We start from the raw sequence: 56,105 nt of genomic DNA, 5'->3' as shown, positions 1-56,105 counted from the left end.
GTCACGGCCCTGACCCGCGCGGTGGAGCCCGCAGCCGTGCCCGGCACCGACGGCAAGCGGCTCGGTGAGGTGCCGCTGCCGGGCTCGGGTGGCACCGCCGAACGATTCCGCGTCCTGTACGAGCTGGGCCGCGAGGACCTGTGCGTGGCCAGGCTGGCGGAGGGGCACCTCGACGCCGTGGCCGTCCTCGACGAGATCGCCGGGCTGGGGATCGGGCCGGGTGAACGCTGGGGTGTGTGGGCGGCGCAGCCGCCCGGTGCCGTGTTGTCCGCGCGACGGACGGGGGAGCGTTGGCTGCTGGACGGGGTGAAGCCCTACTGTTCCGGCGCGCACAGCTGCACCCACGCGCTGGTGACGGCCGACACCGTCACCGGCCGGAGGATCTTCGCCGTCTCCCTGGACCAGGACGGTGTACGGGCGGTGCCGGGGACATGGCGGGCCGTCGGCATGGCCGGCAGCGACACCCCCGACGTGGCCTTCACCGGCGCCGGGGCCATGCCGGTCGGCGGAGTCGACGCGTACACGGACCGGCCGGGGTTCGAGCACGGCGGAATCGGGGTGGCGGCCTGCTGGCTCGGCGGCGCCCGGGGTGCCGCCGAGCCGCTGTACGTGGCCGCGCGCGAGCGGCCCGACGACACCCTGACCTCGGCTCACCTGGGCGCCGTGGACACCCTGCTCTCGACGGCGGAGACCGTACTCGTCCGGGCGGCGGAGGACATCGACGCCGACCCCTCGGACGCCCTGGGCGGAGCCAGGAAGCGAACCCTCCGGGTCCGCGCGCTGATCGAACTGGTCTGCACGGACGTGCTGCGCCACGTGGGGAGAGCCACCGGCGCCGGGCCGCTGTGCCACGACCCGCGGCAGGCCCGGGCGGTCGCCGACCTGACCGTGTACGTACGCCAGCACCACGCGGAGCGTGACCTCGCCGAGCTGGGAAGGCTGGCCGCCGCCGAGCCGGCGAGCGGGATCTCCGCGTCCGCGCGGGGCGACCGGGACGGCACGGCGGGGAGCGGCGCACGATGAGCGGGCCCGGGACGGCCGGCGGCGGCATCGGCGGCCACGCCCCGGCCACCGCTGCCGCAGGTCGGCGCGCCGCCGCCCGCGCGATCGACTCGACCGGCACGCCCGAGTCCCACTGGACCGAGTGGCGGGGGCTCCGCTCGCTGCCCGTGGCGACGCTGCCCGGCGGGCCTGTCCTGGTGGTGGCCGCGCACCCCGACGACGAGGTTCTCGGATTCGGGGGCACGATGGCGGAGCTGACCGCAGCGGGCGTCCCCTGCCACCTGCTGTCGGTGACGGACGGGGAGCGTTCGCATCCCCGCCCGACCCGTTCGGCCGCCCGCCGTCTGGGCGGGCGCCGCCGTGCCGAGCTGGCCGCCGCGCTGGGCGAGCTGGGTCTCGGCGCGCTCCGGCCGAGGCATCTCTCCGTACCGGACACCGCGGTCGAGCGGTACGAGGACCACGTACGGGACGCTGTCGCGGGGATGCTCCGGGAGACGGGAGCGGTGCTCTGTGTGGCGCCGTGGACGGGCGATCTCCACAGCGATCATGAGGCCGCTGGACGTGCGGCGGCCACGGCGTGCGCCGACACAGGGGTGCCGCTGTGGTGCTACCCCGTGTGGCTGTGGCACTGGTCCTTCCCCGCGGATCCGCGCGTCCCGTGGGACCGGGCCGCACGACTGCCGCTCACCGACGCCGCCGCCGCCCGCAAGCGGCTTGCCGCCGGGCGCTTCGTCAGCCAGATCGAGCCGCTCGGGGACGGTTCGGGGGCCGGTTCCGGGGGCGCCGCGATCCTGCCTCCCGGCGAACTCGCCCATCACACAAGGAACTTCGAGGTGGTATTCCGATGAGTACGCCCGTCGGCTACTTCGACAGCATGTACGCGTCCGCGGCCGACCCCTGGGATTTGGCGGGGCGTTGGTACGAGCGGCGGAAGTACGCCATGACGCTGGCGGCGCTGCCGCGCGAGAGGTACCGGAGCGCGTTCGAACCCGGCTGTTCGGTGGGTGTGCTGACCGAGTCGCTGGCGGGACGGTGCGACCGGCTCCTGTCCGTCGACCGGGTGCCGTCCGCCGTGGCGACGGCCGCCCGGCGGGTGCGCGACCTGGCGCATGTCGAGGTGGACCGGATGGCCGTGCCGGAGCAATGGCCGCACGGAGCCTTCGACTTGATCGTGCTGTCCGAGCTGCTGTACTACTTCGACGACGCGGGACGGGAGCGTCTGCTGGGCCGCGTGCTGGGGAGCCTGGAGCCCGGCGGCACACTGGTCACTGTGCACTGGGACCACCCTGTGCCGGAACACCACCGCACCGGCTCGCAGTTGGCGGGCCCGTTGGCCTCCCTCTCCGGCCTCGCACAGGTCACCGAGGTGCGGGACAGCGACTTCAGGCTCCAGGTGTTCACCCGCCTCGCGGCCGACGGCTCCGGCGCCGTGTCGCCCGCCGCCGAAGAGGGGCTGCTGTGACCGGACCCTCCGCGTGTGCGGTGATCGTGCCCGCGCACAACGAGGCGGCCACACTGCCGGCGACACTGGCTTCGGTACGGGCCGCGCTCCGCCGCCCCCGCCGCTCCGGCGTGGAGGTGCTGCTGGTGGTGGTCGCCGACGCCTGTACGGACGCCACGGCCGCAATCGCGGCGGCGGCCGGGGCTCTGGTCCTCCGGGAGTCCTTCGGCAGTGTGGGCCAGGCACGTGCCGCCGGCGCGGAGGCCGCGAGGGACCGGCTCGCCGCACACGGCGAGGCGCTGTGGCTGGCGACCACCGACGCCGACACGGTGGTGCCGCCCGGGTGGCTCGTCCACCAGCTCCGGCACGCCCGCGGCGGCTGGGACTGCGTGGTGGGCACCGTACGCCTCGCCGCCCACCCGGCGCTGAGCGCGGCGCGGGCCGCACGTCACGACGCGCACTACTTCGCGGGGCGACCGAAGGGGCCGGCCGCCTGGCACCACCCGCATGTCCACGGCGCCAACCTCGGCGTCGCGGCGGGTCCCTATCTGGCCGCGGGCGGCTTTCCGCCGCTCACGCACGATGAGGACAGGACCCTGGTCGCGCGCCTGGAGGAGCTGGGTCACCGCATCCTGCGCACCGACGACTGCCCGGTCCTGACCTCGGCCCGGGAGGACTACCGGGCCCCCCACGGCTTCGGTGCGTTCCTCACCGGGCTGGCCGCCGACTGATCCGGGAGGAGAGCCGGACTCGTCTCCAGGCCCGGCCCCCGCGCGGACGACCGTCCCGGCCGGCGGACGCCGGCAGCCGGCCGGATGAGGGATATTGAGGTCAGGGACCGACCGGATTCCTGGTCTGCGCCCAGACCGCTGCGGCGGTCCCGGTGTCGGGGTGCAGGGGGAAGATCTGGTCGAGTCCGACGATGCGCAGGACGCGCAGGATGTGCGGGGGAGTACCGGCCAGGGCGATGGCCGCCCCGGATTCGAGCGTCCGGTTGCGGGCGACGATGAACGCCGTGATGCCGCTCGAATCGCAGAAGGTGAGCCCGGACAGGTCCAGGACCATCTGTTCGTCCGCGTGCAGGGTGACGCGGTCGATGGCCTCGCGCAGCAGTGGCGCGCTGTGATGGTCGAGTTCCCCGCGCAGGGCGAGGGCCGGGCCGGCCGGGGTGGCGTGGGTGGTGATGTGCAGGTCGCTCACGAAGACTCTTCGATCGGTGTGACAGATGGAACGCCGAGGCAGAGGACAGCGGTGTCGTCGTCCAGTCCGTCACCGAAGCCCCGGAGGAGTTCGGTGACGGCGGTGATGGCGGCGCCGGGCGTGACGGGTGACAAGCGGGCGGCGAAATCGAGCAGCGCGTCGTCACCGTAACGCTCCCCACCGGAGCCGGTGCCGATGCGGGCTTCCGTGAGACCGTCGGTGTAGAGCAGCAGTGTGTCGCCCGGGGCCAGGGTGGTGGTGACGGCGGTGAAGGGGGCGTCGGGCAGGGCTCCGACGAGGCATCCGCCGGGAGTGGGCAGATAGCGGGCGGTGCCGTCGGCGCGCGTCACCAAAACCGGGGGGTGGCCGCCGCTGGCCAGACTGACGGCGAATCCGTCGTCCCGGGGCGTGAGCGTGCCGAATATGACGGTGCAGTAGCGGGCGTCACCGCTGGCGTACTTCTCGTGCAGGGCGGTGTTCAGGATGCCGAGCACGGTGACGGGATCGGCGTCGTGCAGGGCGGCGGCCCGCAGCGTGTAGCGGGTCAGCGAGGTGACCGCCGCCGCCTCGGGGCCCTTTCCGCAGACATCTCCCAGGAAGAACCCCCACCGTCCGTTCCCCAGGGTGAACAGGTCGTAGAAGTCTCCGCCCAGATGATCGGGCGAGGCGGTGTGATAGTGGGCGGCGGCCTCCAGACCCGGCACGACGGGCAGGGACGGCGGCAGCAGGCTCTGCTGAAGTGTCGCCAGGACGCTCTGGAGCCGTGCGCGATCGCGTTCGGCCTGCTCACGGGCGGCTTCGGCTTCCTGGCGGCCCCGCAGCAGCTCCTGCTCATAGGCGCGCCGGTCGCGGGCGTCGACGAGGGTGGTGCGGACCAGCTGTGGCTCTCCGTCGGCCCCGGCCTTGACGGTGGAGGTCACCAGCACCGGCAGGCGGGTGCCGTCGGCGGCCTTCAGCTCCAGGGCGATTCCCCTGACGCCGCCCTGCATACGCAGCAGCGGCCCGAAGTGCGTCTCGTGGTAGAGCTTGCCCCCCACGGTCAGCAGGTCGGTGAACCGCATGCGGCCCACCATCTCCTCCCGCCGGTAGCCCAGCCACGTCAGCAACGTGGTGTTGGCCTTGGCGATCTGTCCGTCCAGCAAGGTCGAGAGATATCCGCACGGAGCGTTCTCGTACAGATCGTCGATGTCGTCCTCCAGCAGCGCGCTGAACGATGCCTCCAGCGACACCCCGCTCCCCGGCCCCGAACCGGCGCTCTCCCGGCCATGTCCCGTGCCGCACGTCATCGGGGGTCACCGAGGAAGGACAGGATCGCCTGCGAGGTGGCCTCCGGCGCGCTCAGCTGCGGGCAGTGGCCGATCGCGTCGAGAGTCACCAGGCGGCTGCCGGGGACGGCCGCCTGCACGAAGGCCCCCACCCCCTGCGGGGCGATGACGTCCTGGGAGCACTCCAGGACCAGCGTCGGCACCCGGACCTTGACCAGGTCGGCCCGGCTGTCGGAGAGGAACGTGGTGCGGGCGAAGACCCGAGCGATGTCCGGGTCGGTGGCGCAGAAACTGTTCGTCAGCTCCTGTCCCAGCTCCGGTCGCTCCGGATTGCCCATGATGACCGGCGCCATCGCCGCCGACCACCCCAGATAGTTGGAGTCCAGGGACTCCAGCAACTCCTCGATGTCCGCCTCGCTGAATCCGCCCCGGTAGTCACCGTCATCGGTGTAACGCGGGGAAGGACCGATCATGACGAGCCGCGCGAACCGCTCCGGCTCCGCCACACTGGCGAGCGCCCCGATCATCGCACTGACCGAGTGCCCCACGAACGTCACCTCGCGCAGATCCAGCTCGTGGCAGACCTCCAGCACATCCTGCGCGTAGCCCTCCAGCGAGGCGTAGCGCTCCCGGCTCCACGCGGACAGATCGGAGCGTCCCGAGCCCACATAGTCGAACAGCACCACCCGGTGGTTCTCCGCCAGAGCGGGAACCACCAGCCGCCACATGTTCTGGTCACAGCCGAAGCCATGCGCCAGCACGACCACCGGCCCGTCCGGCCGGCCGGTCATGACGACGTTGTTCCTGCTCTGTACGTCCATTCGGCCATCCTCGCACCCCCGCCTCCCGGACCGGGCCTGTCGTATGCCGGGGGCGACGACAGTGGGTGATCTCATACGTTCCGCGCGCTTGGGTGAACCGTTCACGGCACATGCCCAAGCCCGTGATCGCCACACCTGGAACGGTCCGGCGTTGACGTACGGCTCCTCCAGAGCCGCCGTCTCCTCGTCCGTCAGCCGGAGCGCGAGGCGTCGGCGGCCTGCCGGAGGTGGTGGGGCTCGGTGGCTCCGACGATGGGGGCGGAGACCAGCGGATTGCGCAGTACCCAGGCGAGGGCGACCTGCGCCATGGGTACGCCTCGGGCTTCCGCCGCCCGCGGCCGCTTCGCTCGTTCGCGGGGCCGCGCGGGGGGCACCGCACACCGCCCCGGGACCGGTCCGGGGCGGTGTGCGACGGGGGGCGCGTTCCGTCCCGGACCGGGGTTCTGGGGTACGGGGCTCAGTGGGTGGTGAAGCCGCCGTCGACGGGGAGGGCGACGCCGATGACGAAGCTGGCGCCGGGGCTGCACAGCCACAGGACCGCCTCGGCGATCTCCTCGGCACGGCCCAGCCTGCCGATGGGCTGCTGCTTGAGGATCTCGGCCATGGCGTCGGCCTGGCTTTCGAGCATGTCGGAGACCATGGGGGTGTCGATCGTGCCCGGGCACACCGCGTTGATACGGATGCCCTTGGGGGCGTACTCGACGGCGGCGCTCTTGGTGAGACCGATCACGCCGTGCTTGGAGGCGTGGTAGGCGGCGCGCTCGGGCAGGCCGACCAGCCCGCCGAGGGAGGAGCAGTTGACGATGGCGCCGGAGCCCTGGGTGCGCATCTGGCGCAGTTCGTGCTTCTGGGCGGCCCAGACGCCACGGAGGTTGACGGCGTTGACGCGGTCGAACTCCTCGGCCGTCTCGTCGGCGGCGTCGGACGGCGGGGCTTGGATACCGGCGTTGTTGAAGGCCATGTCCAGACGGCCGAAGGCTTCCACCGCGCGGCCGACCGCGGCGGCGGCCTGGTCCTCGTCGGTCACGTCGCAGGCGACCCCGATGGCCTGGTGGCCGGCGTCCGTGAGTTCCTTCGCCGCCTTCTCCACGGCGTCCTGGTCGAGGTCGGCCAGGACGACCGCGGCGCCGGCCCGGGCGAAGGCGCGGGCGGCGGCCAGCCCCATGCCGGAGGCCGCGCCGGTGACCAGGGCGACCTGGCCTTCGAAGTCGTACTGCGGGGTGGCGTTCATGCGAGGTCCAATCTCTGTGCGGTCCTGCTCGGTGCGGGGGTCGTGCGGGCCACGTCGGTGCCGGGGCGGGTCAGGGAGCAGGGGGGCGTGACGGGCCGGTGCCCGCCCATGGCCCCGTGGCCTTCGGCGGCCTGCTCCCCGGGCGGTTCCCGTGCCTCTCCCGTGCGGTGGGGCCGGGCGGCTGCTTCCATTGCGCCCCGCGCTCACCAGGGGCGCCAGCCGAGCGGCGGGGGCGCTCGGCTGGCGCCCCGATACCGATGAAACGGCAGGCCGCGGGCGCGCGGAAGGACCCGTCGATACGTGTACCGGCAGTACACCCCTCACCTCTCGGGGACGCCGTAGCCTCGAATCCATGGACAACCGAAGCGAGGTCCGCGCGTTCCTCACCAGCCGCCGTGCCCGGATCACGCCCCAGCAGGCCGGGCTGCCCACCGCGGGCCACCGGCGGGTGAAAGGGCTGCGCCGCGAGGAGGTGGCGATGCTCGCCGGGGTCAGCGCCGAGTACTACGCCCGGATGGAACGCGGCAACCTCTCCGGCGCCTCCGAAGCCGTCCTGGACTCCCTCGCCCGCGCACTGCGGCTCGACGAGGCGGAGCGGGCCCACCTCCTGGACCTGGCCCGCACCGCCGCCACCACCCGGCGCCCCGCACGCCGCCGTACCGCGCAACCGATCCGGCCGGCCCTGCGGCAGCTGCTGGACGCGATGACCGAGGCGCCCGCGTTCATCCGCAACGGCCGCCTCGACGTCCTGGCCGCCAACCGGCTCGGCAAGGCCCTGTACTGGCCGCTGTTCCAGGACCCGGCCCGGCCGGTCAACCTCGCCCGCTACCAGTTCCTCAACCCCGGCGCCGCCGACTACCTGACCGGACTGGACCAGCAAAGGGCCTCGGCCGCGGCCCTGTTGCGCACCGAGGCCGGCCAGGACCCCTACAACCGCGACCTCAGCGACCTCATCGGAGAGCTGTCCACCCGCAGCGAAGCCTTCCGCGCCCTGTGGGCCGCCCACAACGTGCGCCTGCACCACACGGGCGTCAAACACTTCCACCACCCCGCCGTCGGCGCCCTCATCCTCACCTTCGAGGCGCTGCCCATCCCCGGCGACCCCGGTCTCACACTCACCGCCATGAGCGCCGAACCCGGCACCGCGTCGCACGACGGTCTCCGACTGCTGGCCGGCTGGGCCGCCACCCTGGACGCCGACGAGCGGAACGCGCCCGCTCCCGCCGGCGGCGAACACGGCGCATGACCGGCGGGCGGGGGAGAGAAGCCCTGCCGAGGGGGGTACTGGCAGGGACTCTCGCGGCAGGCGGGCCGCACCTACCCTGGGATACATGGACAACCGGGCGGAACGCCGTGCGTTCCTGAAGTCTCGCCGTGACAAGGTCACGCCTGAGCAGGCCGGTCTGCCCGTATACGGCAACCGCCGGGTTTCGGGGCTCCGCCGGAGCGAGGTCGCGATGCTCGCCGGAGTGAGCGTCGAGTACTACACCCGGATGGAGCGCGGCAGCCTCGGCGGGGTGTCGGACGCTGTCCTGGACTCGGTCGCCAGGGCGCTGCGGCTGGACGACACCGAGCGGGGCCACCTCCACGACCTGGCCCGTGCCGCGAGCGCGGGATCCGCCCGGGCGCGGCGGGCCGCTCCCGTACGCGCGGTCGTGCGGGCGGGGGTGGGGCGGATGCTGGAGGCGATGCCGACGCTGCCGGTGCTCGTGACGAACCACCGCTTCGACATCCTGCTCGCCAACCCGCTCGGCCGGGCCCTGTACGCACCGGTGTACGAGGACCCGACCTGCGGGCGGAACACGGCCCGGTTCTGCTTTCTCAGCCCGGCGGCCCGGCAGTTCTACGTCGACTGGGACCGGATCGCGCGGACTGCCGTGGGCGCGCTGCGGGTGGCGGCGGCCAAGGACCCCTACGACCGGGAGCTGTCGAACCTCATCGGCGAGCTGTCGACGCGCAGCGACGCCTTCCGGGTGATGTGGGGCGCCCACGACGTGCGGGTCTTCCGGGACGGGACGAAACGCTTCGGCCATCCGGCCGTGGGACAGCTCGATCTGGACCACGAGACGATGTTCCTGGCCGCCGACGACCGGACCGGCGTCGCCGTCTACAGCGCGGTGCCCGGCAGCGCCGCCGAGGACGGCCTCAAGCTCCTGGCGTCCTGGGCCGCCACTACGGAGAGTCCCGCGCCGGCCGAGGCCGACGTCGAACGCTGACCACGGCACCACCCCCGGCCGCCGGCACCGCCCACACACCCGACAGCCCCGGCCCCGACGTTCCCCGCTCCCTCGCCGCCCGGCGTTCCGGCCCGCCGGGCACCGCTGTGAGCCGGGCTCATGCCGGTGAGGGTCCCTGCCGGTGAGGGTCCCTGCCGGTACCCCTCACAACGCGGACTCCCACGTCGTAGCGGATCGCGGTTGCCTGGTGAGTGCCGCACTTCAGCGGCCGTCCCCGACGCCAGAGGTCCTTCTTCCGCATGTCTCCGAAAGACAAGCCCGCCGCGCTGCCGTTCGTCGTCCACTTGCTCGGCATCGGCGCGTTCCTGATGGGCACCACCGAATTCATCATCGCGGGCATCCTGCCCGAGCTGGCCGCCGACCTCGGGGTCGGCGTCGCCCGGGCGGGGCTGCTGATCACCGCGTTCGCCCTCGGCATGATCGTCGGCGCCCCGGTGATGGGGCTGGCCACGCTGCGCCTGCCCGGCCGCTCCACCCTGGTGCTGACCCTGGCCGTCTTCGCCGCCGGTCACGTGATCGCCGCGCTCAGCTCCTCCTTCACCGTGGTGTTCGCGGCCCGCGTGCTCAGCGCGCTGGCGACCGGCGCGTTCTGGGCCGTCGCCTCGGTCGTGGCCACCGCCGCCGCCGGGCCGGCCGCCGGTTCCCGGGCGCTGGGCGTCATGGTCAGCGGCTCCGCGCTGGCCACCGTGATCGGCGTACCGGTGGGCACCTGGGCCGGGCAGGCCGTCGGCTGGCGCGGCATCTTCTGGGCCCTGGCCGCGCTGGCCGGCGTCGCCGCGCTGCTGATCGGCCGGTTCGTGCCCGCCGACGAGCGGCGTGCCACGGCCTCGGTCCGCTCCGAGTTCACCGCGCTGCGCCATGGCGGACTGTGGCTGTCGATGAGCGCCACCGCCCTGATCACCGGCGGTGCGATGGCCGCCTTCAGCTACGTCACCCCGCTGCTCACCGAGCGGACCGGTCTCTCCGCCGGAACGGTGCCGCTGGTCCTGATCGGCTACGGCGTCGGCGCCGTGGTCGGCACGAACCTCGGCGGCCGGCTCGGCGACCGCAGGCCGCTGACGACCGTCACCGGTGCGGCGTTCGGTGCCGCGCTGATCCTGCTGCTGCTGATCCCGCTGTCGCACAACGCCGTGCCGACCGTCGTGCTGGTGGTGCTGCTGGGCATGGCGGGCATGTCCGTCCCCCCGGTCGTCACCTCCCTCGCGGTGCGCTTCGCCGGCAACGCGCCCACCCTGGCCGCCGCCTTGGCCGTCTCCTCCTTCAACGTCGGCATCGCCGCCGGTTCCTGGATCGCGGGCCGTGCCCTGGACTCCTCCCTGGGGCTGACCGGGCCCGCGCTCATCGGCACCGTGATGGCCGGCCTCGCCCTGGTGCCGCTGGCCGGTCTCGGCGCGATCCGTGCCACCCGCACCGAGGGCGCGCCCGCGGCCGGGCCCGGAGCGGACACCCCGTACGAGCGCGACGCTCACCACGCGGCGCTCTGAACCACCCCCGAGGGCTCCCGTGGCACCGGCCACGCGCCCTGCCTACGCTCTGCACAGCAACCGAAAGGGATGAAAAGCCATGCAGTACCGCACTCTCGGCAATTCGGGTCTCGCCGTGTCCAAGCTGGCGCTCGGCACGATGTACTTCGGCAGTCAGAACACCGAAGAAGAAGCGTTCGCGCTGCTCGACGCCTTCGTCGAGGCCGGCGGCAATCTGCTCGACACCTCGGACGTCTACTCCGGCAGCCTCTCCGAGCAGATCATCGGCCGCTGGCTGGCCGCCCGCCCCTGCGAGGTCACCGACCGCGTCGTACTCGCCTCCAAGGGCCGCTACACCACCGGCCCGGACGTCAACGATCTCGGCCTCTCCCGCCGCCACCTCACCCGCGCGCTGGACGCGTCCCTGCGGCGCCTGGGTGTGGAGGCGATCGACCTGTACCAGATGCACGGCTGGGACGCGCACACCCCCGTCGAGGAGACGCTGTCCTTCCTCGACGACGCGATCCGCGCCGGGAAGATCCACTACGCGGGGCTGTCGAACTTCACCGGATGGCAGCTCCAGCTCACGGTCTCCACCGCCAGGGCGATGGGCGTCCACGTGCCACTCACCCTCCAGCAGCAGTACAGCCTGCTGTCCCGCGAGAGCGAGTGGGAGATGGTGCCCGCCGCCCTGCACAACCACATCGGCCTGCTGCCCTGGTCCCCACTGGCCGGCGGCTTCCTCACCGGCAAGTACCGGCGTGGCACCACCCCCGCCCCCTCCACCCGCGCGGGCTCGGACGACGGGCTCTACCGGTGGGTGTCGGCCGAGTACGCCGCCTCCGACCGCAACTGGGCCACCGTCGACGAAGTGGTCCGCGTCGCGGGCGAGACCGGCGCCACCCCCGCCCAGGTCGCCCTCAGCTGGATCGCCGACCGCCCGGGCGTCACCGCCCCGATCTTCGGTGCCCGTACCCTCCACCAGCTCCACGACGGGATCGCCGCCGCCGGCCTCGTCCTCGACGACGACGCCACTGCCGCACTCGACAGGGTCAGCGCCCCCGCACCCGGCGGCTACCCCTATGGCGCGTTCGGCACCGCCCAGCGCGACCGACGCCTCCAGGGAGGTTCCCAACTGCTCGGCGAGCTGGTCGGAGACGGGTCGGACCACCCCCTCGGACGCCCCTGAACCCGACGCGAAGGGGAGTTGACCGAGAGTCGCCGCCAGGGGCGCGGCCCATAAGCGCCGTATGTCTGAAATCTCGTGATCTTATGTGCCGTGAGCTGCTCCGGCCGGCATCGGACAGGGCCGGGACCAGCGCCCACGTGGTGCCGGACTGATGCTGAGCTCCGGCGCCCACCCCCGCGCACAAGGAGACCTCTCGTGAACAGGCAACGTGTCACCACCTTCCTGGGCGTCAACGCCCTCGTCACCGCCGCCCTCCTCACCTTCGGCACCGCCGCCGGGGCCGCCGAGCGGGCCGACGGCGGCGCGGGCACCCTCACCTCCCCGGACGGCTCCTCCGGCACGGGCGGCGGGAACGGTGGTGTCGTCGGCCCGCTCACCGTGGGTTCCGCGGGTTCCGCCGGCGTCGCGGGAGGCGCGGGCACCCTCGTGCACCCGGCCGGTTTCTCCGGCACGGGCGGCGGGAACGGCGGGAACGGGACCCTCGGGGACGCGGGCGGCGCCGGGGGCGTCGGCGGGGCGGGCGGCGCCGGGCTTGGTAACGGCGGCGGCGGTGGGGCCGGCCTCGGAGGAAACGGGGGCAGCGGTTCCGGCTCCGGCATCGGCGGTGCGGGCGGCGCGGGCGGCGCGGGCGGTGCCGGAGGCGCCACCGGCAACGGCGCCGCCGGAGCGAACGGCGGTAACGGCGGCAGCGGCGGGATCGGCGGACCCGGCGGCGCGGGCGGCGGCGGGGGCGCCCGCGGCAGTGTCTCCCACACCAGCGGCGTCGGCGGCACCGGCGGTAATGGCGGCGCGGGCTCCCGAGGGGCCGGCGGGGTCGGAGGCGTAGGCGGCGCCGGTGGAGCGGGCGCCGCCGGCGGCCACGGCGGGCAGGGCGGCGCCGGCTGCTTCGGCCTCAACCCCGGTAGTCCCGGATCCCCCGGCTCGGCGAGCGGAACCGGTGGCGCGGGCGGCGCGGGCGGAGCCGGCTGCTGACCGTTCCACTCGACCCTCCGGCCGCCGCCGGACCGGGGCCGGGCAGCCCCGGCCGCCGTCCGAACCCAACGCGGCGGCCGGGGGGGCCGGTCCATGTCACGGGCCTCGCTCGTCCGGGGACGATGAGCCGGCTTTCATAAACGCGGCGGTGTGCGACGCGAGACGGCCCGGGAGGCCCCGGGCAACGCCGTCGCCCCGCTGAGGGACGGCTCCGCCGGCCGGCGCGGCGAGCGGGCTGTCCGAGGTGGTTACGGGGCGCTCTGCGCGGGTGTTGCCGTGGCCGCGATGCCGGCGCGCAGGAAGGTCATGGCCGCGGCGATGTCTTCGCGGCTGGGTGCGGGGCCGAGGGAGCCGACGAGGGCGGCGGCCGCCGCGGCGGCCAGGCGGGCGCCGCGGTCGTCGGGAGCCGTGCCCATCTCCCCGGCGAGGTAGCGTGCCCCGTTCTCCACGATCTCGGCCACGCGCGCCTGGTGCGGAGCCTGGAGCTGGGGATTGAGCGCGAGCATGCGATCGGTGAGCGCGCTCAGCTCGTCCTGGTGGCCCATCTCGTCGTTCAGCCAGTCCTCAAGGGCGTCGATGACGCTCCGGCCCGGCTCGCGTTCGCGCACGGCGGCGAAGAGGCGCTCTTCGACGGTGTCGAGGTGCGCCAGCGCGAGGCTGAGCTTGGTGGGGAAGTACAGGGTGACCGTCCGCCGGGCCACACCGGCTTCCTCGGCGATGTCGGTGATGGTCGCCGCGTCGTAGCCGCGCTCGGCGAAGAGTTCGTGGGCGGCGCCCAGGATGGCTTCCCGCTTCCTGGCCTTGCCGCGTTCTCTGAGCCCTTCCGCCTTCATGACCAGCAATTATACCACCATGCTAATTTTGCCATGAGTGCAATTTTGGTCCTGGGGTACGACGAGTTCGGTCGTCCGGTACGGAAGGAAGTCGGTTATGGCGTCACGCCTGTACGCATGGGCACGCTGGGTGATCCGTCGCAGGGGACGGGTCACCGCGGTCTGGCTGTTGCTGCTCGCGGTCGTCGGGGGGCTGGCCATATCACTGTCCGGCCAGACCAACGACGAGTTCACCGTCCCGGGCGTGGAGTCGCAGCAGGCCCAGGATCTGCTGAAGAAGGAGTTCCCGCAGGCGTCCGGGGCGGTGGCCCGCGTGGTCTTCGCCTCGCCCGACGACGACCGGAAGCTGACGGACGCCGCCTACGGCAAGGCCATCTCGGCCAGCCTGGCGAAGACGTCGCAGGTCTCCGGCGTCACGGCCGTCACCCATCCGGCGCAGACGCGCACCGTGTCCGCGAGCGGCACCATCGCCTACGCCGACGTCACGTTCGCCAAGGCGCCCTCCGAACTCTCCGAGGGCGCCAAGGACGACGTCCAGTCGGCGATGGACGCGGCCCGCGAGGCCGGGCTGAAGGTGGAGTTCGGCGGAACGGCGATGGCTCCGCCCACGGAGATCGGCGGTATCGCCGAGATCATCGGCGTGGTCGCCGCCGTGATCGTGCTCGCTGTCACCCTCGGCAGTCTCATCGCGGCCGGTCTGCCGCTGGTCACCGCCGCCATCGGCGTCGGCATCGGTGTCCTGAGCGTCCTGTTCCTCACCCGCTTCGTGGACCTGTCCGGCACGGCGACCGTCCTGGCGGTCATGCTCGGCCTGGCCGTCGGCATCGACTACGCCCTGTTCATCATCGCCCGTCACCGTGAACAACTCGCCGAGCACGACAGCGATTCCGCCGAGCCCGGCAGCGATCTGGACGACTCCATCGCCCGGGCCGTCGCCACGGCGGGCAGCGCCGTCGTCTTCGCGGGCGCCACGGTCGTCATCGCCCTCGCGGCCCTGGCCGCCACCGGCATCCCGTTCCTGACCGCGATGGGCCTGGCCGCCGCTGCCACCGTCCTGCTCGCCGTCCTCATCGCCATCAGCCTGGTGCCCGCCCTGCTCAGCTTCGCCGGCGAGCGTCTCCGCCCCGGCCCCCGCCCCGGCCGCTCCTCGCGCCCCGGCCGTCCGGCCCGCGAGGCCGGCGCGTGGGGCAGGCGCTGGGGAGGCGCCGTCACCCGTAGGCCCGTCCTCGTCCTGGTCACCGGCGTCATCGCCCTGCTCGCCGTGGCCGTCCCGGCGCTCGACATGCGCCTCGGGCTGCCCAGCAACGCCGCCCGGCCCGCCGAGTCGACCCAGCACAAGAGTTACGACCTGCTGACCGAGGGCTTCGGCCCCGGTTTCAACGCCGCCCTCACGGCGGTCGTCGACGGCCGCTCGATCCCCGCCGACCAGCGCGGGAGGACCGTCACCGCGCTGCGCGGCGATCTGGCCGAGGACAGCGGTATCGCCGCGGTCGCCCAGCCCGTGGCCAACGCCGACAGCACCGTGTACCTCATCGGAGTGGTGCCCAGGACCGGCCCCGACGACCAGGCCACCACCGATCTCGTCCACCGGCTGAGGGACAACGCCCCCACGGTCGACAAGGCCGGCGGCACCCTCTACATCGCCGGTACCACCGCCGCGGCCATCGACGTCTCCAGCAAACTCGCCGGCGCCCTGCCGCTGTTCGTCGCGATCATCGTCATCCTGGCGTTCATCCTGCTCACCGCGGCGTTCCGGTCCCTGCTGATTCCCCTCAAGGCGGTCCTCGGCTTCCTGCTCTCCGTCGCCGCCGCGACCGGCGCCAGCGTGTGGGTCTTCCAGGACGGCCACCTCAACGGTCTGCTCTCGGTCGCCTCGGCCGCCCCCGTCACCTGCTTCCTGCCCGTCCTGCTCATCGGTGTGCTCTTCGGCCTCGCCATGGACTACGAGGTCTTCCTGGTCAGCCGGATGCGCGAACACTACGAACACACCGGCGAGGCCAAGGAGGCCGTCATCGCGGGCATGGCCCGCAGTGGGCGCGTGGTCTGCGCGGCGGCGCTGATCATGACGGCCGTCTTCGCGGGCTTCATCTTCAACGAGGACCCGATCATCAAGTCGATCGGCTTCTCCCTGGCCATCGGAGTCGCCATCGACGCCTTCGTCGTCCGGATGGCCCTCGTCCCCGCGGCCATGGCGCTCCTCGGCCGCCACGCCTGGACGCTGCCCGCCTGGCTGGACAGGCTCCTGCCCCACATCGACATCGAGGGCGCCGGCCTGCCTCCCCGGACCGTACCCCGTGCCGACAAGGCCCCGGAGGCGTCCACCGTCTGACCGCAGGCGCCCCGTTCAGGGCGCCTGGGCACTGCCGAGCGGGCGCCGCGTTCGGCAGTGCCGCCGACGCCGGGCATGCCGACCGGCAGCGCACCCGGACGCACGGACTCGGGACCGGGCAGCCGAGCCGGACGTGCGGATGCGCCGACCGCCGTCCGGCCTGGGTGGCGGGGCACCCGTGTCTCCGTAGCCGCCGTGTGCGGCTGCCCCCTACTCCGGTGCCCGGAAGCCGCCGATCTGCTGTTCGAGCAATTCGGCCAGCCGCAGCGGGGTACGGTCCTCGAACATCGGACCGATGAGCTGCACTCCCACCGGCAGGCCCTCGGGCGACCGGCCCGCTGGTACAGCGGTGGCGGGCAGGCCGGGCATAGTGGCCAGACCGGCCCAGACGAGCTGGTCGAAGTACGGATATTCGGCGCCGTCGATGTCGATCCGACGTTGCATCAGGTCGGGTTCGTGGTCGTGCGGGAACGCGGGAGTGGGCGTGATGGGACACACCACGGCGTCGAACTCGGCGAAGAACTCCCGCCAGCCATGGCGGTGCAGCTCACGCATGCTGTTCGCCTCGATCCAGTCGCGGTGGCTCAACACCATGCCGCGCAGCCGCGTCGCGTCGAGACTCCGGTCGTCCGCGCTCAGTGCGGCGGCGCGGTCCCGCAGCTGCTCGTACCCTTCGACCGGAAAACGCGCAACGGAGCCCGAAAACAGGAACCGCGTGTAGAGCACCGCGGCTTCGGTCAGATCGGGCAGCAGCGGACTGTCCCGCTCGACGCGCGCACCGCCCTCGACAAGCGCGTCGGCCACCCGGCCCACGCCCGCCCGCACGGCGGACCCGGTCGGAATGAGCGGATGCTCGTCGAGGACCAGAACCCGGAAATCGCGGAGCCGTTCGCGGCGCGCGGGCGGCAGCGCCAGGTGGTACGCCATACCGAGCGTCAGCGGGTCCGGCCCGGCCATGACGTCGAGCAGGAGCGTGAGGTCCCGAGCGGTGCGCGCCATCGGACCGACGACGGCCAGGTCGTGCTCGACCGGCAGAGCAGGCCCGGGCGGCGCGACCATGCCGCGGCTCGCCGCCAGCCCGAGTGTCGGCTTGTGCGCGTAGACGCCGCAGAAATGCGCGGGGGTACGCAGCGAACCGGCGAGGTCGGAGCCGATGGACAGCGCGCCGAATCCGGACGCCAGGGCCGCCGCCGAGCCGCCGGAGGATCCGCCCGACGTACGACGGTGGTCCCACGGGTTGTTGGTGGTGCCGTAGATCTCGTTGAAGGTCTGCACGTCCTGCAGCCCCGTGGGCACATTGGTCTTGCCGAGCACCACCGCGCCCGCGGCCTTGAGCCGTGACACCTGCACCGCGTCCTCGGCCGGCACGAAGTCGCGGTGCGGCGGCAGGCCCCAGGTCGTGGGCAGCCCGGCGATGTCGTACGACTCCTTGACCGTCACCGGAATGCCCAGCAGGGGCCGGTCCTCACCGCGGGCCCGCGCCCGGTCGGCACCGCGCGCCGCGGCCCGCGCCCGGTCGAAGTCCGGCACACAGATCGCGTTGATCGCCTTGTCGTCCCGTTCCATACGGGTGATCGCCTCGTCGGTCAGTTCCGCCGAGGTCACGTCACCGGCACGTAGGGCGGCCCCGAGTTTCTCGGCCGTCAGAAAATTCCAGTCCATGAATTCGAACGTATCGGCCCCTGGAAGAAGGCATCAAATACCGCTTCGCACAACGGCATCGGTGCGTCGATACCGAGCTGTTTTCATCGTGATGAAGCTGCGTACGGGCCGGTCGGGCGGCCCGAGCGTCGGCACAGGACGAGGCTTCCGGCAAGACGGCAGTCGGCCAAGATCCGATGCCCCGATGGGGAGCCTCGCTGTGCTCGCTCACCCTGCCTGGATTCCGCCGTCCACCCTGCTCCTGCCCCTGCCCCTGCCCCTGTCCCTGAGCCGCCTCGTCGGCCGGCCTCTTCCGCCGCCACCGCGCCGGTCTCGTGGCGCGACCGCTTCGAGAGCGTCTGCGTCGGTTGCCCGAGCGTGACGGAAGCCGTCGGCCCGCTCGGGCCGCGCACCGGCGGAGAGAGCGAACGGGGCGGTTGGCCGAGCGGGCCGAGGTGGTCGTCGCGTCCTCGTCCGGCGGCCCGGGGGCCGCTCGCCCGAACCGGCGTCAGGTGGTCTGAGCCCGTTCCGCGATGTAGGTATCCATGCTGGTGCTCAGGTCGGTGAGCAACGCCTGGAAGCCGGCCACGACTTCCGGCGGGTGCCCGGCCATGACGGCGTCGAGGCGCACGCCCAGGGGGCGGAAGAACTCGTCGGCGCGCTCCTGTACGTAGGCGCTGCTGCGCAGGGTGATGATCCGCCGGTCGGTGTGTTCCCGGCTGCGGATGATGTGTCCGGCCTTTTCGAGGCGGTTGAGCAGGGCGGTCGTCGCGCTCGGGGAGAGCAGGATCCGTTCGCTGAGCCGGGCCGGCGACAGGGGGGTGCCCCGTTCATCCGCCGCGGCGATCTCCAGCAGGGCGGACGCGTCGGTGGAGTGCAGGCCCAGCCAGTCGGCGAAGAGGCGGCTCAACTCGGTGAACTGGCCGCCGTAGGCCCTGAGTGCCTCGATCAGCCGTTCACGCTGCGCGGTCATCTCGCCGCGTGTCGATCCCTCCACCGCCGGCGCCACCTTTCCTCACCGTGGGCCGGTGTCTGTGCCGGCCGAGCCTTTTGACAACCTACCGGCCCCAACTTACTCTTCCATCGTCAAACTATTCCACCATGGAAGGTCTTTGAGGATGCGTAGCTCTGCTGCCACTCGCCGGTGGCTCGGCCTGATCGCGATCGCTCTGGGGGTGGCGCTGATCGTGGTGGACACCACGATCGTGAACGTGATCGTTCCCTCGGTCATCGAGGACCTGGACGCCACCTCCGCCCAGGCGCAGTGGATCCAGGAGTCGTACGCCATCGTCTTCGCGGCGCTGCTCCTGCTCACGGGCCGGCTGTCCGACATCTTCGGGGCTCGACGGATCTTCGTCGGCGGTGTCGTCGTCTTCGGGGCGACCAGCGTGCTGGCCGGGCTCGCGCCCAGCAGCGGGCTGCTGATCCTGGCCCGGTTCCTCCAGGGCGCCGGAGCGGCGATGCTGCTGCCGACCTCGCTGTCCCTGCTGAAGGCGACGTTCACCGGCAAGGCGCGCGGCCAGGCGTTCGCCGTGTGGGGCTCGACCATCGGCGCCGCCGCCGCGCTCGGCCCGCTGCTGGGCGGCTGGCTCGCCGAACACGTCTCCTGGCGCTGGGCCTTCGGTATCAACGTGCCGCTGTCCGTGCTGGTCGGGGTCGGTGTGCTGCTGTACATGGCGCCCTCACCCCGGACCCGGGGCCGCGTCGACGTACCGGGTGCGCTGCTCTCCGTCGTCAGTCTCGGGCTGCTCGCGTTCGGTCTGGTCGAGGGGCGTACCTACGGCTGGATCACCACCGTGCACCCGCTGAAGGTCCTCGGCCTCACCTGGTCCGGCGGCCCCTCGCCCGTCCTGGTCGCCCTCGTCCTCTCGGCCGTCAGCCTCTACGCCTTCGTACGGCGGCAGATCGCGCTGGGCCGCCAGGGCGACGCGGACCGGGTCCTGATGGACGTGTCCTTGTTCTCCATCGCCTCGTTCCGGGGCGGCAACATCGCCACGCTGATCATCGGCATCGGCGAGTTCGGCGTCGTCGCCATCCTGCCGCTGTGGTTGCAGTTCACCCTCGGCTACAGCGCCCTGCAGGCCGGTCTCGCCCTTGTGCCCGTGGCCATCGGCTCCTTCGTCGCCAGCGGCGTCGGCTTCGGCATGGCCGCCAAGGTCTCCCCGCTCGGCCAGCTGCGCGTCGGGCTCGCTCTGGAGGTCATCGGACTCGCCGGGATCGGGCTCATCGCCGCCCCGGACAGCTCCTGGTGGTCCGTCTCCCTGGTGCTCTTCCTGTACGGAATCGGCGTCGGCTTCGCGACCGCCCAGGTCACCAACGTCGTCCTCAACGACGTCCCCGAAGCCAGCTCCGGGCAGGCGTCCGGGGTCCAGAGCGCCTTCCGTCAGCTCGGATCCGCCCTCGGCATCGCCGCCCTGACCACGGTGTTCTTCACCACGCTCAGCACCCGGCTGAACGACCGGCTCACCAGCGGCGGCCTGCCCGCAGGCGAGGCCGACCGGCTCACCGGGGCCGTCACTGACAGCGCCGGAGCGGCCATCGGCCCCCTGGCCGCCAACCCGCAGACGGCCTCGGTCGCGGACGCGGCCCGCGCGGCGATGACGGACGGCGTCGTCCTCGGCGGTTACGTCGCCGCCGCGTTCGTCCTGCTGGGGCTCGTCGCCTCCTTCCTCATCCCCGCGTCCCCCGCACCCGGAGCGACGCCGCCGGAGGCCGACCTGTCAGCGGACCCAGAAGCTGTGGCCCGCTGACCACGCCCCCTGGCGCCGGAGCGACGTTCCGGCACCAGGGCGGCCGAATCCGGAGCCGGCTCCGGCCGTATCCCGTCCGTGTACGCCGTCTGGACGATCCAGACGTCGGCGCTCCACACCGGGGTGGTGGCCCGGGCCCGGTTGACGCTTCGCGTCAGACCGGCGGCCTCGCGCAGCCGCTTGTCGGAGCCGGGCTGCTGGGGCGGACCGGGCAAGAGGTGGCGCGCGCCCGCCGGGCATGACGGGACAGCCCTTAGGGTGCTGTCGCGAGGGTGCCCACGTCGTTCGTCACGCAACGGTCTTGGACACCCTCGTTCTCGTCTCCGCTAGGCACCCCTTGGACCACACCACCAGGAGGAACCGGTGTCATACCCGCAACTGCTCACTCCCGAGGAGAAGCTCGCCGAGGCGAAGCAGCTCTTGGGCCTCCCGCGTACCGTCGTGATCTGCGGCTCCACCCGCTTCATGACCGAGATGAACGAGGCCGATCTGCGGGAGACCGGAGCCGGAAAGATCGTCGTCAAACCGGGCTGTGACATGAAGTCGCCGCACGAACTGTGGTCCGATCCTGTCGAGGCCGAGGCGCTGAAGGTTCGGCTCGACGATCTGCACCGGGCGAAGATCCGGCTCGCTGATGAGGTGCTCGTGGTCGGCGACTACATCGGAGACAGCACCCGGGCCGAAATCGCCTACGCCCGGTCGCTGGGCAAGCCCGTGCGGTTCACACACCCCGAAATCGACCCTGACGCCTGACCGCCCGCCGCCACCTCGACAACCAGGGCCGGCGGCCCGCCGCCTGACCGTATCGCGGCGGTCTCGGCCGCCGCCCATCCCACACCCTCGCAGGCATCCCCTGGAATTGATCATCTCGTGACGCTTCGGCACCTGGAGCGATCGCGCCTGGCGTTGGGCACCTTCGGGGTGTGAAGCCGGGGATTGCTGAGCGGCTCCGGGGCATCGGTGGAGTTCGTGGGTGATGTGTTCGGGGCGTTGCCGCGGCGGGATCAGCGGCGGTGGGGTGGGTGTGGGCGCGTCGGCCGCTGGCGGTGTCGGTCCAGCCGTTGCGGTGGATGGTGGCGCGGGCCAGGTCGCGCAGGAAGCTCATGACGGCCGGCGTACGGTCGCGGCGGCTCCGGAAAGCGGGTCTCACGGGCTGCGGCACGCCTGCGCCTCGATCGTGTCGGAGGCCGGAGAGCCCGTTGCGACCTTGGCGCGGTGGCTCGGACGCTCCTCGCCCGCGATCACCCTCGGTTACTATGCTCACTTCATGCCGGAGGCCGGAGACAAGGGGGCGCACCGCCGTCGACGAACTCCTCGGGAAGCAGGGAGGACCGCGTGCCGTACGGAACCCTCCAGACTCTCCCCAGGCCGTTGACGGGCGATTTCCGCTGCTGCTTCCCCTCCGAAGTCGATCGTGGATTGCAAGGCTGAAGAGACGGGTGGCCTGGGAAAGTGCTAACAGAAGTGACAGCGACCCGCTACGTCACGCCGCTGCGTGAGGGTGGCTCGCTCCCCGGGATCGTCGAGGCCGACGACCTCGGTACATACGTCATGAAGTTCACCGGCGCGGGGCAGGGCCGCAAGACGCTGGTCGCCGAGGTGATCTGCGGGCAGCTCGCGCGCCGGCTGGGGCTGCGGATCCCCGAGCTGGTGCGGATGTGGCTCGACCCGGTGATCGGACTCTCCGAGCCCGACCAGGAGGTGCAGGAGCTGCTGAAGGCCAGCGGTGGTCTGAACCTCGGGATGGACTACCTGCCGGGATCGATCGGCTTCGATCCGCTGGCGTACGAGGTGGACGCCGAGGAGGCGGGGCGCATCGTCTGGTTCGACGCGGTCATCAACAATGTCGACCGGTCCTGGCGCAACCCCAACATGTTGGTCTGGCACGGCGATCTGTGGCTCATCGACCACGGCGCCACCATGATCTGGCACCACAACTGGCCGGGCGCGCCCGCCTCAGCCGGTAAGCCGTACAACGCCTCCGACCATGTGCTCGCACCCTTCGGCCCCGATGTCGCCGCGGCCGCCGCGCGACTGGCTCCTCTGGTCACCGAGGAACTGCTCACCGAGGTCATCGCCGAGGTCCCGGACGAGTGGCTGGCCGACGAGCCGGGCTTCGCTTCGGCCGACGCGCTGCGCCGCGCCTACGCGGAACCGCTGCTCGCGCGGGCGGCGACGATCCACGAGCGGATCGTCCTCGACACCCCGAGGCGCGATGTCCCGTCCCGGCCGCCCGGCTGGCTCGCCGACCGGCTGGCCCCGAGGCCGGAGCGTGTCCGCGACGGGAAGGGCGGCGGCCGGTGAACGGGCGGGATGTGTACGAGTACGCGCTGCTGCGCGTCGTGCCGCGCGTCGAGCGGGGCGAGTGCTTCAACGCCGGGGTCCTGGTCTACTGCCGGGCCCACTCCTACGTGGCGGCCAGGACCCTGCTGAACGAGGAGAAGCTCAGGGCCCTCGACCCCGACGCCGATGTGCTCGGGGTGCGGGCCGCGCTGCGCGCGGTCGAGGGGGTCTGCGACGGCGGCGAGGCGGCCGGGCAGGCGGCGGGCGACGACGCCGGGCGGCGGTTCCGCTGGCTGATCGCGCCGCGCTCGACCGTCGTACAGCCGGGGCCCGTTCACACCGGGCTGACGGCCGATCCGCGCGCCGAGGCCGAGCGGCTGCTCGATCTGCTCGTCCGCTGACGGCCGGCGGGACCGGTGGCCGTCAGCGGCGGCCGACACGACGGTGTGATGTCCGCCGCTGATCCGGCCACCGGGCGCCGCTGACCGTTGACACCGGGTGCCGGGGCTTCTAGCGTCTCGACCACTGACCTACTAAGCGGTTGCTCAGCGGTCGGCAGGGCCGCAGGAGCCTAGGGCGAGGAGAACAGGGATGTCCACCACCGAGCAGCGCGTAGCCATCGTGACGGGGGCGGCGCGGGGCATTGGCGCCGCCACCGCCCTGCGGCTGGCCGCGGAGGGGCGCGCCGTCGCCGTACTCGACCTCGACGAGGCGGCCTGCGAGGAGACCGTCGGGAAGATCACCGCGGCCGGCGGCAGCGCGCTCGCCGTCGCCTGCGACGTCTCCGACAGCGCCCGGGTGGAGGCGGCCGTCGCGCGGGTCGCCACCGAGCTGGGGGCGCCGACGATCCTCGTCAACAACGCGGGCGTACTCCGGGACAACCTGCTCTTCAAGATGAGCGAGTCCGATTGGGACACCGTGATGAACGTGCACCTCAAGGGCGCGTTCCTGATGTCCAGGACCTGTCAGAAGCACATGGTGGACGCCGGGTTCGGCCGGATCGTCAGCCTCTCCTCCAGCTCCGCTCTCGGCAACCGCGGCCAGGCGAACTACGCGGCGGTCAAGGCCGGACTCCAGGGCTTCACCAAGACCCTCGCCAAGGAGCTGGGCAAGTTCGGCATCACCGCCAACGCCGTGGCCCCCGGCTTCATCGTCACCGAGATGACCGCGCAGACCGCCGCCCGGATCGGCATGGGCTTCGAGGAGTTCCAGGCCGCGGCGGCCGCCCAGATCCCGGTCCAGCGGGTCGGGAGGCCGGAGGACATCGCGAACGCCATCGCCTTCTTCACGGGCGATGACGCCGGATTCGTCTCCGGCCAGGTCATGTACGTCGCCGGCGGACCGCTCAACTGAGCACGGGGGAGACGGACATGACGGAACCACAGGAGCAGCGCGAACAGCCGGGACAGCCCCGACCGTCACATCGGACGGAGCGGCCCGAGCGGTCGCCGCACGCGCCCGACACCGGGAAGGTCGCCCTCGTCACCGGAGCGAGCCGGGGTATCGGGTACGGCATCGCCGAGGCGTTCGTCGCGCGCGGCGACCGCGTGTGCGTGACCGGGCGCAACGAGGAGGCGCTGGCGGAGGCCGTCGAGAAGCTCGGCTCCGACCGGGTCATCGGCGTGGCCGGCAAGGCGCACGACGAGGCGCACCAGGCGCTGGCCGTGCGGCGGGTCATGGAGGTCTTCGGGCGGGTCGACTTCCTCGTCAACAACGCCGGTACGAACCCGGTCTTCGGGCCGATGGCCGAACTCGACCTCAATGTGGCACGCAAGGTGTACGAGACGAACGTCATCTCGGCGCTCGGCTTCGCCCAGCAGACCTGGCGTGCCTGGCAGCGGGAGAACGGCGGTGCGATCGTGAACATCGCCTCGGTCGCCGGTGTCTCGGCCTCCCCCTTCATAGGGGCGTACGGCATGAGCAAGGCCGCGATGGTCAATCTGACGCTCCAGCTGGCCCACGAGTTCGCCCCCGTCGTGCGCGTCAACACCATCGCCCCGGCCGTCGTCAAGACCCGCTTCGCCCAGGCGCTCTACGAGGGACGGGAGGCCGAGGCAGCCGCCGCCTACCCGCTCGGCCGGCTGGGGGTGCCCGAGGACATCGGGGGCGCCGCCGCCTTCCTCACCTCCGACCAGTCGGACTGGATCACCGGGCAGACGCTGGTGGTCGACGGAGGGATCTTCCTCAACGCCGGAGTCGGCTGAACAGCCGGGCGTCCGCCCCTCCGTGCTGCCCACCGGACCGGCCGGGGAGGAGATGTCCGCGGCCGGTCCGGCGGATGTGGGAGCCGAAGCGGACGAAGAGGCTGGCAGGGGCGGCTGTCAGTGGTGCCCGGTAGGTTCGGAGACCTCTACAAGTGATCGATTGCCGGAGGTTGTTCACGTGACCGACACCGACATGCTGCCCGAGTCCTGGCGCGGCGTCCTCGGCGAGGAGCTGGCGAAGCCCTATTTCAAGGAGCTGACCGGCTTCGTGGAGGAGGAGCGGGCGAAGGGCCCGGTCTATCCGCCGCGTGAAGAGGTCTTCGCGGCGCTCGACGCGACTCCTTACGACCGGGTGAAGGTGCTGGTCCTGGGCCAGGACCCGTACCACGGGGCGGGCCAGGGACACGGTCTGTGCTTCTCCGTGCGCCCCGGCGTCAGGACACCGCCCTCCCTGCGGAACATCTACAAGGAGATGAAGGAGGAGCTGGGCCACCCGGTCCCGGACAACGGGTATCTGATGCCCTGGGCCGAGCAGGGGGTGCTGCTGCTCAACGCCGTGCTCACCGTCCGCGAGGGAGAGGCCAACTCCCACAAGGGCAAGGGCTGGGAGAAGGTGACGGACGCGGTGATCCGCGCCGTGGCCGAGCGGCCCGATCCGGCGGTCTTCGTGCTCTGGGGGGCCTACGCGCAGAAGAAGCTGCCGCTGATCGACGAGGAGCGCCATGTGGTGGTGAAGGGCGCACACCCCTCGCCGCTGTCGGCGAAGAAGTTCTTCGGGTCGCGTCCCTTCACCCGGATCAACGCGGCGATCGCCGCGCAGGGCCACGAGCCCATCGACTGGCGCATCCCCGATCTCGCCGAGCGCGGCTGATCCACGACAGGCCGGGGGCCGGTGCCCGAGCCTGAGCGGGATTGTCCGTCAGGGCGGTTAGCTTCTGTTTGTCGGATTTACTGGACGGACGGGCAAGCGGAGGCGGTAGTGATGGAGCGGCAGCAGACGTCGGAGGACGCCGTCATGACCAGGATCGGTCAGGCGGCCATGCTCCTCCACGGCGGTGACCGCGAGGAGGCACGCAACCGGCTCGGTGCGCTCTGGGCGGAGATCGGCGAGAGCGGGCCCCCGCTGCACCGCTGCACGCTGGCGCACTACATGGCGGACACCCAGGACGATCCCGGCGACGAACTGGCCTGGGATCTGCGGGCGCTGACGGCGGCCGAGGGCCTCGGCGCAGACGCCGACGGAGAGCGCGAAGAAGGCGGGGAGCGCGGAGAGGGCGGAGAGCGCGAAGAAGGCGGAGAGCGCGGGAAGGGCGACGCGGCGGTGGTCGGGGAGGGGACCGGCCGGGACGGCGCGGGAGTCTCCTCGGCCGTCCGCGCCTTCTACCCGGCGCTCCATCTCAATCTCGCCGCGGACTACGCGAAGCTCCAGCGGCCGGAGGCGGCCCGGCTGCATCTGGACCGGGCGCGCGACGCGGCGGACGCGCTGGGTGACGCGGGGTACGGGCACGGTGTACGGGCCGGGATCGCCCGGCTGGAGCGGGCGCTCCGGGCGCGGGGACAGTGATGCCGGGTGCCGGGTGTCGCCCGCCGCCGCTGCACGCCGGTCGCGTGGAGCGGTCAACGGCCGTAGATCTCACGGCAGATCCGGGCCTGCGGGCCCTCCTCCGGCCACGGGCCGAGGCTCTCCCCCAGCGCGCAGACGTCGGCCGCGGTCCGTACGGTCGGCGGCGCCGCGGGGAGCCGGCCACCTTGCCGTTCGGCGGGTTGCCGCTCGTGCCGGGGCGGTGCGGCGGGTGCCTCGGCGGCGGGCCGGCCCGCCGCCGGCGGCGGTACGGGAGCGGAGGCGGGCGGCACGGTCGGCGCGGGGCTGACCGCCTCCAGCGCCTCCTTCGCCCGCGCCTGCCTGTCCCGGAGCGCCGCGCCGTCGGCGGTCGACCCCTTCGCCGCTTCGGAGGTGGCTCCTGGGTCAAGGCGGCCACTGGTGGTCTCCGGCCGGGGGACCGGCCCGGGGTGCGGCTCGACCGCCACACAGCCGGCCAGGGCCGTGACCGCCAGCCCGACCACTGCCATCATCGCGCTTCTCGTTCGCTCCACGGCGACAACTCTGCTGGTCGCCGGGGCCATTGCGGCGCAGAAAGGCGGGGGAGTGGCTCGGACGGGTGATGCCCGTCACCCCTGATTGCCGCCCGGACGGCGGCCCCGGCGCCGGCTCACTCGCCGGTCGCGCCGTCGAGGCGCTCGCGGATCAGGTCGGCGTGGCCGTTGTGCCGGGCGTACTCCTCGATCATGTGGACGTAGATCCAGCGCAGGTTGTACGGCTCGCCGGTGGCGCGGTCGCGGCGGCCCGCGCCCAGGTCGTCCAGGGAGTGCCGGGCGGCCAGTTCCCGGGCGCGGGAGATCTCCGCGCGCCAGACGGTGTGCGCCTCCTCCCAGGTGTCGTCCTCGCCGTGGTGGAAGTCCCCGTCCCGGTCCTCGTCGGTGAAGAAGATGGGGTCGGCCCGCTCGTCGACGAGCGTCGCGCGGAACCAGCCGCGCTCCACCTCGGCCATGTGCCGCACGAGCCCCATCAGGGTCAGCCCCGACGGAGGTACGGACGCCTCCTTGAGCTGTTTCTCGCTCAGTCCCGCACACTTCAGGGCGAGGGTCTCCCGGTGGTAGTCGAGCCAGCTCTCCAGCATGTCGCGTTCGCCCGCGACGGTGGAGGGGTCGATGCGTTCAGGTGTGGTCATGGCGGTCATCCTCACCCACGCGGGACCACCCCGGCCAGGAATTTATCCGCCGCCGCCGTTGCCGCCGCCGTCGTCCCTCGCGCCGCCGCCGTCGCCCCCGCCCGAACCGTCGCCGAGCATGCCCCGCAGCAGTTCGGCCAAGCCCCGGCGCAGCTCCTCCAGGGACGGCACGGAGCGGTGGTGAGAGCCCGCGGCGCAGGAGAACATCAGACCCTCGCACCAGGCCGCCAGGGAGTGCGCGTGCCGTTCGGGCTTGCCCGAGCCGACCGCCGTCATCATGGCGAGCAGCGGCTCGCGGAACTGCCGGCCCGTCGCGTCGTAGAAGGCCCGCAGCTCCGGGCGGCGGGTGGCTTCGAGGGCGAGTTCGTAGCGGGCGACAAGCAGTCCCGGATGCCCACGAGGAGAAGGCCGAGCTGACCCGGCTCTTCGGGGACTGGCGCGACCCCGTGCCCCGGATCATCGAGGCGGCCGACCCGGACTGGATCCTGCGCCACGACGTGTACGGGATGGGGACGCCGCTGCCCTCCTTCCACCGGGGCCGGGTCGCCCTCCTCGGCGACGCCGTGCACGCCATGCAGCCCAGCCTGGCGCAGGGCGGCAACCAGGCCATCGAGGAGGCCGTCGTCCTCGCCCACCACGTCGGCGCCGGTGAGCCGGGCCGCTTCGCCGCCGGCCTCGCCGGTTACTCCGCCGACCGGCTGCCGCGTACCGGCGCCGTGGTCCGCAGGGCCGCGCGGGCGAGCCGGATGGCCTCGGTGTCCAGCCCGGCCGGCGCCGCCGTCCGCGACCGGATGATCGCCGCGCTCTCCCGCTTCGGCCCCGGCCTCGTCCTGCGCGGCATGGACGGCATCGCCGACTGGTGCCCACCGGGGCGCACGTATGCTTCCCGGACATCACGACCGTAGGACCAGCGCGGCCGACCGGGGTCGGCGGGCGGGGCCATCGGCTCAGGACAGGCCAGGGAGGCCCACGTGAAGGTCGGCTGCATCGGGCTCGGCGACATCGCGCGGAAGGCGTATCTGCCGGTGCTCAGCACACTGCCCGGCGTCGAACTGCATCTCCGGACCCGCACCCCCGCCACCCTGGCCCAGGTCGCGGAGGTCTACCGCGTCCCGGCCGACCGGTGCCACGCCGACCTCGAATCCCTGCTCTCGGTGGACCTCGACGCCGCCTTCGTACACGCCCCCACCGCCACGCACCCCGACATCGTCCGCCAACTCGTCGCCGCGGGCGTGCCCACCTATGTCGACAAGCCGATCGCCTACGAGTACGCCGAAGCGGAACGGGTGGTGCGGCTCGCGGACGAGGCCGGCGTCAGCCTCGCCGTCGGCTTCAACCGCCGTTACGCGCCCGGCTACACGCAGTGCCTCGAACATCCCCGGGACCTGATCCTGTTGCAGAAGAACCGGGTGGGGCTGCCCGAGGACCCCCGCACCCTGGTCCTGGACGACTTCATCCACGTCGTCGACACCCTGCGCTTCCTGCTCCCCGGCCCCGTCGAACACACCGATGTGCGGGCGCGGATCCGGGACGGGCTGCTGTACCACGTCGTGCTCCAGCTCTCCGGCGACGGCTTCACCGCCATCGGCATGATGAACCGGCTGAACGGCTCCACCGAGGAGATCCTCGAAGTCTCGGGCCAGGACACCAAGCGGGCCGTCCACGACCTCGCCACGGTCATCGACCACAAGGGACAGCCCACTGTGCGACGGCGCGGCGACTGGGTCCCGGTGGCCCGCCAGCGCGGGATCGAGCAGTGCGTCCTGGCCTTCCTCGACGCCGTACGCGCCGGAGAGCACCTCAGCGCACGGGACGCGCTGCGGACTCACGAGATGTGCGAACGGGTGGTACGGGCGGCGCAGGACCAGGCCGTCTGACGAACGGGCTCCCGGCCGCCCCGATCAGCTGCCCTCCGGACGGCGGCCGGCGCGCCGCCAGGTCTCCCGCGCGACCACGGCACGCAGCAGCCACCCCGCGTCGCCGCGCACCAGCCCGAACGTGAACCCGCCGCCGCTCATCAGGTGTTCGCCCGACTCATGGCGCCGGGGGCTGAGATAGTCGGCCCGCAATTCGGCCTGGTCGCCCGGGTATCCGCCGAGATCCTGGATGCGCAGCAACCGGTTGACGATCAGATGCTGCCGTACCGTCCAGGGCCGCAGCGTGCCGGCCAGCCAGTCGCCCACCTCGGCGGCCGGCCCCTCGATGCCGCCCGCCGCCGAGTAGTCGGCGCGTCCGTCCGGGGTGAACAGAGCCCGGTATCCCCGCCAGTCGCCCTCGTCGACGGCCGCGGCGTAGCGGGTGACCACCTCGTCGATGACCAGACGGTCCATCACGGTCGCGAGATCCACACGCTGTGTCATCGCCTCAGTCTCCGGCAGCGGGGGCGCGTGGCCAAGAGCCACGCACGACCACGACGTATCCGATACATCCGATACCGCCGTACGACGGGTCGCCTCCCGTGCCCGGCCCGTACATGGTGTCCTGGCGCCGTCTCAGTTGCGGCCGAAGAACTCGACTTCGGCGATGGCGGGCCTGCGGCCCTTGCCCGCGCCGTAGATGTCGTCGATCGTCAGCCGCACCCGGACGACCTCGGCACCCCGCACGTCGAACGTCTGCTGGCCCGGCCGGTCCTTGAGGGTGATCCTCTTCTCGGTGGGCTCGCCCTCCGCCGGGTGCAGTGTCACGGTCAGCGCGGACGGACGGGACTGCGCGAGGAACTCGTCCTCCTTGGCCGATCTGCCCGAGAAGACGACCAGCGCCGTCATCCGCACCGGCTTGTCGAAGTCCACCTCCAGGAACTCCCCGGTGCCGGGACCCGCTTCGGCCGGCACCCAGAACCGGTTGGTGTACGTGTCGATGGCCGTGCGCGGCGGATGGTCCGACAGGAAGCTGGACGCGCGGATCCGGCTGGGGCGCAGTTCGTCGGGGGTGCCGGTGCTGTCCCGGGTGAAGTCCAGCGCCTCGGGCAGGTACGGGCGCGCGAACCAGAAGGCGCCCGCGAGCACGGCCAGCGTCAGCGGAACGGCCAGACCGGGGCGGCGCCACAGCCGCAGCCGGGGTCGCGTCCCGGCCTTCGGCAGGACACGCCGCCGGCGGCGGAGAATCCGGCGCCACCACGGCAGCGGCACGTCGGGGGGCGGTCCGGGATCGAGGAGCAGGCCGCAGCGCCCGCACAGGGTGCGGTCCGGTTCGTTCTCCGTACGGCAGTTGGGGCAGCGGAGGGCCGCGCCCCGGGGCGCGGCCGGGCGCGCGGCGGGGCCGGGCCGCACCGGCTCGTCGGGCTCCTCGCCGGGCCCCGGTACGGGGGTGTCCAGCCGGTCCCCGGGGCGGCGCGGCCCCGCCGGGACCGGCGACGGTGCCGGGGGAGGGGCAGGGGCCGCAGCGGGAGCGGCCGGTGGAGCGGCGGGGCGCGGCGGTGGACCGGGCGGCGGGTCCGGCGGCGCCGACCGGGCCGACGGTGTCGGGGGGACCCGCGGTGTCGGGGGCGGCGGTGGCCCCGGCCTCGGCTCCGGCGGCGGTACGGGAGCGGGCGCGGGCTCCGCCGTACCCGCCGTACCCGCCCGGGGTCCGGTGCCGCTCGCCGCCGGCTCCGTACGGGCGGCCGAAGCGGGTCGGCCCGGATCCGTGCGGCCCGGATCCGCGCGGCCGCGATCCGCGCCCGCGCTCCCGCCCGTATCCGGGTCCCCGCGCGTGTCGCCCCAGTCCAGAAACGTCTCGCAGGACGCGCAGAAGGCCGAACCCGGCGCATTGCGGTGCCCGCACTCCGGGCACCTCATGACCGCGCCCCGGGCGCCCCCGGAGCCTCCGCCGGCACGATCTCCAGCGTGTACCCGACATGGGCCGGGATCTCGTCCTCGATCAGCTCCTCCAGCGCCACCCGGTTCACGCCCGGAGGATCGGCGACCCTCAACCGGACGGCCACCCAGGGCCGTTCCTCTCCCGGCAGCCGCGCGTACGGCGTCGGCGACCAGCCGGAGCCACCGCTCTCGGTGATCTCGGGGTCCACCCCGGTCCGTCGCCGGATCGCCTCCGCCAGCCCGCCGCGCGTGCCCCGGCGGCTGTGCCGGGCGACCGCCCCCGCCACCGCCGCCCGGCGCCGGTCCACCGGCTCGTCGCCGTGCGGCTCCACGGCCACCCACTGCGCCACCCAGTCGAGGAAATCCTCGGGCGCGCTGCGCGGATCGAGGTGCGCCGGCAGATTGTCCAGGGTCAGCTGCACCGGGGCGAGCACATCGTCCAGGGCCGACAGGAACCGCAGCAGGAAGTCCTGCTCCAGATAGAGCGCGGGCAGCAGCTCGGCCAGCGGATGCGGGGACGGCAGCCCCGCCACGGTTCCGCGCATCGCTCACGCCTCCCTGATCCGCAGCTGGTGTTCATAGCTGAAGGCCAGCGCGTGCCGGTCCAGGGCGATCCTGGTGGTCGCCTCACCGCGCTGCCCGGTCATCGGATCGGCCGGGAACAGCCGTACGTCCTCCACGAGATCCACCTCCGCCACCCGCTGGAGCACCGCGAACGCCTCGCCGGACTGGATCGGCCGCCCGAACGGCCAGCCCTGCCCGTCCGGGCCGCCGGTCAGCGGATTGAAGTAGCCGTACAGCGCGGCCAGCGCCTCAGCGCGCAGCCGCTCCACCACCGCGCCCCGCCGTGCCTGCACCGAGGCGACGACCGTCACCCCCTGGTAGAACGGCGGCTCCACCATCAGCCGGGCACCGATCGGACGCCGCTCCTCCAGATGACTCCTGATCTGCTCCAGGGTGTCCGGCGGCGGCGTCAGTTCGTCGAAGCCGACACGGCCCTGCGCGTCGCCGCGCCCCGACGGTACGACCAGCAGCCGCACCCCGCCGCCGTCCGCGTCGCGCCCCGCCGGTACGCAGTACACCCGCGCCGCGTCCGGGGCCACCTCGCGGGCCAGCAACTCGTAGTCGTGCGGCACGACCGCGCGGTGCAGCGTCCGCAGCGTCATCGGGCCGCGCACCCGGGCGCTCTCCACCGTCTCCCCGTCCACCCCGCCCAGCGCCGCGCGCCGGTTCTCCACCCGGGCCACGAACGGCAGCGAACTGCGCAGGACCCGCAGCGCTCCCTTGGCCACGTTGCCGCGCCGGCCGCCGCCGGTGCGGTAGCCGCGCACCCGTACGGGGCTGCCCTTGCGCGGCACCGCGCCGTAGTACCGCAGCCCGCCGTCCCGCTCCCGTACGGCCGGACCGAACTCCACCCGGCCGGAGTTGGGGTCCAGCGTGATGTGCCGGTCGTCCGGGCCCGAGTGCGCGAAGTCGTCGACCCGGGTCCAGTCGGACCAGCCCGACCCCTCGTCGACGTCCGCGACCTCGACCACGAACTCCCCCGGCACCACCGGCGGCCTCGCGAGCAGGAACGCCTGCCCCGGTACGCCCTCGGCCGGGCCGAGGATCTCCTCGCGCACCGTCTCCGCGTGCGCCGCCTCCACCGTGGCGCCGATGGTGAAGGCGGTGATCCGGCGCACGGTCGGCGAGGCGACATAGCGGGGCTGGCCCGGCTCCGCCTCCAGCAGCCGGCAGCGCAACCAGCCGGCGGTCCGCCGTACGACGGTCGAGGTGGTGTGCGTACGGGGCAGATGGAGGATCAGTTCGCCGGACCTGTTGAAGCCGCCGGTGTCGTCCTTCTCGATCTCGCAGGCCCGCCACTCCGTGCCGTCCCACGCCTCCCAGCGCAGCGGCGGACGGAGCGGGTCCACGCCCACGCCCTCGATCCGGCAGTCGAGCCGCACCACGACCACCCCCGTCGGGACCGCGCCGGAGAGCCCCACATAGAGGGCGTCACCGGGGGTGGGAGTGGCGCCGAAGCACGGCACGTCGCGGCCGAGCGCGAGTTCCTCGGACCGGTCGGTCGCGTCACCCGCCGCCGACCGGGTGGCCAGATGCGCGTACCCGCACGGCACGATCGACAGATCCTGGCTCGTGGTGAACACCACCGCCTCGTCCGTCTCGGTGCGGACGGTGGCCACCTCGGTGCCCGCCCGGACCCGCACCGGCTCGGGCTGGGGCGCGGAGAGCCGGAAGGTGACCTCGGTGCGGGCCGCCGTCGGCGGGTAGAGCCGCACGCCGATCAGGTCGAGGAAGGTCAGATAGTTCTTCTCCGGCACCCGGTTCAGCCGGTAGACGAGCTGGTCGACCATGGTCGCGAACGCCTCGATCAGCGTCACACCGGGGTCCGAGACATTGTGGTCCGTCCACTCGGGACAGCGCTGCTGGACCAGCCGCTTGGCCTCGTCCACCAGGCCCTGGAAACGGCGGTCGTCCAGATCGGGGCTGGGAAGCGTCACGCGCCGTCCTCCTCGTGCTGCGGGATCACATAGAACGGGAATACGAGATTCCGGGGGTCGTTGGAGCCGCGTACGGTGTAGCCGATGTCGATGTAGAGCACCCCGTTGTCCGCCTCGTCGAACCGGACCGTCACCTCGGCCACCTCGATCCGCGGCTCCCAGCGCTCCAGCGCGAGCCGCACCTCGTACGCGAGCTGCCCCGCCGTACCCGCGTCCGCCGGGGCGAACACGTAGTCGTTGACGGCGCAGCCGAACTCCGGCCGCATCGGCCGCTCGCCCGGCGAGGTCGCCAGGATCAGCCGGATCGACTCCTCCAGCGCGCGTTCCCCACCGACCAGCGCGATCGATCCGGTGGCGTCCGTGCGGGGCGGAAAGGCCCAGCCCGCGCCGATGAACTGCTCACCCACCGTCCCTCACCCCCCGATCAGCACGGTCGCGCAGCCGGACACCACGGGCGACCCGCAGGCCGCCCGGTCACCGACGCGTGCCGCCGGTCTGCCCCCGATCAGCACGGTGGCGCTGCCGGGACCGGCGAGCGCGGACGGCGGGTGTACGGCCGGGGGCGGGGCGGCACACTGGTGCGGGGTGCCGACCGTGGCGGCGGGCCTGCCCCCGATGAGCACCGTCTCCACGCCCTGCGGGCCGACCGTCCCCGGGTGGCCCGTGGGGTCGCCGACGCGTGCGGCTGCCGACATCTGTCCGTACTCCTCTCGACGCCCGTACGGGACGGGCTAGTTGATCCTGACCAGCGGCGCGTTGATGGAGCAGGTGGTGCCGCCCTTGATCTCGGTGCGCGAGGTGCCGTTGACCGCGACCTGGCTGCCCTGCACATCCAGCGCGCCGCCGGTGGCCAGCCGCAGCCGGCCCGTCCCGCCGTCCACCTGGACCCCCGTACGGGCCGTCAGTTTCACCGAATCACCGCTCAGTTCGAGTACGCCCTGCCCGGCGTCCAGCGCCACCCCGCTCCCCGCCGTGATCGACACCTGCTTCCCGGCCTCGATCACCACCCGCCCGTCGCTGTGGACGACGACGGTGGTGCCCCTGCGGTCGAGATCGATCTTCAGCTTCCCGTCGCCGGTCACCAGCCGTACGCCCTGCGGGCCGTTCGCCGCGTCCAGCAGCTCCAGCTGATTGCCGCCCTTGGACGCGAAGGCCCGCCGGTTGACCGCGCCACTGGTCGGATCGACCAGCTCACCGCCCTCGGTGGCGCTGCCCGCGCCCTCCCCGCCGCCGCCACGGGACGGCTTGTCCTGACCGTTGTAGAGACCAGCCAGCACATACGGCCGGTCCAGGTGCCCCTGCTCGAACCCGACCAGCACCTCGTCGCCCACCTCGGGGATGAACGCCTCGCCGCCACCCGTACCGCCCGCCTGCGCCGTACGCGCCCAGTCGCTCGCGTACTCGTCCGACAGCCACGGGAAGCGCACCTTCACCCGGCCCAGCCCCTCGGGATCCTGCGTGTCCGTCACCGTCCCATTGACCAGCCCGGAGCAACTCCCGCCCGCCGAAGCCCCCGAGCCGCCGCCCGCCGCACCCGCGCCGCCACCGGTCAGCCCGAACAGCGAACGCTCCTGCTGACCCGAGACCGTGATCCAGGTCTCGTAGCCGCGCACCGCGTCGAAGACATGACGTGAGGAGGTGACCGTGTAACGCCCCTCGAACGGCGCCCCGACCGCGTTCAGCGCCACCGCGCTGCCCGCCCGTACCTCCGGATTCCCCCTGATCACCGCCTCCAGCTCGGCGAACGACCCCGCGATCCGCTCCGCCAGCGCCTTCGCCGCCTGGTCCACCTGCGCCTGCGTGCCGTACGCGGCGTCCGTCACGACGAAACTCGCCTCGCCGAACGGCGCCGACACCTCGGCAGCCGTCACCCCCAGCTCCAGCGTCGACGTGTTCCCGGCCGGCGCCCGGCCCACCAGCGGCTGCTTCGCCGCCACGTCCCAGCCCCGTACCTCGACCTCCGACACCTGCTCGGCGGCGGACACCCCCGCCCGGCACCGGATCAGATTGGTCCCCATCTCCAGCACCAGCGGATTCTGCTCGGCCCGCGCCGAGCCGTCCGGCGCGCCGCTCGCCTCGGCGGGCCTGGTGACGTGCAGGCTGCCCTCCAGCACGTACGCCTGAGCGCCCGCCTCCTCCGCGAGTCCGCGCACGAAATCCCAGTCGCTGATGTTCGGTTGGGCGACATGAGCCAGTACGGGACCCGCCACGTCGATCGTCCCGGGACGCAGCCCCGCCCGCTGCGCCACCTGCGCGCAGATGTCGGCGAGCGTCATGTTCTGGTACCCGGCGACCCGGCGGCCCCGGAACAGCCGGTGCGAGTCGTCGAGCCCGCGCACGACCGTGAAGGTGCCGCTGTCGTCGATCTCCACCTCCAGGGCCGTGACGACCCCGGTCAGCAGCGGCGTGGCGGACGGCCCGCCACCGGCGTGGGCCAGCAGCCGGACCTCGCCGCCGATCTTGAGCCCGGTCCGCTCCAGCAGGACCCGGCCGGGGTCGCGGAAGCGCAGTACGAAGAGATCGGGGAGCGTACGGCTGTCGTCCACGTAGCCCTCGACCAGGGTGTTGGCGAGCGCGGGCGGCAGCGGACTGCCACCGAACTCGACCACCAGTGCCTTGGCGACACTCTGCTGAGCCATCCGCTCTCACCTCGGCCGATTCTGCGCGGGACGCTGTTGGTGGGACTGGTGGGACTGGTGGGGCTGGCCCTGGAGCCGCGCGTCCTGGAGCCGGCCCAGTTCGTCGAGCGCGGGCAGCAGCAGCTCCTGGCCGTGGGGCAGCCGCATCGGGTCGTCGATCCCGTTGGCCTCCGCGATCACCCGCCAGGCGGCGGGATCGCCGTACTCCCGGTGCGCGAGTCCCGGCAGCGAGTCCCCGGAGCGCACCCGGTGCACCCGCCGCGCCGCCAGCGCGCCCGAGGTCGGGTTCTGCCCCGGTGTCTCCCCGCTGATCTCCTCCATCGTCACCTGGCACAGCGCCCGGATCGGCACGCCCGAGGTGGTGAAGAGGGTGTACTTCGCCTGCACCTGGCTGACATAGCCGGGAAAGCCGGTCAGACCGCCCCAGTGGAAGATCACCCACGGCGGCGAGGAGCGCTGCTGCTGCCGGGTCTCGCTGGTCGGCACGCAGCAGGCGAACAGCTTCTCCACCGAGGTCACCACACTGCTGTCCTGGGTGTCGCTGGCGTCGAAGAACATCTCGACCGTGAGCTTGCTGGGCTGCGGCCCCTGGTACTCGGGCGGGCCCGAACTCTTCGCCCCCTTGGCGGGCGTGCGCTTCCAGGACGCCGCCTTCGTCAGGCTCAACTCCTTCGGGTTGAACTGGAAGTCGATGCGCCCGCACGGCCCGCCGGGCGTCAGACCGCCCCCCGCCGGCGGGGTACGCAGCTCCAGATACGCGTGCTCCAGCTTGGGCCTGGCGGAGCCCGCCGCCCGGGCGGCCGAGGCCGTACCGGAGGTGCCGGCGGCGCTGAAGGCGATAGGACCGCTCATCGTCGGCTCAGCCCTCCATCACATAGCCGTGATGGGCGATCTCGATGGTCTCGACCGCGACCTTGGGCGACTCGGGGGTGAACGAGGGCCCCGTCCAGCGCACCGGCACCACCTCCAGCAGCGCCCACTGCGCGACCTTGCGGCCGTCGCCGGTACGCGCCTCGATACGGGCGGTCTTCCGGCTGAAACCGGTCGTCATGCTCGCGAACCACTGGGCGACCTTCTCCGTCTCCCGGGTCAGAGGCCGCGAGAGCTTCACGTTCGAGTACTTGAGCCGGGTGGGCAACTGCCAGACGTGGCCGTTGTTGCCGCCCTCCTCACGCGCTTCGAGGACCACTTCGCAGCCGAGACCGTCGCAGGTGTTGAACGAGCCGAGTTCGATGTCGTCGACGGTGACGACGAAGGAGACGCTGACGGCGGGATCGTCGTGGTCGGTCGGTGCCATGGGGTACCTCTCGCTCGTGGTTCCGCCGCTCGGTGCCTGGCGGTTCAGTGCCTCGTGTTGATGAGGAATCCGGCGCGTTCGCGTTCGAGCCGCAGATCGGCCTTGAGGAGGCGGCTGAGGGGCGGATAGAGGGCGCGTACGAGTTCATCGGTGACCGGGGGCGTGCCGGGCGGGGCGGCCGGTGGTGGGCCCTGGCCGGCGCCGGCCGAGGCCGCCCCAGGGAACTCGGCGCCCGCGTCGGGCTCGGCTCCGGGGTCGGGGTCCGGGGCCGGTTCCGGGAGGGGAACCGGTTCGGGATGGGCCTCGGGGACGGGGTCGGGCGTCGGCGGTTCGCTGAACCCGGTGGCGCGCTGCGCTGTTCGGTGCGTCGGGGCGCTGGGGGCGCTGGGGGCGCTGGGGGCGCTGGGGGTGTTGAGGGCGCTCGGGGCGCCGCCGAAGACCACACTGCCGTCGGCCATCCGCTGGGCCACGCCCGCGGCGACGGCGACGGAACCGGCGTCACGGAAGGGCGACCCCGTACCGGTCGGGCGCGGAGCGGACGGGCCGGCGCCGGACGGCCCCGCGCTGGGGCTCCCGCCGGTCACTGACCGCTGGGCCTGCGGGACGACCGATCGCGGGGGCGGCGGGCCGCCGTACGTCCGGCGCTGGAGCGGCGGGTTGGCGGCGGCCCCGGGCGACCCGGAGGCGGGAGCGACGGAGGAGACGGGGGAGGCGGACGAGACGGAGGAGGTGAGGGACACGGGAGAGGCGGTACGGGAGGAACGTGCCGACGCTGCGTTGTACGAGCGCTGTACGGCCGCCCCCGGACCGGGCACGTCCCAGCGGACCGGCACGGCGGGGGCCCCGGCGCCCGAGTCCCCCGGGGCGTCGGGAAGGCCGAGGGGAGCGTCCGGCCCGGTGACGAAGAGGGGGACCGCCCGTTGAGCGATGAGCGGCGCCACCGGACCGGACGCGGTCTGTGGGGGCCGGGGGACCAGTGGGTGCGTGACGTCGAGACGTTGGAGGGGCACGGGGGCGGCGAAAGAGGGCGTCGAGCCGTCGTGCCCGTGCTCGTGTCCCCGCCCGTGCTCGGGGAGCCGTCGCGGGTGCGGCGCACGGGGCTCCGGCGCCTCCTCGGGCACGCGCTGCACCGGCCCCCCATGCCGGGCGAGGGTCGGCGTGTCGCCCAACAGGGGGTTGACCGGTGCGTCCGAGGGGGACGGCGCAGGGCCGCTCCCCGGCTCCGTCTCCGCCACGGGGCCGGGCAGCCGCGCCGCCACCTGCCGCTGGGCCGTGAGCGGCAGCTCTGCCAGCGGTGCTCCGAGCCCCGGCGTGGCAGGACGCGTAGGGGGCGTGGACGCCGGGCGCGCAGCCGCTGACCGCTGGAGGGGCGGCCCCGTGACATCCCCTACGGGTGCGGAGGGCGATCGTCCGGCCCCGGTCTGGGCCCCGGCCCTGTCGCGGGAAGGCTCGGCCGAGGCGGCTCCGGTCAGGGACGGCTCGATGGGGCGCTCGCTCATCAGCTGCCGTACCGGAAGCTCCACCGGCGCGGCAGCGGCCGAGAGGAACGTCGGCGCCGACGCGGACTCGGCGCGCTGGAGGGGCACGGCGCTCGGCTGCGCCTGCGGCGACGTACGGCCCTCGGGGGCGGGCCAGGAGGCGACGACGCGGTCACCCGGATCGGGGCCCGGGTCCGTACCGGTCCGTTCCGTACCACCCGTGACACTGGTGTCGAGACCGTGTACCAGACCGGAGGGCGCCTCGGGGCCGACCAGATGGCCGAGGGGAGCTGTGGACAGGGTGGTGTCCTGCCGGCTGCTCAGTGAACCCTCGAAACCGCCGGGGTCCGTGACCAGGTCCGGCGCGCTCAACACCCGTTGCACGGACGGTAGTTCACGCCAGGCGTCCCGGCTTCCGCCCGCCTTCCCGGCCTCCGGGGACGGGGCGTCGGCCAGGGGCGTGCTCGGCGGGGTGGCGCTCCGGGACGCATCCCCGCCCGTACGGTCACCACGCAGCCAGGACAGCAGTCCCATGGGCCCCTCGCCCTCCCCTCATCGTGTCTCCTCATGCCCCGGTGAGCCGGGCGATCTCCGCCGCGTACCGCAGCCGTTCCGCGTGCTCCAGGTCGAGCAGCTGGTCGAGCGGCCAGTGGAAGTGATAGGCGAGGTACGCGACCTCCTCGTAGAGCAGGTCGGCCGCGTACGTCACGATTCCCCCGGGCGACCACCCCCGCCGCCCCCGGCCAGATCCACGGCGAAGTTCTCCTGGCAGGACGGGCAGGTGACGGCGGCCCTGGTGTGCCCCTCGGAGTTGATCCGCCGGTAGAAGTCCTGGAGAAAGGCCAGGTCGGAGGCGAACAGATCCTCGATGACCCCCGGGTGGATGTCCTCGACCGTGCCGATCCTGCTCACCACGCGGGCGATCAGGACGACGGACAGGTACGCGGAGTTCTCCCGTACCCGGTCGTCCCGCAACGGGATCAACTCGTCGCGGGCGGTGGCCAGCCGCATCACCCCGGAGCGGTGCACGGTGCCGGCGTCGTCCACGTACCCGCGCGGCAGCTCGAAGGCGAACTCGGTGCGCAGACTCTCGCGGGGTGAGGACCCCCGACCGTGGTCCGGCTGCCTCGCGGGGGAGGCCGTGTCCGAGGGGGGAGGCAAGGGAGGGGAGGAGGACAGGGTGCGCCGCATCAGTCGACTTCCATGCTCTCGTAGGTGATCGCCAGCTTCTCCGTGAGCACGGAGGTGTCGCCCGCCTTCAACGTGCCGATCTCCAGTGACTTCGGCCAGGCGTTGATCAGCTTGTAGCGCTTGATCGCGATGCCCTCGTAGTCGTACACGATGATGGCGCCATTGCGCCGGGCGTCGGCCATCCGGCCGAACCGGGAGTCCTTGATCCAGCGCTCGAAACTGTTGTCCTCGGTCAGACCACGGCTGACCGTGACCTCGCCTGCTTTCGGGCGTCCGGGCAGCTTCTTGATGGCGTACTTTCCGTCGGTGGTGTTCTGCTTCAGCTCGATGACGTCCTGCTCCATCTTCAGACCACTCACCTCGGTGATCTGCTTGATGACGACGCTGTCGAATTCCAGGCCGAAGGAATGCCCGACGGAACTGTCGAGATCGGGAAGTGGCACTACCAGCCTCCAATACGCGCGTAACGCTTACGGATCTCTTCTCGGACCCCGGACTCTTCTCGGACCCCGGACTCTCCTCGGACTCCGGACTCTTCTCGGACGCCGGACTCTTCCCTACTCCTCGACCGCGCCCATCCCCGCGGTGAGCTGGGACAACCGGAACACCACGAACTCGGCCGGCTTGACCGGCGCCACCCCGATCTCGCAGATGACCTGCCCGGCGTCGATGATCTCGGGTGGGTTCGTCTCGCGGTCGCACTTGACGTAGAACGCCTCGTCCGGCGTCAGCCCGAACAGTGCCCCCCGGCGCCACTCGTTGACCAGGAACGCCGAGACCGTACGCCGGATACGGGCCCACAGCGCGTCGTCGTTCGGCTCGAACACCACCCACTGGGTCCCGGCGAGAATGGACTCCTCCAGGTAATTGAAGAGACGCCGCACATTCAGGTACCGCCACGCGGGATCGGATGTCAGCGTGCGGGCTCCCCATACGCGAATTCCGCGACCGGGAAAAGCCCGAATGCAGTTCAGGCCGATCGGGTTGAGCAGGTCGTGCTCGTTCTTGGTGAGCTGGGTCTGGAGGGACACCGCACCCCGCACGACCTCGTTCGCGGGCGCCTTGTGCACGCCTCGCGAGGCGTCGTTACGGGCCCACACCCCGGCGACATGACCGCTCGGCGGCACGAAGGCGTTGCGGCCGGCCGCCGGGTCGAAGACCTTCAGCCACGGGTAGTAGAGCGTCGCGAACTTCGAGTCGAACCCGGCCGTGTCCGTCCGCCACACCCTGATCTGCTGCGGGCTGAGACCGGGGGGCGGGTCCAGGATCGCTATCCGGTCGCCCATCAGCTCACAGTGGCTGATCAGCCCCTGCTGCACCGCGAGCACCGACTCCAGATCCAGCCCACCGCGCTCGTAGGCGCTCATGAGATCCGGTACGGCGACCATGGTGACCTCGTCGATCGCCTCCAGCGCGCCGAGACCGGTGCGCTGGTCGGGATCGCCCACGTACTCCTCGGCCGACAGCGGACCGGTCACGCCGGTCGCGGGGCCCGAGCCGGGGACGGGGCCGAGCGTGACGGTCTGCGCCTCGGGCCGGGCGGGCGCGGCGCCGCGCCCCGGCTCCTGGACCTCGATCAGCTGCGACTGGGCCTTGACCTGGGCGACGACGTTGTCCTTGCTGCGCTTGGTCGACACCGACGGGTAGGTCTCCACGACCGTGCCGTCGCGGGACACCCGCAGGGTGAAGACGTCCTGCGGCGGATCCTCCGCCTCCGGCTCCGCTACCTCGACGGTGATCTCACCGGTCACGCCGGGCAACGTCCGGACGAGGTACGGCCCGAGCGGTGTGTCGGCGCCGACGGGCAGCGCCCCGGACGCGGCCGTGTCGCCCTCCGCGTCGCTCCCGCCCGTACCGCCGGCTCCCGCGCCTCCGCCGATGCGGATGACATAGCAGGTGCCACCGCCGTTGGCGAAGAAACCGTAGACGGAAGAAGCGAGGTAGGTGCCCTCGACGAAGTCACCGAACTGACTGACGAACTGGCCCCAGTTCGCGATGAGAGTCGGCTCGTTGAAGGGCCCGCGCCGGGCGAAGCCGACAAAGGCCGCGACGGAGGTTCCCACTCCTTCGATCGGCCGCGATCCGGACTGGACTTCTTCGACGTAGACGCCCGGGGACAGATACGAGGGCATGCAACTCTCCTTGACCGGGAACAGGGCGCCTTGGCCGGGGGAACGCGCGACGCGGGACCTGGGACGTGGGGTCGGGAACATTGAGCCGGGGCTGATTCTCGCCGGGGCATGGATCATCGGGAACGGGCGTACGGTCGCCCAGCCGTACCGAACCGACTGCCCGAACAGACAGGCGCGGCCGGACAGCCCGAAAGGGCAACGGACGCTGCCCCGGGGCCCGCCCCGCGGCACTGCCCCGCCGCGCCCGGGACGCCACACCCTGGCAGGCATGTCGGGGACCTGTGACCGGGAGCGCGGGTGAAGGCGGCTGCGGAGAAGACCACCGGCACCGCCAGGTCGTCGGCGCCCGGGGCGGGTTCGCGCACGGCGAGCGTGCAGACGGCACCTGTATCGCAGACCTCGCAGGCCACCGAGCCCGCACGAGCTGCCGTGCCCGCACGAGCGGCCGCGGCCCCGGGAACCATTGCCGCCCCGTCCGCTGCGCGGGGGCTGAGCGCACGCAGCGTACAACGCCTCCAGAGCCGCGCGGGAAACGCGGCCGTGTCGCGGCTGGTGGCGCAGCGGTACGCGGACGTGGTCAAGCCGCCGCCCTCGCAGGCACCGGGGTTCCGGAAGGTCCAGCAGGACGTGGCGGCGAAGAAGCAGACGCTCAAGCAGCACAAGCCGGCGGCGGCGGAGTCGCGGGCGGCACAGAACGCGGCCGTGGCCCCGCCGGACGACAAGGAGGCGCAGGGCAAGACGGCGAACGCGGAGAAGATGAACGACGCCAAGCCGGGCGAGTTCAACAAGGCGGAGTTCGTCGGCGCGGTCAACGAGGCGATCGCCGCGCAGGCGCCCAAGAACCTCGACGAGGCCGACAAGTTCGCCGGATCCGGCAAGGCGGACAACGTCAAGAACGCGGTCGACGGCAAGGTCAAGGACGGCAAGGAGTCCTCCGCCGACGCCATCGAAACCGCCACCACCGCGGCTCCGGACACCTCGAAGGCCACGGACAAGGAAGTCACCCCGCTCAACCCTGACCAGCCCCCGGCCAACCCGGGCGCCCCGAGCGCGGCGGCCGCCGTTCCGGCCACTCAGCCGGACGCGGTGTTGGACTTCCGCGAGGGCAATCAGCAGGTCGACCAGCACATGGCCGACGCCGAGGTCACCGAGGACCAACTCGCGCGAGGCAACGAACCGGCCTTCGACAAAGCCCTCTCCGAGAAGAAGAAGGGCGAGCAGGACACCGCCGAGGCGCCCGGCAAGGGCCGTGCCGCCGAAGCCGAACAACTCGCCGCCGCCAAGGCCGGCGCCGCCGCGTCCGGCGCCCGGGCGATGGCCGCCATGACGGCGGACCGCAACGTGGCGGGCAAGAGCGTCGACTCGGGCAAGGGCGAGACGAAGTCGGCGGACGAGAAGAAGCGCGAACAGGTCACGGCCAAGCTGCAGAAGGTCTTCGACACGACGCAGAAGGACGTCGAGAAGATCCTCAAAGACCTGGACGGCAAGGTCGACCGGCAGTTCACGGAAGGCGAGAAGCGGGCTCGCGACAACTTCACGGCCGATCACAAGCGCCGGATGAAGGCGTACAAGGACAAACGCTACTCGGGCCTCATGGGAAAGGGCCGCTGGGTCAAGGACAAATTCAAGGGCCTCCCGCAGGAGGGCCTCGACATCTTCAAGAAGTCCCGCGAGCTGTACGTCGATCAGATGCAGACGGTGATCTCGGCCGTCGCCGACATGATCGGTACGGAATTGGGCCGGGCCAAGGCCCGCATCGCCACCGGCCGGAACGAGCTGAAGGCCGAGGTCGACAGACTCCCGGCGGACCTCAAGAAGTTCGGCGAGGAAGCGGCGGCGGACTTCGCCGGGAAGTTCGACGATCTCGAATCCGAGGTCAACGACAAGTCGACCCAACTAGTACAGGACCTTGCTCAAAAATACACAGAGGCCCTCAACTCGGTCGATGAGGAAATCAAGAAGCTGGAGGAGGAGAACAAGGGGATCATCGCGGCGGTGATGGACGCCGTGGTGGGCGTGATCCAGACCATCCTTGAGCTGAAGAACATGCTCATGGGTGTCCTCGCCAAGGCGGCGAGCGCCATCGGGAAGATCATCAAGGACCCGATCGGCTTCCTGAAGAACCTGGTCTCGGCCCTGGGCGCCGGCCTGAACCTCTTCATCGCCAACGTCCCCGACCACCTCCAAAAGGGCCTGGTCTCCTGGCTGTTGGGCACAGCGGTCAGCGCCGGCCTGGCGATACCCGCGAAATTCGACCTCAAAGGCATCATTCAACTGATCGCCTCTCTTCTGGGCCTGACGTGGGACAACATCCGCGCCCGCGTCACCCGCAAGGGCGTCCCCGACAAGGCGATGGCCCAGGTCGAACAGTCCGTTCCGGTGGCGGGGGCGCTGGCACGCGAGGGACCGGCGGGAGCGGTCAACGAAATAAAGGAGGAGACGGGCGACCTGAAGAAAGAAATCCTGGACGACTTGAAGTCCTACCTGATCCCCACGGTCCTCATAGCCGGCATCACCTGGATCCTCTCCCTCCTCACCCCCGCCTCGGCCTTCGCCCGCGCGGTCAAGGGAATCATCGACCTGGTCACCTTCATCGTGACCCAGGGCGCGCAGATCTTCGAATTCGTCAACGCCTGCCTGGACGCGGTCATAGCGGTAGCCAACGGCGGCTCCGCAGGCGTGCCCAAAACCATAGAAACGGCCCTGGCGGCGAGCATCCCCCTCCTCCTGGGCCTGCTGGCTTCGCTGCTGGGAATCGGCGGCCTGGCGAACAGGGTCCGTCAGGCGTTCCAAAAGGTCTCGCGCCCGGTGAACCGAGCGATTGACAAATTGGTCGACAAAATCGCCAAGGCTGGCAAAAGAATTTGGTCAAAACTTAAATCGAAATCCAAGAGGGGTGTTGGTGATCAAAACGATGAGAAAAAAGATCAGAAGAAGAATCGAGAGTTGCCTGAGGCGATAAAGAGAGCGAAGGGTGTCATCTCTAGGAATGAAAAGAATAACTCGCCAGTGAGTGTGGTGGCTGAGGAGTTGCTCGCACTGAAGAGAGTTTTTTCTTGGATAAAAGGATTTGGCGTAGAAAAAAGAGAAGTTGGATTCGCTGTTTCTATGAAAGCCAGCGATCATCCGCTCGGTCAATACAGCGATGTCGGGAGCGTAAAGGCGCAGTTGGATAAATACGGCCCAGAGTTCATCGGGAAAGTTCACAAGCACTGGTGGGAATTCCAGATCCAAAAACCGAAGATCGGATCTTCGCGGATCTGGAATAGCGAAGTCCTGGATCAGACGAAGTCGAAGGCTGAAGATTATTTACAGCAGGACGACACGGCGCGAGACGTAAAGAAACAGTTCTTCGAGGGGAACAGGCGCGACGTAAACGCGGCGGCGTTTTACGGTCATGTATTCGGAGTGAAAAGTGGCATTCGGAGAAAGGTGGTGAAGCTGCTCGGGGATTCCGCTCTCAAAGAACTGAAAAAACAAGGTAAGAAGGTTACTCGCGACGCCCCGGAAGTCCACGAGATAGTCAAATCGATGAGGTTCCATCCTGGCCGGGACGCTTACGGACAGTACGACCCGTTTCCTGCCTCTCCAGGGGAACGTGAGCACACCAATTTTTATCCCGTCTTCACAGAGCTTGACGAGTCGAGAAGCAACTCTGACATGAGAGTCACCACCGTGCGAACAGCTGCAGGGAAAACCTTCACGATCACTGAGGATCTGAAGAGCGGTTTGAGTATGAGAGTCAAGGGGCTGAACCTGCGACTCAAAGAGCCTGGTGAACCGCGAGGAGTGACTCAGGATTCCCCCGGATTCGTTCCCAATCAGAGGCTTAACCGATCCCATGTGATCGCCGACATGTTCGGCGGGTCGGGCTACCGGGAAGCACTCAACCTAGTGACTGCAAGTGACCATTACAACCAGACGGTGATGGGCGATGCGGAATCGGATATTGCAACAGGGATTTTGGCCTTTGCTGAGGCGCACAATCTGGCGCGAGGTGAGGTTTCGATGGACCTCACGGTCACGGTAACGTTCGGAGAGTTATTAAAAGATACTTTCATGAGGAACATTGAGAATCAGGAGTGGTACAAAGAAAACGACCCGGAATCAGATGCTCAGCTGGCAAGGATTACCAAAATTCTATTGACTCCTCCAGTGCGGCGTGTCATGGGTGTCATTTACGACTTTACTCTTACTTCTACAGTCTCGGATGTTCCACCGGAACGTGATAGTCGCGATATTCAATCCGATGATCATCTTTTTCTGAAACGGAGTGCGAGCTAGTGAATGAAATGGATGAGGTCGTGAAATTCGTTTATTCGTATCTGTGTGTCGAGCACTCTGGAAATGTTGCTGTGTACTCGGAGTCGGATGAGGTGGTGAATCGACTCCGCGAGGCGAGCATGGAGTTTTGGTATGCGGCTCCAGGTGTCCCGGTTTCGCCGTCGTTTGGAAGGGCTGCGGGGATGTCGTCGGAGCAATTGGCCAAGCGGGCGGCTAGAGTAAAAATTGCTCGCCGTGCACTGTTTTTGGTAGCCGAATACAGGGACCCGGATTGGGGTGCTCTTTATGCCGGGTATGTTGGCGGTGACAGGGTTCTCACTGCCCAGTCGTATGGTGGGTTGCTGTACGTGACGAAGATTGCTGATGAACTCAAGATCGTTGCTTCTTACAAGGAGGATATCGACGAGGAGCCCCCGCCTCTCCGCTGGCGTCATTCGCAAGGCGCGAATATTCTATTGACAGGTCCGCCGGTGGCCGTCCGTCCGCTCGGATTACCGACTGGACGTGCCGCACACCAACAGGACTGGCAAATGTTATCGGATGCCGCCCCGGACAGATGAGCTGCGTCGGTTTTATCGAGGATACGTGGTTCTCGCGTCCCATTAAGGCATGCAGATGCGCCGGACCCCGAAGTCGATGATTCGCCGGGCGAACCGCGTAGACAAACTTCCGCGGCCCTGTTCTGGTATGGCTGCGGCGAAGGACATGTAGCGCTGTGTGTCTGCTGTGGTCGTCATTTCCTCTCGCCTGGCGCCTTGTTGGGCTGAACGAGTGATCTCGGGCGTGGGGCGAGAAGTACGGGTGCGGCAGGACTGGGAGCCGGAGGACCTGATCGAGGTCTGGACGCTGCTGGAAGACGACATGAAGCGGGTGCGGAACAAGTCCGGGGCGACTCGGCTCGGGTTCGCGCTGCTGCTCAAGTTTTTCGAGGTGGAGGCCCGGTTCCCCGACGCGGCCCAAGAGGTGCCGACCGCCGCGGTGGAGTACGTGGCCCAGCAGGTCAAGGTGCCTGCGGAGGCGTGGGCGGACTACGACTGGCAGAGCAAGGCGATCCAGAGGCACCGGGGCGAGATCCGGGCGGCGTACGGGTCCGGGCGAACACCGAGGAGGACCAGGACTGGCCGGCCGCGTGGCTGGCCACCGAGCTGTGCCCGGTGGAGCTGTCCCGTGACCGGCTCGCGGCGGCCGTGGTGGCCCGGTGCCGCAACGACCACATCGAGCCGCCGGCGCCCGGGCAGGTGCGGCGGCTGGTGGGCCGGGCGGTCACGGACTTCGAGGCCCAGTTCTGCCGCAGCAGGTTGGAGTGGATCTCGCATGCGATGCGCTCCCGGCTGGAGGACCTGGTTGTCGGGAGCGGGGGCGAGACGGGCGAGGGCGCGGCCGGTGCGGGCTCGGTGGCGGTTGGTGGACGGTCGCGCTTCGCCGAGTTGAAGACCGATCCGGGGGTGCCGGGGCTGGAGAGCCCGCTGGCGGAGGCGAACGAGCTCCAGCGGGTGCGGTGGCTGGAGCTGCCCGCCGACTTGTTCGCGGACGGGTCGGAGAGGCTCGCGGAGGCGTGCCAGGCACGGGCGTCGAAGGAGTACCCGGCGAACCTGGAGCGGATGACACCCGCACGTCGCCTGACGCTGCTGGCGGCGCTGTGCCATGTGCGGCAGACGGAGATCACCGACTCACTGGTGGACCTGTTCATCCAGCTCGTACTGAAGACCAACACGAAGGCGGAGCGGAAGGTCGACAAGAAGCTGAATGCCGAGCTGAAGAAGATCCGCGGCAAGGCGGGCATGCTGCTGCGGGTCGCCGAGGCGGCACTGTCCGAGCCGTCCGGCACGGTGCGGCGGATTATCTACCCGTGGTCGGCGGGGAGAAGACGTTGAAGGCGCCGGCGGCGGAGGCTGCGGCGAACGAGGCGCGCTACGAGGCGCGGGTCCGTACAGTGCTGCGGTCGTCGTACTCGGCGCACTGGCGGCGGATGCTCTCGCCGCTGCTGGCCGCGCTGGAATGGAAGTGCAACAACACCGCTCACCGGCCGGTGATGGACGCGATCGACCTGCTCAAGCGGTATCTGGAGCAGCCGTTGAAGGAGGGGGCGTTCTTCGATCCGGCGGAGACGTTGCCGCTGACGGGGGTGGTGCCCGAGCAGTGGCGGGCGGCACGACAAGGGCCGGGTCGCACGCATCCCGTACGAACTGTGCGCGCCGGTCGCACTCCGGGACGCGGGGCGCCGGTGGGAGATCTGGGTGGTGGGTGCGAACCGGTGGCGCGACCCGGAGGATGACCTGCCCGCCGACTTCGAGGACAACCGGGACGTCCCTTACTCCGCGCTGGGCCAGCCGCAGGACTCCGGCGAGTTCATCAGCGCCCCGCAAGAGCGGCTCCGCACCTCACTGGACTGCTTCGAGCGGGCGTTGGCGGAGGGCACGACGGGTGGGGTGGCCATCGTGAAGAAGCACGGTGAGCCCTGGATTCGGATTCCCCGCGCGGCAAGCAGGAGCAGCCGGAGAATCTGTTGGCCGTTAAAGGCGAGATCGAACGGCGCTGGGGCACCATCGACCCGCTGGACATCCTGAAGTACGCCGAGTTCGACACGGATTTCATCGCCGAGTTCACCTCGGTGGCCGCCAGGGAGAACCTGTCCAAGGACGTGCTGCGGCGGCGCCTGCTGCTGGTGCTGTTCGGTCTGGGTAGCAACATGGGCATCAAGTGGGTCGCGGTGACCGGCAAGCACGGCGAGTCCGAGGCGACGCTGCGGCAGGTGCGGCACCTGTCCGTCAACCGGCCCAACATGCGTGCGGCCCTGCGCGAGCTGGTGAACGCCACCTTCGACGTCCGGGACGAGATGTGGTGGGACACCGGTACGGCGTGCGCCTCCGACAGCCGCAAGTTCGGCGCCTGGTCCTCGAACCTGATGACCGAGTGGCACCAGCGCTACCGGGGCCCCGGGGTGATGATCCACTGGCATGTGGAGGGAAGTCGGTCTGTATCTGCTCCCAGCTCAAGAGCTGCTCGGCCTCCGAGGTCGCCTCGATGATCGAGGGCGTGCTGCGGCACTGCACCGACATGGAAGTCGACCGGCAGTACACCGACACCCACGGCGCCTCATCGCCGGCTTCGCCCTCGCCCACATATTCGACTTCAAGCTGATGCCGAGGCTGAAGAACGTCGGCTCCGCGAAGCTGTACCGGCCGGCCGCCGGGCAGGAGTGGGCGGTGCCGGACTGCCAGTGAATCAAACTTGATCGCCCCGCCCTTGGCGGTGATCCTGCCGCGTTCGTCCTGCGGATACAGGCCCTCCACGTTCAGGCACAGCACCTCATCGGCGCGGGCCGCCGGCTCGGAGAGCATCTTCTCCCCGCAGCGAGACGTCCAGCCGCCACAGGGCGGCGATCTGTTCGTCAGCGAGGGCCTTGGTGCGGTCGGGTGGTGCCGGCTGTCGCTCGATGCCGATCGTGGGGTCGGATTCGATCCATCCCTGGCGCTGCCACCAGCCGATTGCCTTGCGCGCGATGGACAACTCCCGGTTGGCGGTGTCGGCGTCCATGTCGTCCGCCCGCGCCGCCGCCGGCTCGGCCGGCACCTCGGGCAGGGCTGGGTCGTCGATCGCGGTGAGGGGGGAAGACGGGCGGCTTCGCGCCTCGGCGGGCGTCCGGTCGGCGCCGGTTCGCCGGCGAGCGCCCATCCCCATGTCGTCAGCGAGATCCGGTAGATCCGCGCGGAGGACTTCGCCATGCCCGCGCCGGTGAGGTGCCGCTCGACCGCTGCGGTGTACGACGAGGGCGGGGCGGACAGTGGCATCACCCGGGCGCGCGGCAGCCGGAGCGCCCGCCGCACCGAGTTCGGTCACTGGGTCAGAGGGTCGGCGTGGTGCTCGCCCCTTTGCCGACGACCAGGCCGAAACGGGAGCATGTCGCGACGCCGTACCTCTTCGCTGAGTGTCATGCCGCAGTCCCTGCTCAAGAGCGGCTGGCCTGCTCGGGGGCTGTGGATCGCTCCCGCCCCTGAGCGACGACCCTCCCCGAAAATCCTTCGACATCGGCGCTCGACCCCTGAATCCTTTGCCGAATGACACACGACGCACCCTGGGACGTCGAGACCGCCCAAAGCTACGACACCCCCGGCACCGGCGCGTTCGCGCCCGAGGTGCTGGGGCCGGCCGTGGATCGCCTTGCCGAACTCGCCCACGGCGGGGCCGCGTTGGAGTTCGCCATCGGTACGGGGCGGGTGGCCGTTCCTCTCGCGGAGCGCGGGGTGGCGGTCACCGGGATCGAGTTGTCGCAGCCGATGATCGACCGGCTGCGCACCAAGGTGGACGAGGCGACGATTCCGGTCGTCGCCGGCGACATGGCCACCGTGCGTGTTCCCGGTACGTTCCACCTCGCCTACCTCGTCTACAACACCATCTCCAACCTGCTCACCCAGGCCGAGCAGGTCGCCTGCTTCCGTAACGCCGCGCGCCATCTCGCGCCCGGCGGGCGGTTCGTCATCGAGCTGTGGGTTCCCGAGTTGCGCAAGCTGCCGCCCGGGCAGCAGGCCATGGTGTGGGAGAGCCAGGCCGGTTACATCGGGCTGGATACGTACGACGTGCTGCGCCAGCAGGTCGTCTCGCACCACTTCCGGTTCGGCGAGGGCAGCCGGGAGGCACGGCTGTTCCGCAGTCCGCACCGGTACATCTGGCCGGCCGAGCTCGATCTCATGGGGCAGTTGGCCGGGTTTGAGCTGGAGTCCCGGCACGCCGACTGGTCCGGGGCCGAGTTCACCGCCGAGTCGCGCTCCCACGTCTCCGTCTACCGGCTGCCCGCGGATCTACGTCAGTAGGCGCAGGTACTCGCCGAACTCCGAGGCCAGCGTCAGGCGGCCCAGCTTCTGGTACTCCCGCTGGATCGCGTGGATCAGCGTCGGCATCGTCACCGGCGTGCCCGACTCCGCCGACAGGTAGGCGGCCGTGATCGCTATGGAGCGGATGTTGCCGCCCGCCAGCTCGAAGGACTCCGCGCAGAAGTCCAGATCCAGGTCGGGACCGAGGGGGAGAGCCCGGCCCAGGCTGCGGTCCCACAGCAGGCGGCGGTGTGCCGCGTCCGGGATCGGGAAGTCGACCACCAGGTCCAGTCGGCGGGTGAAGGCGTCGTCCAGGTTGGCCCGGAGGTTGGTGGCGAGGATGGCCAGGCCGTCGAAGGACTCCATGCGCTGGAGCAGGTAGGCGCTCTCCACGTTGGCGTAGCGGTCGTGCGCGTCCTTCACGTCGGAGCGCTTGCCGAAGATGGCGTCGGCCTCGTCGAAGAGGAGGACGCCGTTGACGCCGGCCGCCTCCGAGAAGATGCGTTCGAGGTTCTTCTCCGTCTCGCCCACGTATTTGTCGATGACCGTCGCCAGGTCGACGGTATAGAGGTCAAGGCCCAGGTCCGCCGCTATGACCTCCGCCGACATCGTCTTCCCCGTGCCCGAGTCGCCCGCGAAGAGCGCCGACACGCCCCGGCCCCGCCCGCCGCCCGGACGCATGCCCCAGGTGCCCAGGACCTGGTCGCGGTAGCGGGCGCGGGCCGTCAGTTCGCGGAGCTGGGCGTGGACATCGGGCGGCAGCACCAGGTCCGGCCAGCCGACGGACGGTTCGACGCGGCGCGCCAGCCGGTCCAGCCCCGCCGCGTTCTGCGCCCGCGCGCCCCGGCGCACGTCCGTCGCCGCCACCGGGCCGTCCGTCAGCGCCGCCGTCTGCGCGGCCCCCCGCGCCGCGCCCTCGATCTGGTCGGGGGTGAGGAGGAAGGGCGAGAGCAGCAGGCCCACGTCGAGGTCCGGCGGGAGCGGCGCCGGGCCCGGGTACGCGGCGCGCCACAGCCTGGACCGTACGGACGGTTCCACTCTCGGCGCGTTCAGCAGGAGCGGCGGGCGGGTGGCCCAGGACGCGTCCCAGGGGACCCGTCCCACCATCGCCGTCGGCAGCGGAGCGGACGTCAGCAGGCGCAGCAGCTCGGGGCGTTCGCGGGACAGCGCGTCCACCTGCGCGCAGACCAGCCCCGCACCCGTCAGCCTGCCCTCCCGCACCAGCGCCCGCACAGCCTCCACCGGCGTGGAGTCCTCCGCCAGCCGCGCCAGGTCCACGCCGAGCACGCCCCGGCCCGTCAGGCTCAGCGCCGTCGCGGCCAGCGCCGTACCCGCGCCGCCCTGGTCCTCTCTCAGGTACGTCAGGAGTACGCCGGACTCCAGCGCCCCGGCCAGCGCCTTCGCGTCGCCCACTCCCTCCACCGGGTGCCAGGGCGCCAGCAGATCCGCCAGCCTGGGGTCCGGCGTACGGTCGCCGAGCAGATGCGCAGTGACCCGGTCCGGGACCCGCAGCGCACGCCCCAGGAACGGCCGGTCCGCCTCCTCCACCAGCAGCAGCCCGCCCGAACGCAGCGGAGCGTGCGGACCCAGCCGGGCGCGGGCCGCCGCGTCGGCGGGTGTGAGGCCGCACAGGCCGAGCGCGAGACCGATGGTCGGACGGCGGCGGGTGACGTCGTCGTTCAGGTAGCCGTAGAACGCCTCGAAGCGGTCGTCCAGATCCGGTACGAGCGCGATCAGCAGGATCTCCACATCCAGCTCGGTCAGCTCGAATTCCCTGATGAGGCCGGACAGCGGGGAGTCCGTCGGCGGGGGATCCGGTGCCGCCGGCTCCGCCTCTGCCGCCGGCTCCGCCGCGTCGTCCGGCACCGGGAACGTCCGCCCCTCCTCCAGCAGCCGCCGGATCGCCTCCTCCGTCAGGTACAGGCCGCGGAACTCGTCGTCCGGGTTCGGGTCGGTCCGCCTCCGCGCCTCCACCGCCCGCCGCACGCGCAGCTCGATCCGTACGGCACGCTCCAGCAGTTGCCGCAGATGCCGGCGCTCAAGGGCGGGGCCGGGCTCAGCCGTCATCGCCGCCACCGCCGCGTCTCTCCGTGATCCGCAGGGACAGGCCCGCCCGCCGGGGTCCGGAGTCGGAGGCCGTGCCCTCGGCGTCCGGTGCGGGAGCGGGCCGTACCGACTTGCCGCCGTACACCGGCAGCCCGCCGCCCCGCCGGGCGCGTGGTTCCGGCGGGTGGTCGCCGAAGCCGGCGCGCAGCCCCTCGTCGGTCACCGGCGGGCCCGCGGTGTACGTGGGCGATGCCGTGACCGGCACACTGATCACCAGGTCGAGCGAGGGCTTCAGCTCCCCGCCCAGCGCGCTCCACACATCCGCGAAGGAACGGTCTTCCGGCGGTGGCAGCGCGATGGACATCGGCACGGCCGCCCCGATCTCCTGGAGTGTGCCGGTCAACCGCTCCGGCGGCAGCGCCTCGTACCGCAGCAGACAGGCCAACAGGGAGGAGAGCAGCCGGTGTTCGTCCTCCGGGCGCTTGGTCCAGGCGGTGATCAGATACGAGAGTTTGAAGTAGCGCGGCGGCCGGCGCCGGGCGATGACCGTCCCGTGCCCGTCGTACTCGTTGTGCAGCCCGCGCTCGCGGCGGCGCATGTCCTCGCGGATGTCGTAGAGATACAGGTTGACGGTCGGCGCGTTGACCTTGGCCGCCCAGTCGCGGGTCGGCGCGTCGAACACGACGGCGATCTGGGCGCCCTCCAGGACCTCCGCCCTGAGCAGGGCCCGCAGCACGTCGTCCACCTCGTGGATCACGGCGAAACCCCCGTCGGCGGTACGGGCCCGGTCATCCGCGCCCCGCGAAGTCCGGCGGCTGGAGCTTGCGCGCCACCACCAGGACCGGCTTCTCCAGCCGGGCCAGATCGGTGACGTTCGTACGGAGCTTCCGCGGGCCCAGCCGGTCCTTGCGCAACACCGGCACCTGCGCCTCGAACGTGCCGTTCCGGTCGACGACCACCGGCTGTCCCGTGGCGGTGATGCCCGCGCTCCAGGCCAGCCGTACGGTGGCGCCCGGCGGGAAGTCCGTCCCCCGGGCCAGCACCACCTGACCGGGCGTCGCGACCTCCGGGGTGACGGTGAGCCGGGGCTGGAGGACACGCAGGCCGGCTCTGGCTGTGTTGTCGGCCGCGCTGCGGTCGGGCAGCGTCGCGACGGCGGTGCCGTGGACATCCCCGCCGATGGCGGTCGCGTACCTGGCCCGCTGGGTGACCTCGATCCGGCCGCCCGCCGGGATGGTGCACGGCGAGGCCGTCGTGCAGCGCGACAGCGCGCCCACGGTCCGCTCGGACGCGTCGGGCGTCCTCGGCCAGGCGGAGGTGAGGATGACACCGGTCGCCGTTTCGGGACCCGCGTTGGACACGGTGAAGCGGGCGGTGGCCGCGCGGCCGGTGTACGTGGTGGGCGGCGTGATCCTCACCCGTACGGACACATCGGCCGTCGGCGGGACGACGGGAGGCGGCGGCGGGGGCGGCGCGGGTGAGGCCGACGGGGACGGGGAGGCGGGCGGGGGCGGCACCGGGTCCTGGATGACCTCCACGACCGCCGTCCCCGTACCGGTGTTGCCGCCGGAGTCGGTCGCCGTGCAGATGATCTCCGTACGGCCGACCGGGAAGAGCGAGCCCGACGCCGGCGAGCAGGTCACCGGCAGCGGCCCGTCCACGGCGTCCTCCGCGCCGGCGGTGTACTCGACGCGGACACCGTCCGGGTCGCGCGTGCGCACTGTGCGGTTGTCCACGGTGACGACCGGGAGCCCGACGTCATTGACGTCGATGGTGATCGTCTGCACCAGACCGGGATCGGCGGCCACGGCGCGCGGGCCGAGGCCCTCCGTGCCCTGCTCGCCCGGCCCCAGCAGGAAGCGGACCGTACAGCTCAGTCTCGTCCCCTGCGGGGCGTCCTCGGCGACCTGGATCGTCTCGTCGAACGCGGCGACCTGTCCGCTGTCGACGGTCCTGGTGGGCGGATCGAGGGTCACAGTGAGGGCGGGATCGCACGCGTCCAGCTGGTGGCCGACGGCGGTGGGCAGGTCGCGCAGACCTTCCAGGATGGCCGCCACGACCGCGTCCTGGTCGACACCCTGCACCATTTTGCCGTTGGTCTCCCTGATGATCCGGTCCGCCTGGCCCGGGTCGATCGGCGGGATGTCCTTCTGGCCCGGGACACCGGCGTCTCCGGTGCCGTTGAGGCCGTCGCCGAGGGTGGATTCGAGGTCGACGCCCACCACCCTGACCCCGGCGTTCCGCAGCGCGGGGATCGTGTCGTCGAGGTAGTGGTCCATGCTCGGGTTGTGGCTGGACGCGTCACCGATCAGTACGACGATGGGACTCGCGTCCTCGCG

Annotated in this window: 55 protein-coding genes and 2 pseudogenes (1 of these 57 only partly in view); 28 read left to right on the top strand and 29 right to left on the bottom strand. The window is 71.5% G+C overall.

What is annotated here, in order from left to right; genetic code table 11:
* Positions 1-9: 9 nt before the first annotated feature.
* From ACFY6S_RS21185 to ACFY6S_RS21170, 4 genes are read left to right on the top strand one after another with little or no spacing between them, the layout of a single operon-like run.
* The gene (locus ACFY6S_RS21185; RefSeq protein WP_388830106.1) at positions 10-1,023 is read left to right on the top strand and encodes an acyl-CoA dehydrogenase; all 1,014 of its coding nucleotides are present in this window, start codon (positions 10-12) and stop codon (positions 1,021-1,023) included.
* Complete coding sequence (locus ACFY6S_RS21180) at positions 1,020-1,850, top strand: PIG-L deacetylase family protein (RefSeq protein ID WP_388829863.1); 831 nt, start codon at positions 1,020-1,022, stop codon at positions 1,848-1,850. The genes ACFY6S_RS21185 and ACFY6S_RS21180 overlap by 4 nt, the downstream gene beginning before the upstream one ends.
* Positions 1,847-2,464 carry an SAM-dependent methyltransferase gene (locus ACFY6S_RS21175; protein ID WP_388829866.1) on the top strand — a complete coding sequence of 206 codons (618 nt, stop codon included), beginning with the start codon at positions 1,847-1,849 and terminating at the stop codon, positions 2,462-2,464. The genes ACFY6S_RS21180 and ACFY6S_RS21175 overlap by 4 nt, the downstream gene beginning before the upstream one ends.
* The gene (locus tag ACFY6S_RS21170) at positions 2,461-3,174 is read left to right on the top strand and encodes a glycosyltransferase (protein WP_388829869.1); all 714 of its coding nucleotides are present in this window, start codon (positions 2,461-2,463) and stop codon (positions 3,172-3,174) included. Before ACFY6S_RS21175 ends, ACFY6S_RS21170 begins: the two co-directional genes overlap by 4 nt.
* 100 nt (positions 3,175-3,274) lie before the next feature.
* Here the strand turns inward: ACFY6S_RS21170 and ACFY6S_RS21165 are convergent, their stop codons facing one another.
* The 5 genes from ACFY6S_RS21165 to ACFY6S_RS21145 form a co-directional block, all read right to left on the bottom strand.
* Positions 3,275-3,643, bottom strand: a complete 369-nt coding sequence (locus ACFY6S_RS21165) for an STAS domain-containing protein (RefSeq protein WP_388829871.1) — start codon at positions 3,641-3,643, stop codon at positions 3,275-3,277.
* Positions 3,640-4,929: a PP2C family protein-serine/threonine phosphatase gene (locus ACFY6S_RS21160; protein ID WP_388829874.1), complete on the bottom strand. Its 1,290-nt coding sequence runs from the start codon at positions 4,927-4,929 to the stop codon at positions 3,640-3,642. The genes ACFY6S_RS21165 and ACFY6S_RS21160 overlap by 4 nt, the downstream gene beginning before the upstream one ends.
* Positions 4,926-5,729 carry an alpha/beta fold hydrolase gene (locus ACFY6S_RS21155; RefSeq protein WP_388829877.1) on the bottom strand — a complete coding sequence of 268 codons (804 nt, stop codon included), beginning with the start codon at positions 5,727-5,729 and terminating at the stop codon, positions 4,926-4,928. The genes ACFY6S_RS21160 and ACFY6S_RS21155 overlap by 4 nt, the downstream gene beginning before the upstream one ends.
* Before the next feature lie 191 nt (positions 5,730-5,920).
* Positions 5,921-6,037, bottom strand: coding sequence for an aldo/keto reductase (locus tag ACFY6S_RS21150; RefSeq protein ID WP_388829880.1), 117 nt, complete (start codon positions 6,035-6,037; stop codon positions 5,921-5,923).
* A 149-nt stretch (positions 6,038-6,186) separates the two neighbouring features.
* A complete protein-coding gene (locus tag ACFY6S_RS21145) occupies positions 6,187-6,960 on the bottom strand; it encodes a glucose 1-dehydrogenase (RefSeq protein WP_388829883.1) in 774 nt (257 codons plus the stop codon).
* 352 nt (positions 6,961-7,312) lie between these two features.
* On the opposite strand from ACFY6S_RS21145, the gene ACFY6S_RS21140 reads away from it, so the two are divergent.
* The 5 genes from ACFY6S_RS21140 (at position 7,313) to ACFY6S_RS21120 (ending at position 12,821) form a co-directional block, all read left to right on the top strand.
* Positions 7,313-8,206 (top strand): helix-turn-helix transcriptional regulator, encoded by an 894-nt coding sequence (locus tag ACFY6S_RS21140; RefSeq protein ID WP_388829885.1) that lies wholly within the window; start codon positions 7,313-7,315, stop codon positions 8,204-8,206.
* An 85-nt stretch (positions 8,207-8,291) separates the two neighbouring features.
* A complete protein-coding gene (locus ACFY6S_RS21135) occupies positions 8,292-9,176 on the top strand; it encodes a helix-turn-helix transcriptional regulator (RefSeq protein WP_388829888.1) in 885 nt (294 codons plus the stop codon).
* A gap of 260 nt (positions 9,177-9,436) precedes the next feature.
* The gene (locus ACFY6S_RS21130) at positions 9,437-10,681 is read left to right on the top strand and encodes an MFS transporter (RefSeq protein WP_388829891.1); all 1,245 of its coding nucleotides are present in this window, start codon (positions 9,437-9,439) and stop codon (positions 10,679-10,681) included.
* A gap of 79 nt (positions 10,682-10,760) precedes the next feature.
* A complete protein-coding gene (locus tag ACFY6S_RS21125; protein WP_388829894.1) occupies positions 10,761-11,849 on the top strand; it encodes an aldo/keto reductase in 1,089 nt (362 codons plus the stop codon).
* A 195-nt stretch (positions 11,850-12,044) separates the two neighbouring features.
* Positions 12,045-12,821 (top strand): hypothetical protein, encoded by a 777-nt coding sequence (locus ACFY6S_RS21120; RefSeq protein ID WP_388829896.1) that lies wholly within the window; start codon positions 12,045-12,047, stop codon positions 12,819-12,821.
* A 248-nt stretch (positions 12,822-13,069) separates the two neighbouring features.
* Here ACFY6S_RS21120 and ACFY6S_RS21115 read toward each other — a convergent pair whose 3' ends face one another.
* A complete protein-coding gene (locus ACFY6S_RS21115) occupies positions 13,070-13,654 on the bottom strand; it encodes a TetR/AcrR family transcriptional regulator (protein ID WP_388829898.1) in 585 nt (194 codons plus the stop codon).
* 97 nt (positions 13,655-13,751) lie between these two features.
* Between ACFY6S_RS21115 and ACFY6S_RS21110 the strand changes: the two genes are divergently transcribed.
* Positions 13,752-15,983, top strand: coding sequence for an MMPL family transporter (locus ACFY6S_RS21110; protein ID WP_388829901.1), 2,232 nt, complete (start codon positions 13,752-13,754; stop codon positions 15,981-15,983).
* Between the two features lie 210 nt (positions 15,984-16,193).
* Here ACFY6S_RS21110 and ACFY6S_RS21105 read toward each other — a convergent pair whose 3' ends face one another.
* The gene (locus ACFY6S_RS21105) at positions 16,194-17,645 is read right to left on the bottom strand and encodes an amidase (protein WP_388829904.1); all 1,452 of its coding nucleotides are present in this window, start codon (positions 17,643-17,645) and stop codon (positions 16,194-16,196) included.
* Between the two features lie 487 nt (positions 17,646-18,132).
* Positions 18,133-18,621: a MarR family winged helix-turn-helix transcriptional regulator gene (locus ACFY6S_RS21100; RefSeq protein ID WP_388829907.1), complete on the bottom strand. Its 489-nt coding sequence runs from the start codon at positions 18,619-18,621 to the stop codon at positions 18,133-18,135.
* A gap of 121 nt (positions 18,622-18,742) precedes the next feature.
* On the opposite strand from ACFY6S_RS21100, the gene ACFY6S_RS21095 reads away from it, so the two are divergent.
* The 8 genes from ACFY6S_RS21095 (at position 18,743) to ACFY6S_RS21060 (ending at position 26,425) form a co-directional block, all read left to right on the top strand.
* A complete protein-coding gene (locus ACFY6S_RS21095; RefSeq protein ID WP_388829910.1) occupies positions 18,743-20,374 on the top strand; it encodes a DHA2 family efflux MFS transporter permease subunit in 1,632 nt (543 codons plus the stop codon).
* Between the two features lie 363 nt (positions 20,375-20,737).
* The gene (locus ACFY6S_RS21090; RefSeq protein WP_388829912.1) at positions 20,738-21,127 is read left to right on the top strand and encodes a hypothetical protein; all 390 of its coding nucleotides are present in this window, start codon (positions 20,738-20,740) and stop codon (positions 21,125-21,127) included.
* Between the two features lie 699 nt (positions 21,128-21,826).
* Positions 21,827-22,678 (top strand): HipA family kinase, encoded by an 852-nt coding sequence (locus ACFY6S_RS21085; protein ID WP_388829915.1) that lies wholly within the window; start codon positions 21,827-21,829, stop codon positions 22,676-22,678.
* The gene (locus tag ACFY6S_RS21080; protein WP_388829918.1) at positions 22,675-23,058 is read left to right on the top strand and encodes a DUF3037 domain-containing protein; all 384 of its coding nucleotides are present in this window, start codon (positions 22,675-22,677) and stop codon (positions 23,056-23,058) included. Before ACFY6S_RS21085 ends, ACFY6S_RS21080 begins: the two co-directional genes overlap by 4 nt.
* 190 nt (positions 23,059-23,248) lie before the next feature.
* A complete protein-coding gene (gene fabG / locus ACFY6S_RS21075; protein WP_388829921.1) occupies positions 23,249-24,010 on the top strand; it encodes a 3-oxoacyl-ACP reductase FabG in 762 nt (253 codons plus the stop codon).
* 17 nt (positions 24,011-24,027) lie between these two features.
* Positions 24,028-24,861, top strand: a complete 834-nt coding sequence (locus tag ACFY6S_RS21070; RefSeq protein ID WP_388829924.1) for an SDR family oxidoreductase — start codon at positions 24,028-24,030, stop codon at positions 24,859-24,861.
* Between the two features lie 178 nt (positions 24,862-25,039).
* The gene (locus ACFY6S_RS21065) at positions 25,040-25,732 is read left to right on the top strand and encodes a uracil-DNA glycosylase (protein WP_388829927.1); all 693 of its coding nucleotides are present in this window, start codon (positions 25,040-25,042) and stop codon (positions 25,730-25,732) included.
* 111 nt (positions 25,733-25,843) lie between these two features.
* Positions 25,844-26,425, top strand: coding sequence for a hypothetical protein (locus tag ACFY6S_RS21060; RefSeq protein ID WP_388829930.1), 582 nt, complete (start codon positions 25,844-25,846; stop codon positions 26,423-26,425).
* A gap of 53 nt (positions 26,426-26,478) precedes the next feature.
* Here the strand turns inward: ACFY6S_RS21060 and ACFY6S_RS21055 are convergent, their stop codons facing one another.
* The 3 genes and pseudogenes from ACFY6S_RS21055 to ACFY6S_RS21045 form a co-directional block, all read right to left on the bottom strand.
* Positions 26,479-26,955: a hypothetical protein gene (locus ACFY6S_RS21055; protein ID WP_388829933.1), complete on the bottom strand. Its 477-nt coding sequence runs from the start codon at positions 26,953-26,955 to the stop codon at positions 26,479-26,481.
* A gap of 116 nt (positions 26,956-27,071) precedes the next feature.
* Positions 27,072-27,590 (bottom strand): DinB family protein, encoded by a 519-nt coding sequence (locus ACFY6S_RS21050; protein ID WP_388829936.1) that lies wholly within the window; start codon positions 27,588-27,590, stop codon positions 27,072-27,074.
* 42 nt (positions 27,591-27,632) lie between these two features.
* Positions 27,633-27,983: pseudogene (locus ACFY6S_RS21045) on the bottom strand (TetR/AcrR family transcriptional regulator); the annotation flags it as partial.
* Between the two features lie 53 nt (positions 27,984-28,036).
* On the opposite strand from ACFY6S_RS21045, the gene ACFY6S_RS21040 reads away from it, so the two are divergent.
* Positions 28,037-28,495 (top strand): FAD-dependent monooxygenase, encoded by a 459-nt coding sequence (locus tag ACFY6S_RS21040; RefSeq protein ID WP_388829939.1) that lies wholly within the window; start codon positions 28,037-28,039, stop codon positions 28,493-28,495.
* 66 nt (positions 28,496-28,561) lie between these two features.
* A complete protein-coding gene (locus ACFY6S_RS21035; RefSeq protein ID WP_388829942.1) occupies positions 28,562-29,467 on the top strand; it encodes a Gfo/Idh/MocA family protein in 906 nt (301 codons plus the stop codon).
* Positions 29,468-29,491: 24 nt separating this feature from the next.
* On the opposite strand, the gene ACFY6S_RS21030 is transcribed toward ACFY6S_RS21035, so the two are convergent.
* From ACFY6S_RS21030 to ACFY6S_RS20965, 14 genes are all read right to left on the bottom strand, one after another.
* Positions 29,492-29,950, bottom strand: a complete 459-nt coding sequence (locus tag ACFY6S_RS21030) for a nuclear transport factor 2 family protein (protein WP_388829945.1) — start codon at positions 29,948-29,950, stop codon at positions 29,492-29,494.
* A gap of 132 nt (positions 29,951-30,082) precedes the next feature.
* Positions 30,083-30,859 carry a discoidin domain-containing protein gene (locus ACFY6S_RS21025; protein WP_388829948.1) on the bottom strand — a complete coding sequence of 259 codons (777 nt, stop codon included), beginning with the start codon at positions 30,857-30,859 and terminating at the stop codon, positions 30,083-30,085.
* Between the two features lie 503 nt (positions 30,860-31,362).
* Positions 31,363-31,932 carry a phage tail protein gene (locus tag ACFY6S_RS21020; protein WP_388829951.1) on the bottom strand — a complete coding sequence of 190 codons (570 nt, stop codon included), beginning with the start codon at positions 31,930-31,932 and terminating at the stop codon, positions 31,363-31,365.
* A 3-nt stretch (positions 31,933-31,935) separates the two neighbouring features.
* The gene (locus ACFY6S_RS21015) at positions 31,936-33,888 is read right to left on the bottom strand and encodes a putative baseplate assembly protein (protein ID WP_388829954.1); all 1,953 of its coding nucleotides are present in this window, start codon (positions 33,886-33,888) and stop codon (positions 31,936-31,938) included.
* Positions 33,885-34,295, bottom strand: a complete 411-nt coding sequence (locus ACFY6S_RS21010; RefSeq protein ID WP_384180839.1) for a GPW/gp25 family protein — start codon at positions 34,293-34,295, stop codon at positions 33,885-33,887. Before ACFY6S_RS21010 ends, ACFY6S_RS21015 begins: the two co-directional genes overlap by 4 nt.
* Positions 34,296-34,301: 6 nt before the next feature.
* Positions 34,302-34,583: a PAAR domain-containing protein gene (locus tag ACFY6S_RS21005; RefSeq protein WP_388829959.1), complete on the bottom strand. Its 282-nt coding sequence runs from the start codon at positions 34,581-34,583 to the stop codon at positions 34,302-34,304.
* 36 nt (positions 34,584-34,619) lie between these two features.
* Positions 34,620-36,527 carry a VgrG-related protein gene (locus tag ACFY6S_RS21000; protein ID WP_388829962.1) on the bottom strand — a complete coding sequence of 636 codons (1,908 nt, stop codon included), beginning with the start codon at positions 36,525-36,527 and terminating at the stop codon, positions 34,620-34,622.
* Between the two features lie 6 nt (positions 36,528-36,533).
* Positions 36,534-37,379, bottom strand: coding sequence for a LysM peptidoglycan-binding domain-containing protein (locus ACFY6S_RS20995; RefSeq protein ID WP_388829965.1), 846 nt, complete (start codon positions 37,377-37,379; stop codon positions 36,534-36,536).
* 7 nt (positions 37,380-37,386) lie between these two features.
* Positions 37,387-37,824 (bottom strand): phage tail protein, encoded by a 438-nt coding sequence (locus ACFY6S_RS20990; protein WP_388829968.1) that lies wholly within the window; start codon positions 37,822-37,824, stop codon positions 37,387-37,389.
* 44 nt (positions 37,825-37,868) lie between these two features.
* A complete protein-coding gene (locus ACFY6S_RS20985; RefSeq protein WP_388829971.1) occupies positions 37,869-39,836 on the bottom strand; it encodes a hypothetical protein in 1,968 nt (655 codons plus the stop codon).
* Positions 39,837-39,867: 31 nt separating this feature from the next.
* Entirely contained in the window at positions 39,868-40,011 is a 144-nt protein-coding gene (locus tag ACFY6S_RS20980) for a DUF6760 family protein (protein WP_388829974.1), read from the bottom strand.
* Positions 40,008-40,493, bottom strand: a complete 486-nt coding sequence (locus tag ACFY6S_RS20975; RefSeq protein WP_388829977.1) for a hypothetical protein — start codon at positions 40,491-40,493, stop codon at positions 40,008-40,010. Before ACFY6S_RS20975 ends, ACFY6S_RS20980 begins: the two co-directional genes overlap by 4 nt.
* Entirely contained in the window at positions 40,493-40,936 is a 444-nt protein-coding gene (locus tag ACFY6S_RS20970; RefSeq protein WP_388829980.1) for a phage tail protein, read from the bottom strand. Before ACFY6S_RS20970 ends, ACFY6S_RS20975 begins: the two co-directional genes overlap by 1 nt.
* A 114-nt stretch (positions 40,937-41,050) precedes the next feature.
* The gene (locus tag ACFY6S_RS20965; protein WP_389462586.1) at positions 41,051-42,625 is read right to left on the bottom strand and encodes a phage tail sheath family protein; all 1,575 of its coding nucleotides are present in this window, start codon (positions 42,623-42,625) and stop codon (positions 41,051-41,053) included.
* Between the two features lie 297 nt (positions 42,626-42,922).
* Here ACFY6S_RS20965 and ACFY6S_RS20960 point away from each other — a divergent pair, with 297 nt between their 5' ends.
* The 7 genes and pseudogenes from ACFY6S_RS20960 to ACFY6S_RS20930 all read left to right on the top strand — a co-directional run bounded on the left by ACFY6S_RS20960 (position 42,923) and on the right by ACFY6S_RS20930 (position 50,133).
* The gene (locus ACFY6S_RS20960) at positions 42,923-46,909 is read left to right on the top strand and encodes a hypothetical protein (protein WP_388829986.1); all 3,987 of its coding nucleotides are present in this window, start codon (positions 42,923-42,925) and stop codon (positions 46,907-46,909) included.
* Positions 46,909-47,469 carry a hypothetical protein gene (locus tag ACFY6S_RS20955; protein WP_388829989.1) on the top strand — a complete coding sequence of 187 codons (561 nt, stop codon included), beginning with the start codon at positions 46,909-46,911 and terminating at the stop codon, positions 47,467-47,469. Before ACFY6S_RS20960 ends, ACFY6S_RS20955 begins: the two co-directional genes overlap by 1 nt.
* A 157-nt stretch (positions 47,470-47,626) precedes the next feature.
* Complete coding sequence (locus ACFY6S_RS20950; protein WP_389462585.1) at positions 47,627-48,340, top strand: DUF4158 domain-containing protein; 714 nt, start codon at positions 47,627-47,629, stop codon at positions 48,338-48,340.
* Positions 48,337-48,783, top strand: a complete 447-nt coding sequence (locus ACFY6S_RS20945; protein WP_388829995.1) for a hypothetical protein — start codon at positions 48,337-48,339, stop codon at positions 48,781-48,783. The genes ACFY6S_RS20950 and ACFY6S_RS20945 overlap by 4 nt, the downstream gene beginning before the upstream one ends.
* Positions 48,759-49,184, top strand: a complete 426-nt coding sequence (locus ACFY6S_RS20940) for a hypothetical protein (protein WP_388829998.1) — start codon at positions 48,759-48,761, stop codon at positions 49,182-49,184. Before ACFY6S_RS20945 ends, ACFY6S_RS20940 begins: the two co-directional genes overlap by 25 nt.
* A 336-nt stretch (positions 49,185-49,520) precedes the next feature.
* Positions 49,521-50,050, top strand: a pseudogene (locus ACFY6S_RS20935) (Tn3 family transposase).
* The gene (locus ACFY6S_RS20930) at positions 50,050-50,133 is read left to right on the top strand and encodes a hypothetical protein (protein WP_388830109.1); all 84 of its coding nucleotides are present in this window, start codon (positions 50,050-50,052) and stop codon (positions 50,131-50,133) included. The pseudogene ACFY6S_RS20935 and the gene ACFY6S_RS20930 overlap by 1 nt, the downstream one beginning before the upstream one ends.
* 85 nt (positions 50,134-50,218) lie before the next feature.
* On the opposite strand, the gene ACFY6S_RS20925 is transcribed toward ACFY6S_RS20930, so the two are convergent.
* The gene (locus ACFY6S_RS20925) at positions 50,219-50,749 is read right to left on the bottom strand and encodes a hypothetical protein (protein WP_388830001.1); all 531 of its coding nucleotides are present in this window, start codon (positions 50,747-50,749) and stop codon (positions 50,219-50,221) included.
* A gap of 218 nt (positions 50,750-50,967) precedes the next feature.
* Here ACFY6S_RS20925 and ACFY6S_RS20920 point away from each other — a divergent pair, with 218 nt between their 5' ends.
* Positions 50,968-51,720, top strand: coding sequence for a class I SAM-dependent methyltransferase (locus tag ACFY6S_RS20920; protein ID WP_388830004.1), 753 nt, complete (start codon positions 50,968-50,970; stop codon positions 51,718-51,720).
* On the opposite strand, the gene ACFY6S_RS20915 is transcribed toward ACFY6S_RS20920, so the two are convergent.
* The 3 genes in view from ACFY6S_RS20915 to ACFY6S_RS20905 are tightly spaced (at most 31 nt apart) and all read right to left on the bottom strand, a layout consistent with a single transcriptional unit that may run on beyond the window.
* Positions 51,709-53,787, bottom strand: a complete 2,079-nt coding sequence (locus ACFY6S_RS20915) for an ATP-binding protein (protein WP_388830007.1) — start codon at positions 53,785-53,787, stop codon at positions 51,709-51,711. The two genes, ACFY6S_RS20920 and ACFY6S_RS20915, sit on opposite strands and share 12 nt — an antisense overlap.
* Positions 53,777-54,523: a DUF4255 domain-containing protein gene (locus ACFY6S_RS20910; RefSeq protein WP_388830010.1), complete on the bottom strand. Its 747-nt coding sequence runs from the start codon at positions 54,521-54,523 to the stop codon at positions 53,777-53,779. Before ACFY6S_RS20910 ends, ACFY6S_RS20915 begins: the two co-directional genes overlap by 11 nt.
* A 31-nt stretch (positions 54,524-54,554) precedes the next feature.
* Positions 54,555-56,105, bottom strand: partial view of a VWA domain-containing protein gene (locus ACFY6S_RS20905; protein ID WP_388830012.1) — the 3' portion only. The gene runs 405 nt beyond the window's last position; the window shows 1,551 of its 1,956 coding nt (coding positions 406-1,956); its start codon lies beyond the right edge, outside the window — the gene reads right to left on this strand; it ends in the stop codon at positions 54,555-54,557.

Origin of the sequence: Streptomyces sp. NPDC012835, from assembly GCF_042900885.1 — a bacterium.
GTDB lineage: Bacteria > Actinomycetota > Actinomycetes > Streptomycetales > Streptomycetaceae > Streptomyces.
The sequence above is the reverse complement of the archived record's forward strand: the minus strand, read 5'-3'. Positions and strand labels throughout refer to the sequence as shown.

What these genes read in the sequence shown, in the direction of transcription:
- ACFY6S_RS21180 (WP_388829863.1), top strand. Translation starts at nt 1,020, where the DNA reads ATGAGCGGGCCCGGGACGGCCGGCGGCGGCATCGGCGGCCACGCCCCG.
- ACFY6S_RS21175 (WP_388829866.1), top strand. Translation starts at nt 1,847, where the DNA reads ATGAGTACGCCCGTCGGCTACTTCGACAGCATGTACGCGTCCGCGGCC.
- ACFY6S_RS21160 (WP_388829874.1), bottom strand. Translation starts at nt 4,929, where the DNA reads ATGACGTGCGGCACGGGACATGGCCGGGAGAGCGCCGGTTCGGGGCCG.
- ACFY6S_RS21155 (WP_388829877.1), bottom strand. Translation starts at nt 5,729, where the DNA reads ATGGACGTACAGAGCAGGAACAACGTCGTCATGACCGGCCGGCCGGAC.
- ACFY6S_RS21150 (WP_388829880.1), bottom strand. Translation starts at nt 6,037, where the DNA reads ATGGCGCAGGTCGCCCTCGCCTGGGTACTGCGCAATCCGCTGGTCTCC.
- ACFY6S_RS21145 (WP_388829883.1), bottom strand. Translation starts at nt 6,960, where the DNA reads ATGAACGCCACCCCGCAGTACGACTTCGAAGGCCAGGTCGCCCTGGTC.
- ACFY6S_RS21140 (WP_388829885.1), top strand. Translation starts at nt 7,313, where the DNA reads ATGGACAACCGAAGCGAGGTCCGCGCGTTCCTCACCAGCCGCCGTGCC.
- ACFY6S_RS21135 (WP_388829888.1), top strand. Translation starts at nt 8,292, where the DNA reads ATGGACAACCGGGCGGAACGCCGTGCGTTCCTGAAGTCTCGCCGTGAC.
- ACFY6S_RS21130 (WP_388829891.1), top strand. Translation starts at nt 9,437, where the DNA reads ATGTCTCCGAAAGACAAGCCCGCCGCGCTGCCGTTCGTCGTCCACTTG.
- ACFY6S_RS21125 (WP_388829894.1), top strand. Translation starts at nt 10,761, where the DNA reads ATGCAGTACCGCACTCTCGGCAATTCGGGTCTCGCCGTGTCCAAGCTG.
- ACFY6S_RS21115 (WP_388829898.1), bottom strand. Translation starts at nt 13,654, where the DNA reads ATGAAGGCGGAAGGGCTCAGAGAACGCGGCAAGGCCAGGAAGCGGGAA.
- ACFY6S_RS21110 (WP_388829901.1), top strand. Translation starts at nt 13,752, where the DNA reads ATGGCGTCACGCCTGTACGCATGGGCACGCTGGGTGATCCGTCGCAGG.
- ACFY6S_RS21105 (WP_388829904.1), bottom strand. Translation starts at nt 17,645, where the DNA reads ATGGACTGGAATTTTCTGACGGCCGAGAAACTCGGGGCCGCCCTACGT.
- ACFY6S_RS21095 (WP_388829910.1), top strand. Translation starts at nt 18,743, where the DNA reads ATGCGTAGCTCTGCTGCCACTCGCCGGTGGCTCGGCCTGATCGCGATC.
- fabG (WP_388829921.1), top strand. Translation starts at nt 23,249, where the DNA reads ATGTCCACCACCGAGCAGCGCGTAGCCATCGTGACGGGGGCGGCGCGG.
- ACFY6S_RS21070 (WP_388829924.1), top strand. Translation starts at nt 24,028, where the DNA reads ATGACGGAACCACAGGAGCAGCGCGAACAGCCGGGACAGCCCCGACCG.
- ACFY6S_RS21060 (WP_388829930.1), top strand. Translation starts at nt 25,844, where the DNA reads ATGGAGCGGCAGCAGACGTCGGAGGACGCCGTCATGACCAGGATCGGT.
- ACFY6S_RS21050 (WP_388829936.1), bottom strand. Translation starts at nt 27,590, where the DNA reads ATGACCACACCTGAACGCATCGACCCCTCCACCGTCGCGGGCGAACGC.
- ACFY6S_RS21030 (WP_388829945.1), bottom strand. Translation starts at nt 29,950, where the DNA reads ATGACACAGCGTGTGGATCTCGCGACCGTGATGGACCGTCTGGTCATC.
- ACFY6S_RS21020 (WP_388829951.1), bottom strand. Translation starts at nt 31,932, where the DNA reads ATGCGCGGAACCGTGGCGGGGCTGCCGTCCCCGCATCCGCTGGCCGAG.
- ACFY6S_RS21005 (WP_388829959.1), bottom strand. Translation starts at nt 34,583, where the DNA reads ATGTCGGCAGCCGCACGCGTCGGCGACCCCACGGGCCACCCGGGGACG.
- ACFY6S_RS21000 (WP_388829962.1), bottom strand. Translation starts at nt 36,527, where the DNA reads ATGGCTCAGCAGAGTGTCGCCAAGGCACTGGTGGTCGAGTTCGGTGGC.
- ACFY6S_RS20995 (WP_388829965.1), bottom strand. Translation starts at nt 37,379, where the DNA reads ATGAGCGGTCCTATCGCCTTCAGCGCCGCCGGCACCTCCGGTACGGCC.
- ACFY6S_RS20990 (WP_388829968.1), bottom strand. Translation starts at nt 37,824, where the DNA reads ATGGCACCGACCGACCACGACGATCCCGCCGTCAGCGTCTCCTTCGTC.
- ACFY6S_RS20985 (WP_388829971.1), bottom strand. Translation starts at nt 39,836, where the DNA reads ATGGGACTGCTGTCCTGGCTGCGTGGTGACCGTACGGGCGGGGATGCG.
- ACFY6S_RS20975 (WP_388829977.1), bottom strand. Translation starts at nt 40,493, where the DNA reads ATGCGGCGCACCCTGTCCTCCTCCCCTCCCTTGCCTCCCCCCTCGGAC.
- ACFY6S_RS20965 (WP_389462586.1), bottom strand. Translation starts at nt 42,625, where the DNA reads ATGCCCTCGTATCTGTCCCCGGGCGTCTACGTCGAAGAAGTCCAGTCC.
- ACFY6S_RS20930 (WP_388830109.1), top strand. Translation starts at nt 50,050, where the DNA reads ATGCCGAGGCTGAAGAACGTCGGCTCCGCGAAGCTGTACCGGCCGGCC.
- ACFY6S_RS20920 (WP_388830004.1), top strand. Translation starts at nt 50,968, where the DNA reads ATGACACACGACGCACCCTGGGACGTCGAGACCGCCCAAAGCTACGAC.
- ACFY6S_RS20915 (WP_388830007.1), bottom strand. Translation starts at nt 53,787, where the DNA reads ATGACGGCTGAGCCCGGCCCCGCCCTTGAGCGCCGGCATCTGCGGCAA.